At 44.2% G+C, this 57,060-nt stretch carries 52 protein-coding genes and 1 pseudogene (1 of these 53 cut by a window edge); 16 read left to right on the plus strand and 37 right to left on the minus strand.

Features of this window, described 5'->3' with window-relative positions:
- The 4 genes in view from AC1DLI_RS20855 to AC1DLI_RS20870 are tightly spaced (at most 27 nt apart) and all read right to left on the minus strand, a layout consistent with a single transcriptional unit that may run on beyond the window.
- Positions 1–948: the 5' portion of an MTP-1 family protein gene (locus AC1DLI_RS20855; protein WP_477606003.1), read on the minus strand. 6 nt of this gene lie to the left of the window's left edge; 948 of the gene's 954 nt are visible here — the first part of the coding sequence; its start codon is at positions 946–948; the stop codon falls past the left edge of the window.
- Positions 949–975: 27 nt separating this feature from the next.
- Positions 976–1,815 (minus strand): carbohydrate ABC transporter permease, encoded by an 840-nt coding sequence (locus tag AC1DLI_RS20860; RefSeq protein WP_477606005.1) that lies wholly within the window; start codon positions 1,813–1,815, stop codon positions 976–978.
- Complete coding sequence (locus tag AC1DLI_RS20865; protein ID WP_477606007.1) at positions 1,802–2,677, minus strand: carbohydrate ABC transporter permease; 876 nt, start codon at positions 2,675–2,677, stop codon at positions 1,802–1,804. Before AC1DLI_RS20865 ends, AC1DLI_RS20860 begins: the two co-directional genes overlap by 14 nt.
- Positions 2,678–2,689: 12 nt before the next feature.
- Positions 2,690–4,009 carry an ABC transporter substrate-binding protein gene (locus AC1DLI_RS20870; protein ID WP_477606009.1) on the minus strand — a complete coding sequence of 440 codons (1,320 nt, stop codon included), beginning with the start codon at positions 4,007–4,009 and terminating at the stop codon, positions 2,690–2,692.
- Positions 4,010–4,285: 276 nt separating this feature from the next.
- Here AC1DLI_RS20870 and AC1DLI_RS20875 point away from each other — a divergent pair, with 276 nt between their 5' ends.
- On the plus strand, positions 4,286–5,314 hold the full coding sequence (locus AC1DLI_RS20875) for a LacI family DNA-binding transcriptional regulator (RefSeq protein ID WP_477606011.1): 1,029 nt from the start codon (positions 4,286–4,288) through the stop codon (positions 5,312–5,314).
- Positions 5,315–5,454: 140 nt separating this feature from the next.
- On the opposite strand, the gene AC1DLI_RS20880 is transcribed toward AC1DLI_RS20875, so the two are convergent.
- From AC1DLI_RS20880 to AC1DLI_RS20935, 12 genes and pseudogenes are all read right to left on the minus strand, one after another.
- Positions 5,455–8,265, minus strand: coding sequence for a glycoside hydrolase family 2 protein (locus AC1DLI_RS20880; RefSeq protein ID WP_477606013.1), 2,811 nt, complete (start codon positions 8,263–8,265; stop codon positions 5,455–5,457).
- 36 nt (positions 8,266–8,301) lie between these two features.
- The gene (locus AC1DLI_RS20885; RefSeq protein WP_477606015.1) at positions 8,302–9,903 is read right to left on the minus strand and encodes a response regulator; all 1,602 of its coding nucleotides are present in this window, start codon (positions 9,901–9,903) and stop codon (positions 8,302–8,304) included.
- A complete protein-coding gene (locus AC1DLI_RS20890; protein ID WP_477606017.1) occupies positions 9,900–11,687 on the minus strand; it encodes a cache domain-containing sensor histidine kinase in 1,788 nt (595 codons plus the stop codon). Before AC1DLI_RS20890 ends, AC1DLI_RS20885 begins: the two co-directional genes overlap by 4 nt.
- A 99-nt stretch (positions 11,688–11,786) precedes the next feature.
- The gene (locus AC1DLI_RS20895) at positions 11,787–13,484 is read right to left on the minus strand and encodes a type 2 periplasmic-binding domain-containing protein (RefSeq protein WP_477606019.1); all 1,698 of its coding nucleotides are present in this window, start codon (positions 13,482–13,484) and stop codon (positions 11,787–11,789) included.
- A gap of 73 nt (positions 13,485–13,557) precedes the next feature.
- The gene (locus AC1DLI_RS20900) at positions 13,558–14,457 is read right to left on the minus strand and encodes a carbohydrate ABC transporter permease (RefSeq protein ID WP_477606021.1); all 900 of its coding nucleotides are present in this window, start codon (positions 14,455–14,457) and stop codon (positions 13,558–13,560) included.
- Entirely contained in the window at positions 14,458–15,351 is an 894-nt protein-coding gene (locus AC1DLI_RS20905) for an ABC transporter permease (protein WP_308999900.1), read from the minus strand. It abuts the gene before it with no gap.
- A 204-nt stretch (positions 15,352–15,555) separates the two neighbouring features.
- Positions 15,556–16,221: a PspA/IM30 family protein gene (locus AC1DLI_RS20910; RefSeq protein ID WP_477606024.1), complete on the minus strand. Its 666-nt coding sequence runs from the start codon at positions 16,219–16,221 to the stop codon at positions 15,556–15,558.
- Between the two features lie 27 nt (positions 16,222–16,248).
- Positions 16,249–16,773: a hypothetical protein gene (locus tag AC1DLI_RS20915; RefSeq protein WP_477606026.1), complete on the minus strand. Its 525-nt coding sequence runs from the start codon at positions 16,771–16,773 to the stop codon at positions 16,249–16,251.
- Between the two features lie 344 nt (positions 16,774–17,117).
- Complete coding sequence (locus AC1DLI_RS20920) at positions 17,118–17,969, minus strand: aldo/keto reductase (RefSeq protein ID WP_477606028.1); 852 nt, start codon at positions 17,967–17,969, stop codon at positions 17,118–17,120.
- A gap of 216 nt (positions 17,970–18,185) precedes the next feature.
- Positions 18,186–18,548, minus strand: coding sequence for a cyclophilin-like fold protein (locus AC1DLI_RS20925; protein ID WP_477606030.1), 363 nt, complete (start codon positions 18,546–18,548; stop codon positions 18,186–18,188).
- 65 nt (positions 18,549–18,613) lie between these two features.
- Positions 18,614–19,201, minus strand: a complete 588-nt coding sequence (locus AC1DLI_RS20930; RefSeq protein WP_477606032.1) for an SDR family oxidoreductase — start codon at positions 19,199–19,201, stop codon at positions 18,614–18,616.
- Between the two features lie 112 nt (positions 19,202–19,313).
- A pseudogene (locus tag AC1DLI_RS20935) lies at positions 19,314–20,297 on the minus strand (aldo/keto reductase).
- 251 nt (positions 20,298–20,548) lie between these two features.
- Here AC1DLI_RS20935 and AC1DLI_RS20940 point away from each other — a divergent pair.
- The 3 genes from AC1DLI_RS20940 (at position 20,549) to AC1DLI_RS20950 (ending at position 22,951) form a co-directional block, all read left to right on the plus strand.
- Positions 20,549–21,094: a TetR/AcrR family transcriptional regulator gene (locus tag AC1DLI_RS20940; RefSeq protein ID WP_477606034.1), complete on the plus strand. Its 546-nt coding sequence runs from the start codon at positions 20,549–20,551 to the stop codon at positions 21,092–21,094.
- A 281-nt stretch (positions 21,095–21,375) separates the two neighbouring features.
- A complete protein-coding gene (locus AC1DLI_RS20945) occupies positions 21,376–22,188 on the plus strand; it encodes an SDR family NAD(P)-dependent oxidoreductase (RefSeq protein WP_477606036.1) in 813 nt (270 codons plus the stop codon).
- A 166-nt stretch (positions 22,189–22,354) separates the two neighbouring features.
- Positions 22,355–22,951 (plus strand): TetR/AcrR family transcriptional regulator, encoded by a 597-nt coding sequence (locus AC1DLI_RS20950; protein WP_477606038.1) that lies wholly within the window; start codon positions 22,355–22,357, stop codon positions 22,949–22,951.
- Positions 22,952–23,134: 183 nt separating this feature from the next.
- On the opposite strand, the gene AC1DLI_RS20955 is transcribed toward AC1DLI_RS20950, so the two are convergent.
- Positions 23,135–24,013, minus strand: coding sequence for a LysR family transcriptional regulator (locus AC1DLI_RS20955; protein ID WP_477606040.1), 879 nt, complete (start codon positions 24,011–24,013; stop codon positions 23,135–23,137).
- A 112-nt stretch (positions 24,014–24,125) separates the two neighbouring features.
- Between AC1DLI_RS20955 and AC1DLI_RS20960 the strand changes: the two genes are divergently transcribed.
- The gene (locus AC1DLI_RS20960) at positions 24,126–25,511 is read left to right on the plus strand and encodes an MFS transporter (RefSeq protein ID WP_477606042.1); all 1,386 of its coding nucleotides are present in this window, start codon (positions 24,126–24,128) and stop codon (positions 25,509–25,511) included.
- Positions 25,512–25,601: 90 nt separating this feature from the next.
- Here the strand turns inward: AC1DLI_RS20960 and csaA are convergent, their stop codons facing one another.
- Together csaA and AC1DLI_RS20970 are read right to left on the minus strand one after the other, a co-directional pair.
- Complete coding sequence (csaA, locus tag AC1DLI_RS20965; protein WP_477606044.1) at positions 25,602–25,931, minus strand: chaperone CsaA; 330 nt, start codon at positions 25,929–25,931, stop codon at positions 25,602–25,604.
- Between the two features lie 19 nt (positions 25,932–25,950).
- Complete coding sequence (locus tag AC1DLI_RS20970) at positions 25,951–26,934, minus strand: phosphotransferase enzyme family protein (protein WP_477606046.1); 984 nt, start codon at positions 26,932–26,934, stop codon at positions 25,951–25,953.
- A 277-nt stretch (positions 26,935–27,211) separates the two neighbouring features.
- On the opposite strand from AC1DLI_RS20970, the gene AC1DLI_RS20975 reads away from it, so the two are divergent.
- From AC1DLI_RS20975 to AC1DLI_RS20985, 3 genes are read left to right on the plus strand one after another with little or no spacing between them, the layout of a single operon-like run.
- Entirely contained in the window at positions 27,212–28,771 is a 1,560-nt protein-coding gene (locus tag AC1DLI_RS20975; RefSeq protein WP_477606048.1) for a spore germination protein, read from the plus strand.
- Positions 28,771–29,949: a Ger(x)C family spore germination protein gene (locus AC1DLI_RS20980; RefSeq protein WP_477606050.1), complete on the plus strand. Its 1,179-nt coding sequence runs from the start codon at positions 28,771–28,773 to the stop codon at positions 29,947–29,949. Before AC1DLI_RS20975 ends, AC1DLI_RS20980 begins: the two co-directional genes overlap by 1 nt.
- Entirely contained in the window at positions 29,946–31,031 is a 1,086-nt protein-coding gene (locus AC1DLI_RS20985) for a GerAB/ArcD/ProY family transporter (RefSeq protein ID WP_477606052.1), read from the plus strand. Before AC1DLI_RS20980 ends, AC1DLI_RS20985 begins: the two co-directional genes overlap by 4 nt.
- Before the next feature lie 89 nt (positions 31,032–31,120).
- Here the strand turns inward: AC1DLI_RS20985 and AC1DLI_RS20990 are convergent, their stop codons facing one another.
- Together AC1DLI_RS20990 and AC1DLI_RS20995 are read right to left on the minus strand one after the other, a co-directional pair.
- On the minus strand, positions 31,121–31,723 hold the full coding sequence (locus tag AC1DLI_RS20990; protein WP_477606054.1) for a hypothetical protein: 603 nt from the start codon (positions 31,721–31,723) through the stop codon (positions 31,121–31,123).
- On the minus strand, positions 31,720–32,559 hold the full coding sequence (locus tag AC1DLI_RS20995) for a hypothetical protein (RefSeq protein ID WP_477606056.1): 840 nt from the start codon (positions 32,557–32,559) through the stop codon (positions 31,720–31,722). Before AC1DLI_RS20995 ends, AC1DLI_RS20990 begins: the two co-directional genes overlap by 4 nt.
- Before the next feature lie 195 nt (positions 32,560–32,754).
- Here AC1DLI_RS20995 and AC1DLI_RS21000 point away from each other — a divergent pair, with 195 nt between their 5' ends.
- Positions 32,755–33,759 (plus strand): aminoglycoside phosphotransferase family protein, encoded by a 1,005-nt coding sequence (locus AC1DLI_RS21000; protein WP_477606058.1) that lies wholly within the window; start codon positions 32,755–32,757, stop codon positions 33,757–33,759.
- 154 nt (positions 33,760–33,913) lie between these two features.
- Here the strand turns inward: AC1DLI_RS21000 and AC1DLI_RS21005 are convergent, their stop codons facing one another.
- On the minus strand, positions 33,914–34,339 hold the full coding sequence (locus AC1DLI_RS21005; protein WP_477606060.1) for an NUDIX hydrolase: 426 nt from the start codon (positions 34,337–34,339) through the stop codon (positions 33,914–33,916).
- A gap of 152 nt (positions 34,340–34,491) precedes the next feature.
- The gene (locus AC1DLI_RS21010) at positions 34,492–35,352 is read right to left on the minus strand and encodes a helix-turn-helix transcriptional regulator (RefSeq protein ID WP_477606062.1); all 861 of its coding nucleotides are present in this window, start codon (positions 35,350–35,352) and stop codon (positions 34,492–34,494) included.
- A 139-nt stretch (positions 35,353–35,491) separates the two neighbouring features.
- Between AC1DLI_RS21010 and AC1DLI_RS21015 the strand changes: the two genes are divergently transcribed.
- Positions 35,492–36,331: a phytanoyl-CoA dioxygenase family protein gene (locus AC1DLI_RS21015; RefSeq protein WP_477606064.1), complete on the plus strand. Its 840-nt coding sequence runs from the start codon at positions 35,492–35,494 to the stop codon at positions 36,329–36,331.
- A gap of 27 nt (positions 36,332–36,358) precedes the next feature.
- On the opposite strand, the gene AC1DLI_RS21020 is transcribed toward AC1DLI_RS21015, so the two are convergent.
- Together AC1DLI_RS21020 and AC1DLI_RS21025 are read right to left on the minus strand one after the other, a co-directional pair.
- The gene (locus AC1DLI_RS21020) at positions 36,359–36,880 is read right to left on the minus strand and encodes a YfiT family bacillithiol transferase (protein WP_477606066.1); all 522 of its coding nucleotides are present in this window, start codon (positions 36,878–36,880) and stop codon (positions 36,359–36,361) included.
- 235 nt (positions 36,881–37,115) lie between these two features.
- On the minus strand, positions 37,116–38,009 hold the full coding sequence (locus AC1DLI_RS21025; RefSeq protein ID WP_477606068.1) for an AraC family transcriptional regulator: 894 nt from the start codon (positions 38,007–38,009) through the stop codon (positions 37,116–37,118).
- Between the two features lie 234 nt (positions 38,010–38,243).
- Here AC1DLI_RS21025 and AC1DLI_RS21030 point away from each other — a divergent pair, with 234 nt between their 5' ends.
- Entirely contained in the window at positions 38,244–39,095 is an 852-nt protein-coding gene (locus AC1DLI_RS21030; RefSeq protein WP_477606070.1) for an aldo/keto reductase, read from the plus strand.
- A 163-nt stretch (positions 39,096–39,258) separates the two neighbouring features.
- Positions 39,259–40,467, plus strand: coding sequence for a sugar efflux transporter (locus AC1DLI_RS21035; RefSeq protein WP_477606072.1), 1,209 nt, complete (start codon positions 39,259–39,261; stop codon positions 40,465–40,467).
- Positions 40,468–40,742: 275 nt separating this feature from the next.
- On the opposite strand, the gene AC1DLI_RS21040 is transcribed toward AC1DLI_RS21035, so the two are convergent.
- On the minus strand, positions 40,743–41,651 hold the full coding sequence (locus AC1DLI_RS21040) for a DMT family transporter (RefSeq protein ID WP_477606074.1): 909 nt from the start codon (positions 41,649–41,651) through the stop codon (positions 40,743–40,745).
- A 149-nt stretch (positions 41,652–41,800) separates the two neighbouring features.
- Here AC1DLI_RS21040 and AC1DLI_RS21045 point away from each other — a divergent pair, with 149 nt between their 5' ends.
- Entirely contained in the window at positions 41,801–42,697 is an 897-nt protein-coding gene (locus AC1DLI_RS21045; RefSeq protein WP_477606076.1) for an AraC family transcriptional regulator, read from the plus strand.
- A gap of 179 nt (positions 42,698–42,876) precedes the next feature.
- Here the strand turns inward: AC1DLI_RS21045 and AC1DLI_RS21050 are convergent, their stop codons facing one another.
- From AC1DLI_RS21050 to AC1DLI_RS21075, 6 genes are all read right to left on the minus strand, one after another.
- A complete protein-coding gene (locus AC1DLI_RS21050; protein WP_477606078.1) occupies positions 42,877–44,232 on the minus strand; it encodes a dipeptidase in 1,356 nt (451 codons plus the stop codon).
- Positions 44,233–44,341: 109 nt separating this feature from the next.
- Complete coding sequence (locus AC1DLI_RS21055; RefSeq protein ID WP_477606080.1) at positions 44,342–44,935, minus strand: YdeI/OmpD-associated family protein; 594 nt, start codon at positions 44,933–44,935, stop codon at positions 44,342–44,344.
- A 162-nt stretch (positions 44,936–45,097) separates the two neighbouring features.
- Positions 45,098–45,514 carry an SRPBCC family protein gene (locus tag AC1DLI_RS21060; RefSeq protein WP_477606082.1) on the minus strand — a complete coding sequence of 139 codons (417 nt, stop codon included), beginning with the start codon at positions 45,512–45,514 and terminating at the stop codon, positions 45,098–45,100.
- Positions 45,511–45,840: an ArsR/SmtB family transcription factor gene (locus tag AC1DLI_RS21065; protein WP_477606084.1), complete on the minus strand. Its 330-nt coding sequence runs from the start codon at positions 45,838–45,840 to the stop codon at positions 45,511–45,513. Before AC1DLI_RS21065 ends, AC1DLI_RS21060 begins: the two co-directional genes overlap by 4 nt.
- 73 nt (positions 45,841–45,913) lie before the next feature.
- Positions 45,914–46,336 (minus strand): DoxX family protein, encoded by a 423-nt coding sequence (locus AC1DLI_RS21070; protein ID WP_477606086.1) that lies wholly within the window; start codon positions 46,334–46,336, stop codon positions 45,914–45,916.
- Positions 46,337–46,630: 294 nt separating this feature from the next.
- On the minus strand, positions 46,631–47,662 hold the full coding sequence (locus AC1DLI_RS21075) for an alpha/beta fold hydrolase (protein WP_477606088.1): 1,032 nt from the start codon (positions 47,660–47,662) through the stop codon (positions 46,631–46,633).
- Positions 47,663–48,424: 762 nt separating this feature from the next.
- Between AC1DLI_RS21075 and AC1DLI_RS21080 the strand changes: the two genes are divergently transcribed.
- Positions 48,425–49,660, plus strand: a complete 1,236-nt coding sequence (locus AC1DLI_RS21080) for an MFS transporter (protein ID WP_477606090.1) — start codon at positions 48,425–48,427, stop codon at positions 49,658–49,660.
- 235 nt (positions 49,661–49,895) lie between these two features.
- Here AC1DLI_RS21080 and AC1DLI_RS21085 read toward each other — a convergent pair whose 3' ends face one another.
- Both AC1DLI_RS21085 and AC1DLI_RS21090 read right to left on the minus strand, forming a co-directional pair.
- Entirely contained in the window at positions 49,896–50,708 is an 813-nt protein-coding gene (locus tag AC1DLI_RS21085) for a sugar phosphate isomerase/epimerase family protein (protein ID WP_477606092.1), read from the minus strand.
- Between the two features lie 13 nt (positions 50,709–50,721).
- Positions 50,722–51,795 (minus strand): Gfo/Idh/MocA family protein, encoded by a 1,074-nt coding sequence (locus tag AC1DLI_RS21090; protein ID WP_477606094.1) that lies wholly within the window; start codon positions 51,793–51,795, stop codon positions 50,722–50,724.
- Between the two features lie 164 nt (positions 51,796–51,959).
- Between AC1DLI_RS21090 and AC1DLI_RS21095 the strand changes: the two genes are divergently transcribed.
- Positions 51,960–52,823, plus strand: a complete 864-nt coding sequence (locus AC1DLI_RS21095; RefSeq protein WP_477606096.1) for a helix-turn-helix transcriptional regulator — start codon at positions 51,960–51,962, stop codon at positions 52,821–52,823.
- Between the two features lie 294 nt (positions 52,824–53,117).
- Here the strand turns inward: AC1DLI_RS21095 and AC1DLI_RS21100 are convergent, their stop codons facing one another.
- The 3 genes from AC1DLI_RS21100 to AC1DLI_RS21110 all read right to left on the minus strand — a co-directional run bounded on the left by AC1DLI_RS21100 (position 53,118) and on the right by AC1DLI_RS21110 (position 56,290).
- The gene (locus tag AC1DLI_RS21100) at positions 53,118–54,860 is read right to left on the minus strand and encodes an ABC transporter ATP-binding protein (RefSeq protein WP_477606098.1); all 1,743 of its coding nucleotides are present in this window, start codon (positions 54,858–54,860) and stop codon (positions 53,118–53,120) included.
- 301 nt (positions 54,861–55,161) lie between these two features.
- Positions 55,162–55,968, minus strand: a complete 807-nt coding sequence (locus AC1DLI_RS21105) for a class I SAM-dependent methyltransferase (protein ID WP_477606100.1) — start codon at positions 55,966–55,968, stop codon at positions 55,162–55,164.
- Positions 55,969–56,113: 145 nt separating this feature from the next.
- Positions 56,114–56,290 (minus strand): hypothetical protein, encoded by a 177-nt coding sequence (locus AC1DLI_RS21110; protein WP_477606102.1) that lies wholly within the window; start codon positions 56,288–56,290, stop codon positions 56,114–56,116.
- A 459-nt stretch (positions 56,291–56,749) separates the two neighbouring features.
- On the opposite strand from AC1DLI_RS21110, the gene AC1DLI_RS21115 reads away from it, so the two are divergent.
- The coding region (locus AC1DLI_RS21115; protein WP_477606104.1) for a hypothetical protein at positions 56,750–57,060 on the plus strand (311 nt) is incomplete at its 3' end.

Here is a 57,060-nt window from a genome sequence, read left to right on the forward strand (position 1 = left end):
TTCGAATTTGACGAAAGGATCATCAATGGTCAGCTTCTGCGCCTCAGCATCGCTTATTCCGGCGTAAAGCACTGCAGTACCGCCTTCAATATTCCGCACTAAACCGCCGCTGAATACTACATCTATCAAATCTGGGCGTTTCGAAGGTCCTGGCAGGAATGCGTCCCGTACGGCTATCAGCTCAATATCAGAGAACGTGCCGTCCGCCGGATCGAATGCAAATACCATCGGATAGTAGTGACGGTCAAAGCTGCCATCGTAGCATGCAATATGCCCAAGGACGCCGACCAAACCGTTCTTAAGCAGGTGCGCTTCGTTCGCGCCGCCCCACTCGTCGTCAGTGAATTGTCCTTCGAGCAAAGGAGCCTCATCGATAAGTTCCGTGCTCAATTCATTTAATGACCCTATCCGTACGAAGCCGATCTTGCCGCGGCCGCCCTTGTCCCCTTGAGGGCGGGTAAAGACGCCGATCGACGAGTCTGCAAGCTCAACGAGACGAATATCTTTCATTCCGTCCGGCCCTTTGAAGTAGTTCTTTAATGTATTGATACGCTCGCCTTTGTAGAACACTGTCCGCCATTTCATTACATGAGCATTGTCAGGATTCGGGAATATTTCCACGCCTCCCAGCACGAGTTCTCCAGCGATGCGGGTAAAGAAAGGATCCTGCAGTTGGAATACCGGCGCATCTTCGCGCTGTACCCAGACGCCGTCCTGTTCAACAAAGAACATAATGTCAGAATGCTCGCTGTCGCGAGATTCCACCCTTCCTGCAATGACCAGTACACCTTCATCCAAGAATGGGGCGGAAATATTGTAAACGTCCTTTCCGTCTACCCCAATTCCATTAAATATCAATTTTTGCGCATCACGGGGCGTTGCACCCGACTTATTATAGGACCGAAGCAGCTCATCGCATGTTATAACATCGGTTTTGATAAGATCCATACCGTTTTCTCCTTTTACTTGTTTTGCTTATTTTAAGTTGAATTGCATACCTTCCTGGAACTTCTTACCGAAAATAATGAACAAAATGATTATCGGCAACGTCAGCAGCACCGATGCTGCGTATAGCGGACCTGGATAAGTAGCGTAAGGTCCAAACATCTGCGACAACAAAACATTTAAAGTAAGCTTATCGTCACTGTTCACGATAATCATGTCCCACAGCAGCTCCGTCCACCGTTCCATGAGCAGGAAGAGGAAGATGATTGTTGTTATCGAACGGGACATAGGCAGCATCACTTTGTACATAATTTTGAAATCACTGGCTCCATCCAGCCTAGCAGCTTCGATGAACGTAGAAGGAACCGCTTTGAAGAAATTCGTGTACATAAAGATGGCCCACAAGCTGACCGCCTTCGGTATGATCATCCCCATGTAAGTGTCGTATAAACCGACGCGCTGCACGACGAGAAACGTCGGAATGAGCAAAATAATCGCAGGGAAAAACATATGGAACAGCACGAAATTATTGATCGTATCCCGGCCGCGGAAATTGAGTTTTGCTAAGGCGTAGGCAACCATCACGCCACTTAACATCATTAAAGCCGTAGAGCTGACCGAGACGATGACACTATTGAAAAATGCGTTCAGCCATGGTCGTGGCGTTCCGGTTTCACCGCCAGAAATCAGCCAACTGTATGATTTTAATGAGAAGGAACTAGGTATCGCTTTACGGTCGACCTCGCTCCAATCCGCAAAGGAGTGTAATATCATATACAAATACGGATACACCATGACGAGCAATAGAATTACTGCAATGCCGTAACGAAACGCCCGGCGGCTTGTTGTGTTGCGTTTAGACCCAACCATTGCGTTTCCCCCACATTTCCAGTAATTTTCTTATGATGAAGATCGAGATAAATGTAGTTATTGAGGCTAGCAATGCTACAGCTGACGCATAGCCGGCTTCAAGATTTTTAAATGCTTGATTAAAAATCTCCATTTGCCAAGTGTTCGTTCCGAAGTTCGGCCCGCCCCCAGTCAACTGATACACTTCCGTGAAAATACCGAACGTTACGCCAAACGATAAAATCAGTGTTGTATAAAAAGCCGGGTACAGTAGTGGAAGCGTGATACGCCAGAAGCGCTGATTATCTGTTACGCCATCTATCGCTGCCGCCTCATAAACTTCCTTATCGATACTCGATAAGCCCGACGTTAGAATCAATGCATAATATCCTGTAAATTTCCACGCCAAGATTAGTCCGACGACGAACAATGCTGACATGGGCGTGCCGAGCCAATCGATGTTGATGCCCAGCTTGCGAAGCGTGGTATTAAGAGGGCTCGTATATGAAAGCAACCCTTTCACGATAAGGGATGAAACAACACCCGATGATAAGTAAGGCAAGAAAAATCCAATCAGAAACAGGCTTTTCAATCGCGGTAAGCCGTGAACGACAACTGCAACACTCAAAGCAAGCACCGTAACAAGCGGAACAAAGACCATCATAAACTTGTATGTCACCCAGAATGAGGCATGTACGGCCGGTGATTTAAACGCTTCAATGAAGTTATCGAAGCCAATGAAATTATATTCCGGCGCGATGAGATCCCAATCTGTAAAGGATAGGTAGAAGGACCACAAAAGTGGTCCGAAGAAAAAAATTAGCGAATAAATAAGGTATGGGCTAGTAAATAACCAACCCAACCGATTGTTTTGTTTGTCCATATTTTTATCTCCCTACTTTTGAAGGGCGCCTTCAATGGCATTTTTCATGTTCGCCCATGCTTCTGAAGGTTCGATCTCGCCCCGTACGACTTTATTGAAAGCTTCTTGGCCAATCATCGTCTGCAGGTCGACATACTTTGCATTATCCATCGGAGGAATCGCATTCGGTACATTCTCCGCGTAAGGCTTCAATTCAGGATTAGCTTCCAAAATAGATTTAAACGAATCATTGCTCGTCAAATCGTCACGTGCTGGCGGCAGCTTTGTTTGCTCAAACCATTTCACATCGTTTTTCGTATCGGAATAAACCCATTTAATGAATTCAACCGCTGCTTTCTGCTCAGCTTCTGTTGCCTGGGCGAAGATCACAAGACCTTTCGTATCGGCAAATGTTTTGCTTGCAGCTGGATCCGCGCCATCCGGTACAGGCGGCATGGTCAATGCAAACGTCTCGTCTATTTTCATGTTAGGATATTTCTCGGCCCACATGCTGAATGTCCATGGACCTAAGTCAGTGAAGACACCTACGCCATTCTCAAAAGGATCCGTTACGGTTTGCGTCAATATCCCTTTTTCTTTGCGAAGGTTATCCACGAAAGTGAGCACTTCAATTCCGGCCTTGTCATCCCCGATAAATTTACTTCCATCTACCAGTTTGTTGCCGTTAGAAGCCGCATCATACAGCATATAGAAATCGAACCAACGCTTCCAGAAAGTTGGATCTGCAAGGTCTGGCTTCGCCCAGACGAATTTATCCGGATACTTTGCTTTCAACTTCTTAGCCACATCGATCATCTCGCTGTAGGTTTTCGGCAATGTATCGATACCCGCTTCTTTCAAAATATCAATGCGCCAGCCGAACAGCATAGGGTTCGAATAAATCGGCAGTACGTATTGGTGACCGTCAGCAAATTTCCAAGGTTCAAGCGTTGCAGACATATTTCGGTTCTTTACGATATCTTCGAAACCAGGCAGCGACTCGAGTGGAACGAGCGCCTTACTGTTCGCCAACTGAGCGGCAAAACCGCGGTTAATATTTTCCGAGATCGTCGGTGCGCTCTTCCCTGCGATTGCCGCCTGAATGCTCGCTTCTGAGCTTGGCGACTCTTTAATTGGGCTTACATTGATTTTGACCGATGGGTTCTCTTTTGTGTACTCAGCGGCAATTTCTTTCCAATATGCCTGCTGCGTTGGATTCGGAGCAGCCCAAAATTCGATGGTCGTTACGTTGGCAGCGTTGCCATTATCGGCATTATCACTGCTTTTCGCGCAAGCTGCCAGCATGGAGCTTGCAATAACGGTAACGAGTAGTGTGGATACCAGCTTTTTCATTTGTAAATACCCTCCTTGGATGTTGGGGAAATCTGTTGTGCCAAGCGGTACTGACTATACAAACAACATTACAAAGAATTACAAAAATAATTACTAAACAGTATTTGTAACTGTCTTGTCACTTATTATTAACTTTTTGTAACGCAAAGTCAAGTGAATAAATCATGCAAATACTTGCTTACAAGATGGGCTTATGTTTACTTATTTAATTTGTAACGTTACAATAAATCATATAAAGTCCGTCTGCATCCTTGAGGCGGGAAAGGATGTTACGGTATGAAACCAAAAGTAACGATGCAGCAAATAGCCGATGAGCTCAAGCTATCGAAAAACTCCGTTTCTCAAGCACTATCAGGCAAGGATGGCGTCAGTGAAGAAACGCGTAATCTAGTCATGAATAAAGCGCAAGAATTGGGATATATCTATCCGAAAAATAAGAAAACATCTTTTGGATCCCAAGAAACATCTAAACAAACCGGGACATTAGCGCTCATTGCATCCGACTTCGCATTTAGTATGCGCGGATTTTTCGGAGAAATTTACTTAAGCATTGAGAAAGAAGCCAAACAGCGGGGATATGAGCTGCTTATTCAATCCGTCGACCGTACTGCAATTGCTGAACGCAAACTATTCCCATTCCTAGAGAACCGATCGGTGGATGGTTTGATTATCTTGTCGCACATAACGACGGAATATACGGAAATGCTATTGAAAACAGGTATTCCAGCCGTAATGATCGATCATCATCATCCAGATCTGCAAGTGGACTGTATTCTAACAAATAACCGTTTTGGTTCTTATGAAGCGATTAGGCATTTGGTTGAACTTGGACACCGGGATATCGGTTTTGTAGGAGATACCCAGTTCTCGCCCAGTTATCAGGAACGGTTGGACGGATATCGGGTGGCGATGCAGGCGTTTGGGTTGGCCGTCAAGGAGATGTGGGTTTGCTCACGGGCGGTTGAAGACAGTACATTTATTCACGAATACACAAAAAGCTTAGAGAGCCAGCCTACTGCCTGGTTTTGTGTGAATGACGGATTAGGGTTTTTCATAACCTCCGCCGTGCAGCAACTTGGTATGAAAGTACCGGAAGAAGTATCCATTGTCAGTTTCGATAATGGCTATTTATCTCAAATTTCAACACCACCATCCACAACGATCGATGTTGACTTAAAACTGTTCGCCGCCAAAGCAGTTGAACGGCTCATGGAGCGTATATACGATCCGACACAGCCTTACACTGAGCTGCATCTGCCTACCAAGCTGGTTGTGAGGGAATCCACAGGCCGGCCGAAGGAATAAGGACGGATCGATAATGCTCATTTTAGATATTCTGTTATTTGTAATCGATTAGGTGGATTTGCAGGCTGAAATACACAAAACCGTCAGGGAAGTTCATCCTGACGGTTTTTCGTTTGCAAATGCAGCGTTTTCCAAAGCTGCTAGTTAGGGTATGAAGGATTAATTACAGCTTGTCCACGAGCCGCTGCCCGTTTTGTTTGAGCATTAGGGTCTAAGATGCTGCAGACTTGTTCTATGCTCAACTCGTCGTGTGGCTTGAAATCCTCTGAAGCGGCATAGTTAAGTAAGCTATGAAGCAGCTGCCGTACTTCCGGTTTATCCTGCTGCCCTAAGAGATCGCTTGAGCATACAAACAGACTGCCCTCACCGACTTTAGCTTCAAAAATAAGAGCGAGCTTATGGTTTCGTTCAAAGTTGTCAATGACTTGCACGATAGGACGGAAGTTCTCCGGCAAATCATCAAGAATAAGGGAATGCGAATTCATGACAATTGGCCACCACTGCCAATTGCTGTGAAATTCAGTCGGGAATGAATGAAAAGCAGGATGCTGTTCATCACATAGAATTCCAAGTGTTCCGGGTGCCGGCTCAGCGTGTTTTCCTTCACAAATGGAGCGGAACATCGGATAACACCAGAAATCGGAAGCGAATGCTCCTTTAATATGAGAAGATAGCTCCTCCTGCTTAGGAAGCAATAGTACGCGGCCGCCAGCATCTAATAGGCTGTAAACCTCTTGATCGAACGATTGACGCAAATAAACGTGATTCGATGGCTGCGTCACGACATTTTCCGGGTACACCCAAATTGGATAATGATTTACGATTTCGGTGCCTTTCCATTTGAGCTCTAGCGACAACTTGCCAGGAACCTTGGCCTCAGACAGATCAATTTCAATCGTACCCATAATCTTGAGAACGCCTTGCTGTACATCCATTGACTCGGTTTCCCCAGCTCCGATTACAAGGTCACCCTGTTTGATTGACCATGCAAGCTTTACTGCAGAAAGATCTCTTGGGCCAAAATTAGCCATCTCCAGCTGCGCTTTAAATCGTTCATTTGAAGCGTACGTATATCGTGGGAAACGGGCCAGCAATACAATCTCTGAGCAAAACTCACGCCATTGCTCCGGCTCAATAAAACCTTTTGATTCCATAAATGCGTCCAGGATTCCAACTAAGGCTGTGCCTTGACCAGGGAAGTCCTGCAAATCAAGCAGCTGGAAGCCGCCAAAGCCCGGCGTCCGCAAGGCAGCCTCGATTTCTTCGCGGTAACAAATAACGGCGAGCTGTCCGGATGCCCGGAAGAAATCATCCGCTTGATCAAGCATTCCCATGCTGTGAAGCCTTTCACTAAACACTTCGAAATTCCGTGCTTGCAGGACACCAGTATACTTGTCTATCTCTTGGAAATTAGGAAAGGATTGATATTGTCCGATTTCATGACTTATCGTAGGTACGTTAATTTCCGGCAGATTATCCCTGTAATCCGTTAGCGTAGACGGATAGTACGCCTGTACATGCCCTAGCGGCAAGTCAGCGTGGGAGAATGAAGCGCGTATAATCGAGTCTCCATGGCCTGTTCGCATCGTTACCCAAAAATCAGAATCATCCGAGAAAGACGGTGCCCAGAAATAGTTGTTTGCCCCTTCGGCATATAAGCGCCTATTATCTTGTTCCCTATACTCGTTCAGGAGACTAGACATCGCTTTGCGGCTGCCATGCAGCTCATTGCCAAGGGTAAACAAGGCAAACGAAGGGTGATTTCCGTAAGCATTTAAAATACGCAATCCTTCATTACGCAAATATTCGGCCATCGCCTCATCATAACCTTCATCTTCCGGATCCTGAAACGCTCCCCAATAGGGCAGCTCCGGTTCAAAATAAATGCCTAACAGGTCGGCTGCCATAAATCCGGCTTCGGGAGGGCAGCAGGTATGAAAGCGGTAATGGTTAATACCATAGGACTTGGCAACCGATAATACCTTCACCCACTCTTCCAACGTCATTGGTGAATAGCCCGTCAAAGGAAATGTTAACGCATCATGTTTTCCCCTCAAAAAAACTTTACGCCCATTGTTCGTAAACTGCGTTCCTGCGGTTCCAAATTCACGCATACCGAAGCTAACCGTCTGATCGTCCCGGTCTCCCGTTCCGGCTGTGCTCGTTTCAAGTGTCAGTTGTAAATGATGCAGGATAGGCGTGAACTCATCCCATAATGCCGCATCTTCACCCAGGGCATAATCCAGCTCCACCTTTTGACTGCCCGGTATCGAACGGATCTGAAACGTTTTTTCGGCAAACGATGCTCCTGCCTCGTTTAGCTTTGTATGATCCGGCTGCGAAATGGTAACTTTGGCATCCGCATAATCCGCAGTATCATTAATTAACTGAAACTTTAGTCGAACGGACTTTTTTGCGACGTCTGGATAGGCCTGAATGTTCTCCATGCGGACTGCCTCTGCGACCTGAATTTCAATTTTCCCAAGCAAACCGTTCCAGTTCGTTTGCGTATCCGGAGATGTCATATGTCCGCCTTTAACAGGCAACCCGCTGTTGTCGACCAAAACCGTCAGAGTATAAGTTCCAGCATCCATGGGACCTAGCTCATAAACATGAGGGGTACTTACACTATTCTGAATTCCCTTCCAATCCTCGCCGATCCAAACCTGCGACACTCTTGTCCGCTCCATATACAGCCGGATTTGTTTACCGGTCCATGCTCCTTTTATCTCTATCTCCCTTTGATACCAGGCATAGCCGAATAGAGGGTAGGTTTCCGTTAGATGTGCAATCTCCCGTGCCGAGTTATAATTGCCTTTTTTGTTCTCAGCCGTCGTACCCGGCAGTTGAATCACATCCGATAGTTTGCTATTAAAAAATTCTTGGATAATTCCTTGCTTCGCATCATCCAAACTAAATCTCCACGTCCCTGCAATGGACTCCCTAATCATGTCTGATAACCTCCGTTATTGGATTACAAATTGTCGTTAATAATAGTCTCTAAATTCTTGCGGCGTATATCCCGTTGTCTTCTTGAACAAATATGCAAAATAAGCAGGAGTTTGGAACCCGACTTGTTCGGATACCTCATATACCTTGATACTCGGATCGCGCAGAAGCTCCTTCGCTTTATTCATCCGCGTTTCCTGTAAAAAGTCTGAGATGGTTTTGCCCATTTCTTTTTTGAAAAGCACACTTAGGTAACTGGCATTCAGATGATAGATTCCTGCTATTTGCTTGACGGTGACATGCTCCTGGAAGTGATTTTCCATATACTCGATAACCTTACCGATTAAATTATGCCGCTGGCTCGCCTCACCCTTTGTTTCAATGGCCATGTAGCGGTGAATATAATCGAGTACCGTGTCTCGGATTTGCGTTTCGTTTCTGCAGTGGATAAGCTTTTGCCACATTTGCAGATTCATTTCTCCGCCCAAATCGCTGTTCCATTTCTGCTTGCGGGCCAGCTCACTCAGTATCGCCATGCCAAACGCTTGGATATAGGTAAAATGCATCGATGGCTGCGACAACAGCAAATCAAATACATTGTTTACGTAAGCGACAACCTTATGGGAATCCGATGAGGTTTCTGTTAGCTGTATAATTTCGGGTATCACCTCTTCACGCAGTCGAAATTGTTGATACTCCGACTCATCCAGGTGATCGTAATGCGAGATTTGGCCGTCTTCTACCAGCCGGGATCTGGCTATCATGAATTTAGCTTCCTTGTATAGCGACGGAACCTCTTCCCAGGATGCACATACCCTGCTAATGCCGATGGTGACCGTTGTCCCGTACTGCTCCTGCATGACGCTTTGCACGAATGTCAGCTGCTTATCAATAGCAGCACGTTCACTTGGAATTAAATCAATGTGCAGCGCTGCAACCTCATCCGCACCGATTTTGGCAACAAATACTTGTTTATATTCACTAAGGCCAATATTAACCGCTTTCAAGAGCCCTGCTCCAATAACAACACGCTCTCTTGCTTCCTGTCCTGAAGAATGGTAGTCATCGAAACCGAACACAATTAAACCGATTTCTTGATGGTTCATAGGAAGTCCGAGCAGGCGTCCCCATGAATGCAGCATCTCAGGATTAACTCCACCTTCTTCAATTACATCCGTCACAAAACGCTCTCTAACGACGTCAAGGCTGCCCGTTACTTTCTTCTGCAGCTCAAGCGTTTGATTTTTCATTTGCTCCATCTTTTCTAATGTCGTCCGAAATCCGGTTAATTTACTTTCTACTTCTTCTACTTTTATAGGCTTTAGTACGTAAGCTTGAGCCCCGACATTCATCGCTTCCTGAACAAATTCAAATTCGTTATAACCGCTAATCATAAGAACCTGAAGCTGAGGACGAGTTGCTTTGCACTCAGCAACAAGATCAATCCCGGTCATTACGGGCATTGAAACATCAGAAATAAGCACGTCGAACTCGAATTTATCCATTAGATCCAGTGCCTCTTGTCCCGACTCTGCCGTGGAAGGAACATCGTATCCGAGCTCTTCCCATTTAATATAACGAACCAGCCCTTGAATATGAGAGGGTTCATCATCAACGATTAATGCTTTTAACAACGTCACACATCCTTCCTGATCTGTGGCCTTTGTACACATGCCGGGATACTGATACTAACCGCCGTCCATTCATTTTCTTTGCTCTCAATTGTAAATTCATGTCGATCCTCAAAGTACAGCTGGAGCCGCTCTCGAATATTCGCAGTTCCAAACCCGTTTCCGTTCCCTACCCGATTTCCTGATCGTATTTGTTCCAGCACTTCGCCAGGAATGCCTCTGCCGTTGTCGTATACTTCGAGCCTGACGTTTTCGTATTTCATTTCAACAGATATTCGAATGACAGCTTCTTTCCTTCCTGTAATGTTGCCATGCAAATAACAATTTTCCACAATGGGCTGCAAAAGTAGCTTAATCGTATATAGATTCAGTAAACCCTGATCGATATTCCACTCTATTCTTACTCTGCCTGGATAGCGCATCTCCTGAATATCCAGATAAGCCTTTACATGCTCAAGTTCACCCTGAATTTGCGTCACATTAATTTTGTTATCTAATGCCAATCGGTAAAAAGCAGTTAAAGCATCAATCGTCTTAAGCTGCGTCTCATCCTGTAAATCGAGCGCCCGCCATCTAAGCAAGCTTAACGAATTGTAAATAAAATGCGGATTGATTTGCGCCTGCAAAGCTTTGAATGATTGCTCACGTTCCTTGAGATTCGCTTGCGTAATATCCTCAACAAGCTTGCCTAAGCGACCGGACATCGAATTAAATAAGATTTCGAGCTCGCCTAGTTCATCCTTTTCCGTATTCCTTATGCTGACATCGAACTGGCCTTGACTTACATCATACATTCGAGTGCCGAGCTTACGAATTCGCCAGACGACGTTTTTGAGAACGGTCATCATCAAAAAGGTTGAAAATAATAGAAAAAAGAAAACGACTAAAATGATGCCATATAAGATCGTCTTGGACTGCTTTTCCAACTGATCCATATGAATAACCGCGGCTACCTGCCATTTCGAATCAATGGGCTTCACCATGAACAGATTTCCATCTACCATAAGGCCGCCGGTTACGCTTGCCTCTTCTAAATTCTCCGATAAAGAGGTGGTTTGAACCGTTAAACCGATTTTCTTAGGATCAGAAGAAACGATAATATTGCCGCTCTCGTCAATAATCGATAATTCGCCGGAACCGCTGAATGGACGGTCAAATAACTTCCCAAAAACCGTCTTATAATCGAGCGGCATATATATGATTCCTAGTAAGTTGCCTGAAGGAGCACTGATTTTATGAGAAATGACGAGTTTGTCCTTATTAACGTTGCTCCAGCTTAACGAACGGGCGGCCTGCTTTGCTTTCGCAAACCATTCCGTTTCGCTCAAACCCGGCAGTAACATACGCTCTTCAGATTTCCAAAGCAGCCGTCCGTCCTGTACAAGCATTGGATTGGTATGATAGATTCGAAAATCGTCAATGCCCGGCAAATATTTACTCGTGAATACGAAAGACCGATCAACATACTCCACCGTATTTAATTGCTCAAACATATTCGAATAATCCCGACTTAACCTTGATATAAGTTCTCCGTCTGTAGCCGTCCTTATAGCAAGCACATCGTAGCTCTGTTTGCGAAATTCTATATTCTGCACCGTTTGGCGCATGGCTTCATTAATCGTAACCAAATAATTCGCGCGGAAGCTTTCCAATGCAAGATAACCAGCAGCAACTCCAAGCAGTATCGTAGGAATAAAAATAATGGCGACGTAAAGAATCAATACCTTTCGTCGGAGGTTCATGCTGCTTGTAAAACGGATAACGATACGTTCAAGTCTGCGGCGTAAGCGCAATATAATCCCCTCCTTCCCATCATTCTACTCATTATACGCGCAATGGAAAAGGGAGCAACCGCATTGCAGCGGTTGCTCCTTCGGCAGTTATCATTCGCCTTATTCTTTGATTAATGCATCATATTGCTCAAACCATTCTTGCTTGACTTCGCTCCAGTGGCTTCGTTTTTCCAGTGCATCGCGGAATGCCTGCCAAGTGGATTCGAATTGCTCGTCGCTCGTGGACATGATGAGCTTCGCGCGGTATTCCTTACGGATATTTTCCAGCTCGGGCAAGTATTTCTCCAGCAGACCGCCTGCTTTAGCCTTCACGAGATCATGGGGTTCCGTACTGCGCACACCGCCCATTTGGCCAACTGCTTCGGTAAATTCTGCCGTTTTCTTGCTTCCAGCCTTGTCGCTTTGGCCGTAGTTCCACCATGGATACCAGTCATTATTATAGGAAGAAATCATATATAATTCAGGCGTTACTTTTGCTTTTTGTGCAGGCTCTCCCGAATTGCGTGCTTTTTCGTACTCTGCGTCAATGTATTTCCATTGACCCAGCGGCTGGTCAATCCAGCCCCAGAACTTGCCTTCCGGACCTTCATTAATGACATTTTGTTGTTCCGCATTTGGCTTCAAGGTGTAGTCTAGAAACTTCATAATCGATTCAATATTTTTGGAGTCCTTACTGATGTATACATCATAACCGGGATAAGGATTAATTACGGTATTCGCTCCAAGCTTATCCACGCCTTGCACTTTAGGGAAAGGTACGACTTGATAGAACCAGCCCGGCTCCGTCGGTCCGTCCAGTTGTTCCCATAGTGTTGGGTCCACATTAAAGAAACTCCCCACATTCATCGCTACTCGTCCAGCTTTGTTTTTCTCTTTGTAACGTTCTTTCTTGTCGGTTACAACCTCGGGATCAACCAAATTAGAACGATACATCTTGTTCATCCATTGATAGGCTGCTTTATACTGCGGATCGTCGTACAAGAGAACAAGCTCGTCACCTTTCTGCTCGGCCGGAATGATTCCGCCGCCTGTTGTTACGCCAAACGTGCTTAGAACCGCGTTTTCATCATTCCAGCTTGCTGTGTCGTTAGGATCCATCAGGAAACTAAGCGGCAGCAATGGCTTGCCGGAATCGTCTTTCTGCTCTGCCGCTTTCTTCAGATACGCTTCTACGCCTTCTAAGGTAGCCAAATCTGCAACGGTCATGCCTGCTTTCTCCAACACGTCCGTACGAACGAGCCAGGTTTGCGAAGCCCAGCCCGGCCACGGGTTATCCGGATTTTGATCAAACCAGGTGGGTATCGACCAAATATGGCCATCAGCATCCTTCATCTCTTCCAAATATTCTTTTGGAATGGCTGCTAGGCTGGGATACTTATCCGGCATTTCGAAATATTGCTCTACCGAAATGACCTTCTTGGATCGGATCATGGCTGCTTTAACGATTTCGCTGCGGCCAAATACGGCTGCATCTTTAAATCCGCCAGTATTCAGCTTCAGGTTAAGCGCAGTTACCGCGTCACCCTGCGTAGCTTCAAGTTCTACTTCGATGCCCGGTTCTTCTTCTTTCCAATATTTTTGAACAAGGCTATCATTGTTGATTGTTGCGGACCATCCTAACCACAAATTAAACTTTTCCGAACCCTTTGCTGCATCTCCATTGTCTGTCTCTTCTGCAGCGCCCTTCGTATTGTTCTTCGATGAATTCGAATCCGAACATCCAACGGCAGTCGTAAGTAATATGATGATCGCCAATGCTGCAAGGCCGCTATTTCTGAGCCAATTACCCTTCTTCATTCCTTTTTTCTCCCCTTTTAGTTTCATTTACCTTGGTATGTGGTTAATCTTAATACCCTCAAATGGTTGGCTATTATCCTTTAACCGAGCCGATGAGTACACCCTTTACAAAATACTTCTGGAGGAATGGGTACACACATAGGATCGGAATCGCGCTTACCATTACGGTTGCCATTTTGATTGACATCAAAGTTACATTTTGCATTTGCGATCCCCTTGCCAGTGCTTCCTGATTCGAATTCGAACCTAATATGGCAGACATATCCTGTGCTGAAAGCAGCTGCTGGAGGAAAGTTTGGACAGGGATTAAATCTTGCTCGGTGACGTAGAATGCTCCGGCGAACCAATCATTCCAATGCCCGACAGCTGTGAATAAACCAATAGCAGCCAGCATTGGCTTCGACAACGGAACGATGATCTGAATGAGAATTCGGAATGGCCCTGCGCCATCCAGCTCGGCCGACTCAATCAGCGCTTCTGGAATGCCTTGAATAAACTTCAGCATAACGAACATATTCCACGCAGAGAATAAGCCCGGGATAATATAGACCAAAAAATTATTAATCAGACCCATGTTATATAACTGAATATATAGTGGCACAAGTCCGCCGTTAAAGAGCATGGTGATTAGAATATAGCTGAGAATCGACTTCCGAAACGGAACCCGTTGATAAGATAGGCCGAAAGCAACCATTAACGTGACTAGAAGTCCAGCTATCGTGCCGAGAACGGTCCGCGCAATCGTAATAAGATAAGCATGCTGAATCACTTCATTTCCCAGCACGATTTCATAATTTATGAACGTAAACGCTCTTGGCCATAAATATACCCCGCCCTTCGCTGCATCTGTCCCCTCGTTCAACGAAATCGACAGCATGTAGGCGAACGGATAGAGCACGGATAAACAAAGCAGCAGCATTAAAAAGACAAGGATGCTTTGGGAGAGTATTTCCCCAGTTGAACGTTTCTTCAATTACCATAACCCCTCGCCATTCAGTTTTCTGGATACCTGGTTTGTGAGTACGACTAGAACAAGGCTAATAAGTGAAGAGAGCAGTCCAATTGCGGTAGCCATTCCAAAATACCCCTGTTGAAGCCCGCTTCGAAGGACATATGTATCCAGAACATCCGCCACTTGCATATTCGCCGGATTCATAAGCGGATAAATCTGATCCATGCCTACAGCGATTAAACTCGGGATGCTGAGGATAAGAACAATGGATACTGTCGGCATAATGCCAGGCAGCGTGACATGCCGAATTTGAGCCCACTTCCCCGCGCCTTCCACTTTAGCAGCTTCATACAACTGCGGATCAATAGCCGAAATGGCTGCAAGATACAAAATCGTATTCCAGCCTACTTCTTTCCACAGACCGCTAGAAATAACCATAGGCCGGAACCACGCCTCTGATCCAAGGAAAAATATTGGCTCTCCGCCCATTTTGGTAATCATGTCGTTAGCCAAACCGCCATCCAGCGTTAGAAATGATTGCAAAATGTAAGCTACGACAATCCAAGAGAAGAAATGCGGCAGATAGCTCACGGACTGTACGAACCTTTTAAAGCCAGAATGAACCAATTCATTAATCATTATGGCCAGTATTATAGGCGCTGGAAAACCGAATATAAATTTCAATACTGAAATAAACAGCGTGTTCTTAACGACGATCCAAAATTGCGATTCCTGCAAAAATGAAAAGTTCTCCAACCCCACCCATGTGCTGTCCCAAATCGATGACCCGATCTGAAAATCTCGAAATGCGATTTGGATGCCTGCCATAGGAATATAATTGAATAAAAACAAAAGTAAAACGGCCGGAAAAATCATTACATATTGCCAACGATATTTGTATAGGCTTGCTAACATGATGTCGCGTCCCTCCTTATACTATTCATTGTAAGGGGATTCAAAAGTGTAAACTATATAACGATGATTGGATTTTCATCGTAATGATTTGCATTTATCTTCATTCGGTTATTCAAGTTAGCCCAATCCGCATTAATCCATTAGGAAATGGAACACAAAAAAAGCCCTAGTAAACTAGGGCTTTCTTGGTACAAATCTGATCGATTATCCGGTATGCTTCTCAACCCGCGCGGCTTTAATCCGCATCAGCTCCGCCTGAATCTCCTCATTCCGGTCAATCCGATCCAGCTCGTTATATTGCGGTGACGCTGCCCATTGCTTCGCCGAGGCTCCGGCCTCCAACCGGCGTACGTTCTCTTCCAGACGTTCGAATCCGCGAATGACTTTATCGGTCCGATAGGCTGGAAAGGAGGCTGCGCCTTCGATTGCCCGTGCGGCTTTGGCTCTTGAAGCAAGGAAGTACAGACGGCCCTGCAGATCACGATGCAATTCCTTCAGACGTACAATCTCCTGCTTCAACGTACTGATATGATTGCGGATAGCATCCAGATTCTGTCCGTAGGCTTGCATCAGCTTCTCATGCTGCAGCTTGTCCGTAAGTGCTATTTCTGCAATGCGCTCCTCTTCCCGGTCCACCGCCAATTCCGCTTGGCGCATTCGTTTCGCGACAATTTGCGAGGTGTGTTCAATAAGCAAAATCGTTTCTTGCTCCGCAACGAGCTGACCGGTAAGCGCATCGTTCGACTTCTCGATCTGCTCCTCAATCTGGCGCAGATAAAGCTGGGCCATGCTAACCGGATCCTCGCACTTATCCAGCAGCCTATGCACGTCCGCGGCCACTATTTCCTTTACTCTTCTGAAAACTCCCATATTCTTCTCCTCCTAGATAGCACAAATTTAATTTCTTGTTTTGCGTTCCCAATCATCCAGAAAACTTCCGGTTTTGGAAGACATATTCACATATTGCATTGATTCTCCGCCAGTAAACAGTCGGCCGCTGTCATGCCATGCCTCACCTCGTGCTGCAAGCTCATCATTGCTTTTGTTTTTGGACTTCAAAATAAGCAAGGCGATAACGAGCAGCGCTCCCCATATCGGAGATAACAGACTCATAAGCGCGAGTCCCGCAACAACCGTGCTTATACCTCTAAGTATGCCGGACGACTTCGACCACATCCAAATTGCCGCAGCAAGCACCGCAAACTTTAAGGCAATCCATGCGGCTGCCAAAAACGCCAGAGACTGTTGATGCTCAATCTTTCGTAATACAAAAGAAGCGCCATGTCCCCCCCTGCCCGGGCCTTGTTGAATATAAACATAGTTGGTATGGCCAAATAGCGTAATTGCCTTCAACAGCAGCAGCACCGCCAAGAACCCGGCAATCCCGAACAGCGACCACCATACGATACGATTCGTTTTCAAGCTGCCACCTCCTCCCGTCTTGTTTTATCGTACAAGCTAACTATAAAACTCTTCTCTGAAACATAGATTAGCCCCGACTTATAGGAAAATAAATATGGGCTGAAAGTTGGCTGAAAGAAGGGTGCGCTCACGAAAAAATACATAGCTTCGGCGACGACGGGGTTGACCTCAATAAATTCCACTTTCTCTCGGCCACCGCCATCATATGACGCCTAAGAAAAAAGGCCAACCAGTAAACTCCGGTTGACCTAATAATACGAAATAAAGTCCTAGACTGCCGCTGTTTATTGAACTAACGTCTCCTGCCAACTCCGTACTTCAACTCGCTATGTTGAATAAGCGAATTAAATATCAAATTTAGCGGTACCGATCCATTTCACAATTTCAGGATCGTTATGTGAGAAGAACAAGCTCTCTTTCGTATCTAACCCAGCAATCGTTCGCATATCCTCTTGGCTTAATTCAAAGTCAAAGATATTGATGTTCTCGATGATTCTTTCCTTATTAACGGACTTAGGAATGACAACGACATCACTTTGTGTTAACCAACGTAAAATCACTTGAGCAGCGGATTTATTATACTTTTCAGCTAATGATACTAAAACTTCATTCTGGAACATGTTATTTCTTCCTTCAGCAAAAGGCGCCCAAGACTCGATCTGAACCTTATTTTCTTTCATCATCCTGGCACTTTCGATTTGCTGGCAGAAAGGATGAGTTTCAACTTGGTTTACGGCTGGAATGATTTCATTATGAGTCAACAAATCAACCAGGCGATCCATCTGGAAGTTACTTACCCCGATGGCCCTTATCTTTCCTTCTCGGTACAATTCCTCCATAGCACGCCAGGAAGCATAGACATCCCCGAATGGCTGGTGAATTAAATACAAATCCAAATAATCCACTTGCAGTCGTTCCAGTGATTTGGTGAATGCTTTCTTGGTGCTCTCATAACCGGTATCCTGAACCCAGAGTTTTGTAGTGATAAACACTTCCTCTCTTGGCACGCCGCTCCGTTTGATCGCTCGTCCAACCGCTTTTTCATTTTGATAAGCAGCAGCGGTATCGATCAGACGATAGCCCGCCATGAGGGCTTCATAAACACTTTGTTCACATTCAGCGGGATCTGGAATCTGATAAACACCAAACCCGAGTATAGGCATTTCAACACCATTGTTCAAGATTACTTTTTGCATATGAAATCCTCCTGTTATTAATATGATGTCGCAAATCACTCATTTTTCATCCACTGTTTTTGGGATTTACAGCTTCAACACGCTTTTATGCAGTTGTAAGCTTACTACCTTCGAGTAACACGAAGTCAAGTGATTGCGAGATACGAATCCTGGAAAATGGTGAAAGCAAGGAGCAAAGCTTTGAACGCCCCTTGTATTATCAAAACTCGAAAGTTACTAATTAATCTCAATTTCAGCAACTATAGTAACACCCGCTGAGGTTAATGGAGAGATGACATCCTCATTCACGTCTCCGATATGCACGACTTCAAAAGGAGCAATGTGTGCGTCACCAAAAAGTACTGTAAATGCACTCCAGCCGTCATAGTAGTAAATGCCGCCCGCATGTGCATCTGATGTCATAGGAACTCCCTTAATTGACGGCTTCTTGGGAAGTGAACTGTAGTATTCGTGATCAGCATATCTTTGTAATGTTAATTCCATCGGTAACATATTTAATATTTCTTCTGCTGTACGGTTATCGTTTAGTGTCACTGTATATTCTTTTCCGTCTAAAGTTAGTTTTATTGATTTCCCCATCGTTATCTCCTCCATTCCGTTGTTTTTCACATATTATTTATAGCTATTCTAACGGCTATCCCCGCTTATTCAGGTTTATTCACTCCTAAGCTGTTACGAACATCCAGTTCAGGATTTGTCGCCAACTTAACAATCAATTGTGCAACGCTTTTTCGCGATACGGACGAACCTTTAAATGGCTCGCCTTTCTGTGTTGTCTCGTAGTCAATTTCATTTGAATTCGTAAACCATGCGGGTCTAATGATCGTATAGTCGAGGTCAGAGGATTCAATAACTTCAGCCGACTTGCGATATGGATTTAGAATACTGCCATACTTCTCGCCAGGAACTTCATCATAAATGCCCATGGAGCTGATAAAAATGAGGCGTTTCACACCAGACGCATACATAGCTTCCACGATGTTCTTAGCCATTTCCTCCAAATGGCCTGCTAAATTAGCATAGACAACATCCTGTCCTGTCATGGCTTCCTTCAGGTTTTCAATATCCATCACATCGCCTTCCATGACTCGAACACGATTGGACTCCATATTTTTTAGTCTGCTTGAGTTACGCAGATACAGTGTCAGCCCGGCATCAGTGTCGTTAAGGAATAAATCGATTGCATGACGAGCAATTCCACCGTTTGCGCCAATGATTAACACATTACTCATATTCAGAACTCCCTTAATTTTTATTTTAAAGTATAGCTATAGTTCGTTGAAAAAGGTTTCAAACTGATCCAATAGTAGAAACAGCGGCGGACTAAGACATGAAAATATATTATTAGAACGTCATACCAAGCACAGGATGCGGAACATATGCCTCTTCCAGTAATGCAATTTCTTCAGCCGTCAATTTAGTCGATAGTGCAGCCACCGCATCTTCGATGTGGGATATTTCTGTCGTACCTACAACAGGAGCAGTTACCGGTTCCTTATTAAGCAGCCATGCAAGTGCAATTTGAGGCATCGGTACACCACGTTTTTCAGCTATTTCCGCTACACGTTCAACGACCTTTTGATCAGAATCGGCTGTTGAACCATAAATACTTTTTCCGATTTCATCTACTTTGGCGCGGTCGTCCATTTCCCCCCAAGGTCGTGCCAATCTTCCTGCCGCCAGCGGGCTCCACGGAATCACCCCGATTTTGTCTTCCTTACAAAGCGGCAGCATTTCCCTCTCCTCCTCACGGTACATGAGGTTGTAATGATTCTGCATCGCTACAAACCGAGTCCAACCGTTACGTTCAGCGACATGCTGTGCTTTTAAAAATTGCCATGCGTACATTTAGGATGCACCTATATATCTTGTCTTTCCAGCTTTCACAACATCATGCAATGCTTCCATCGTCTCTTCAATGGGAGTGTTAGGATCCCAGCGGTGGGTATAATAAAGATCTACATGATCTGTTCCTAATCTCTTAAGGCTTTTATCAATTTCACTCATAATTGCCTTACGGGAAAGTCCGGCACTATTGGGACCTTCACTCGTTGGGTAAAAAACTTTCGTCGCGAGGACAATTTCATCCCGATTGGCATAATCCTTTAGAATCCGTCCAGTAATTTCCTCACTAGATCCGTTTGAGTACACATTCGCCGTATCAAAAAAATTGATACCCAATTCAATGGCTTTTTTGATCATAGGGCGACTGCGTTCCTCATTCAGTGCCCATGGGAAAAATCCACGTTCTGGTATACCAAAGCTCATACAGCCAAGACAAATCCGAGAGACATCCAAGCCAGTATTTCCTAGTTTCACATATTCCATTTGATTATTCCTCACCCTCGTATAGTTGTTATTTCCTTCCCTATTTAAAACATGAAGCGTGCGTAATTTGATGTCCTTAAGAAAATTTACATTAATACATTAGGTATCATTGGTGTATTATGTGACATCTGTTTATTATTATAAATAGACACAGAATGCCTGCAATTACTAAAAGAACACGATTCGTGAATTAGTGCACAAATCGATCAATATTGCTAATTATTTATTAAGAAAGTTTGGTGAACCTCACAGTGTCCAAAGTGGATAGAAGAATAATTAAATCTCAAGAAGCGATAAAAAAAGCTGTAATTGAACTGATGTCTGAAAAAACGTTTAATCAAATAACGATACAAGATATTTCCGACAGGGCAAATGTTAGCCGAAGAACCATCTATCTTCATTACATGGATAAATTTGATTTGCTGGATAAGCTCATTGAAGCACATATTAACGAACTACGGGAATTGCGCGATTCATCATCAGAAATGGATTTTATAGACGGGGGTCAGGTCTGGTTCGAATACCTTGAACGTAATTATTTATTCTTTTCGACGATGTTAGTCAGTCAAGGAGCCTCTTCATTTCGCAGCCTGTTTCTAGAGTTCGTCATAGAAGGATTAAAAGGTGAAGTGAATACATCAGAAGGAAAAAATCATGGATTAAATAATGATATTCTTCTTCGGTTTATTGCGGGGGCTTACATAGAGGTAGTGGAATGGTGGTTCAAAAATGAAATGCCTTATCCGCCACGTGCCATGGCAGAACAAGTGGGGATAATGATTGAGAGGATTGTATAATTGCAGGCGGGCTCCCCAACTATCGTTTCCCCCTACCTTGCAGCCAATAGTTCACCAGTCTTATTGTATCGACAAGTCAAAAGGCCACCCCAATAGGGTGGCCTTTATTATTTTCTGGCAGTTTTAACTTTCAGATTTTTTTAGTTGACTAATACGCATAGAAAGATATAATAAAAATGAACGGTCTGTCTTTTTTTAATAAATATAGTCGCATCCCTTTATAGGAATTCATATTCGCACTTCGCAAGCCATTCGCTTCATAATCTAAGGAGGAATTATCAATGAGTAAAGTATGGTTTATTACAGGTACTTCAACAGGGTTCGGCCGACAGTTTGTCGAGCAACTGCTCCAAACAGATGATAAAGTTATTGCTACAGCGCGCACTATAGAAGCAATTGCCGATTTCAAATCGATATCTCCTGACAATGTTCACATTGTGGCGCTTGATGTCACCAACAAAGATCAAATCAATTCAGCCGTTCAAGAATCCATTAACCGATTCGGAAGGATCGATATTGTAGTCAACAATGCCGGTTACGGACTCTACGGGATGATTGAAGAATACTCAGATGAGCAGATTAGAAAACAATTTGATGTCAATGTGTTTGGCGTATTGGATATCATCCGTGCAACCCTTCCTACGTTTAAGAAGCAGAACGCAGGACATTACATCAATATTTCATCCTTTTTTGGAACATGGGCCATGCCTCCATTCAGCCTCTATGCGGCATCGAAATTCGCCGTAGAAGGTTTCTCAGAAGCAATGGCTATTGAACTTGCAGGATTCGGCATCAAAACAACGATCGTTGAGCCAGCTGTATTTGCAACCGACTTTTTGGGACATTCTCTGCAGCATACCGACCGAAAACCTGAATATGATTCTGTATATGAAGCCTATAACAATGGTATTTCATCCATGAAAATAGGCGATCCGGCCAAAGCTGTGAAGACGATTATCGAAATGATTAACAGCGAGAATCCTCCCCTTCATTTCCCTGTGGGTTCCTTCGCATCCCAAAGTATCCGGAACGCTTTTACCAAAAGAATTGAAGAAATTACCGCTTGGGAAAAATTATCAATGGATGCAGATTAAATTCGTCAGCCTGATGTGCCGCTAGTCAATATTGGTGAAAGACTGAAAGTAAAAAAACGCTGCGGCTGAGGTCGAAGCGTTTTTTTGTTTTACTTTATGCGAACGATTTCTTGTTTTTTGAGTTCCAACCGTCTATTCTTAAAATAAAATGAACGATTAGTCTTGAATGGAGGGAATTAAGATCCGAAAAGGTGAAAAAACAAAGCAGTATGTTATCGAAAAAACTGCTCTATTACTGAACCGTCAAGGCTATTTGACAACTTCTTTAGCTGAAATTACGGATGTAACGGGATTACAAAAAGGTGGTTTATATAACCATTTCAAAGATAAAGAAGAGCTTTTGATCGAATCATTCAAATATTGCTGTGATCTCGTCGATGAGCGTATTCAGTCAGCTCTCGAATCGGAAACGACTTCCATTAATCAACTGCTCGCTTTCGTTGAATTTTATTTTGATTTGGATTTCCCCGGTGGTTGTCCCATTGCAAATGCAGCTGTCGAAGCGGATTCGGTATCAGCTCCCTTGTTTGAACATGCGCAAGAAGCTATGAATCGATTATTGGGTTTACTAGATAGTATTGTAATCAAAGGCATGACAATGAACGAAATTCGACCTCATACCGATTCTAAAGAGGCTGCATTATATATCCTTTCCACTGTTGAAGGGGCGCTCCTAATGCGAAAGCTTTTTCCTGCCAGCTCGTCCATAATAGTGATTAGAGAACAGCTTTTCCGGTATATAAATGAAGATTTAAAGCAATGAGACAGGCAACTAATCGCTGCCATAGTCCTGCGAAGGTTTTTCACCCTGTTCTGTTGACTACCGAGCGGAATAAAGACCGCAATCGTCAAGCCGGTCGTGGTTTCTCAGGTTCACTGTTCGAATAACGGAAACGATAGCTTAATAAGCACGAAGAAACGGCAGCCGGATACTGAGCTGCCGTTTTCATTTGGATTTCGCTCCAAAATATTCTACAACTACCTCACGGAATTCCAGAGCAGCCCGCGAAATGTACCGACTCCTATGCCATAATAAAGCTATCTCTCGTACTAACTCGTGATTCTCTACTTGAAGATATTTAATACGCTCCCATGAATTCCTTGCCGTGCTTGGTATGAATGCAATGCCAATTTCTGCTTCCACAAGAGAGCTTAGCCTTGCAGGTTCATCCCCTTCATACACATATTTAGGTACAAAGCCAACCGATTTGCATATTGAATCCACTAAATCGCGAGTACCGTAGCCTCTCTTTACACCGACAAACCATTCATCCCTTAGTTCTGCCAAGGATACGCTGCTTCGATCCGCCAGCCGATGTCCCTCTGGAACAGCTACGAGAATTGGGTCGATGAACACGATTTGACACTCAATGTCATCCCCTTGTACAGGAGGCGAGGACAAGCATAAATCTACCTCTCCTCTATGAAGAAGCGTAACCATTTCCTGCGTGGTCAGCATTTTCACATGAAATTGGATATTGGGCCGCTTTTTCCGAAACTCCCTAAGGATATTTGGTAAAGTGCTTGCGGTGGTCACCGCCAATTCCAGTGTGCCATGTTCCGGGCTGGATAAATCGCGAATCTCCTGCTTCCCCTGTTCCAATTCAAACAAAGCCCTTTCTGCACGGCGAAGGAATCTGCTTCCGAACTCATTTAATCGCAGCTTCCTCCCTATTCGATCGAATAGAGGAGCCCCTAGATCCTCTTCTAAGCGTTGAATCGTTTTGCTTAGTGACGATTGAGTAACGTGTAGACTTCGTGCAGCTTCAGTCACATGTTCCAATCGAGCTACCGCTTGAAAATATTGCAATTGAAGAAGTTCCATTTCGCACCCCCACTCATTCCCTCAAATCAATGAAATCATAACATGAAATGCGTTGGAATGAATAATCGATTTCAAGTACGATGACATTAATACACTTTGGGAGGGACCGAAAATGAATATTCGCAGCAAGTGGCTGATGATTTCCGTTGGACTGGGGGTACTTTTGAACCCATTAAATTCTTCCATGATTTCTGTTGCTATTCCAAGACTGCAAAATGTGTACCGCCTAGACTTTACATCTGTTTCCTGGATTATTTTCTCTTTTTACATTGCCAGCGCTATCGCTCAACCTGTCATGGGAAAAGCCAGTGATTTATTCGGTCGCAAGAAGATATTTCTTACCGGGCTTGTTGTAGCCTTCATTGCTTCATTATTAGCTCCACTATCACCAAACTTTGGGTGGCTCATCGTGTTCCGCATTGTGCAATCCATCGGAACAAGCATGATGGTTTCAGTTGGAATGGCCATTGTGCGAATTCATATTACAGAGAAACGAGCGACTGCGCTGTCAGTTTTGTCCATATTCCTATCAGGAGCAGCAGCAATTGGCCCCTTTATTGGCGGGGTCTTGATTCACTGGTGGGATTGGCCTGCCATCTTTTTCGTCAATATTCCGTTCGTGGTAACGAGCTTTCTATTCGCTTGGAGGAATATACCTAAGGACGAACCGCCAACATCCGTTGCACACAGCTTGTCCTTTCGTAAATGGTTTGATTTGATTGATGCGTCAGGAGTCCTTCTCTTCACAGTGGGTCTGGTTGCCCTGCTCGTTGGAGTACTCTCAGTAAAATCATCTAGGCATGTCTCATTCGGGAATGTCAGTGTCGGATTGATAGGCCTCGTCTCACTTTGGGTTTTCGTTAGACATGAGTTAAAAGCGACGTCACCCTTTATTCCTTTACGCACATTCGCCAAATATCCTGCGATGACCTGGATCAATGTCGAATTCATACTCGTTAACGTACTTTATTACTCGCTCTTTTTTGGGCTTCCGTCCTACTTGCAAATGGTTCGTCATTTCAGCGAATTTCAGACAGGTTTTCTCATGCTAAGCTTGGGTTTGTGCTCGCTCGTTATTTCCCCAATAGCAGGACGATGGATCGATAAATCAGGACCTCGACCAGCATTGCTAGTATCCGGAATACTGATGACACTTGGGTCAGTATGGTTAGCGACATTAAATCAAACTTCACCGGTTGTCAGTGTGTGTATGGCGTTAGCTGCATTCGGTATTAGCAACGGCTTGAACAATGTCGCTATGCAAGCGGCCTTATTCAATAGTTCTCCAAAAGAAATTATCGGTGTAGCATCCGGAGTATTTATGACATCGCGATACCTGGGCACCATTCTATCTTCATTGTTGCTAGGTGTCGTAATGGGGGATAAGTTCAGCGTTGGAGGCTTTCGACTGCTTGGGGCTATCCTCACAGTAATAGCTTTGTCCTTTGTATTCATGAGTTGGCGGCGTCGGGAGTCAGGGCAATTGGAAGAATCGTAGGTACACCAAGTTCAAATTCAACTTATATCATTAAAATTTCTTCTAAACTAAAGGTAGCTGGTTTAATCGGTTGCCTGATAGTTTGTACTTTTAGGCAATTGGTGTACCATTTTTAATTGGTGCATCTGGTTTTAGTAATACAACATCCCCTTCCTCTGGAACGCCTCCAATTACCAACACTTCAGATTCAAAACCAGCAATTCGCCTGACTGGAAAGTTTACTATTGCGACTACTTGTTGGCCAATAAGTTGTTCTGGTTCATATCTTTTCGTTAATTGCGCAGAAGAGCGTTTAATACCGATTTCACCAAAATCAATCTCTAATTTTATTGCAGATTTTCGTGCTTCTGGAAAAGGTTCTGCTTTAGTCACAGTACCGATACGCATATCTAACTTTAAAAAATCCTCAATTGTTGCCACGATCATTACTCCCCCAATTTTAAATTCGCGAAAAGTCCAGATCAATATATGGTGTGTTATTCAGCATGTTAAAATAATAAAACCGCCGAGCTTGCTCATCCCATTCACTCCAATCAGGAGCATTAAAATCTCTGCTTCTATAAAGCGCGGATAAAACGATTGCTTGCCTTAAATCAATGAATAGTGGTATTTTCTTTAACCATTCTTCACTTAAAGTACTTTCTCTACCATAACCGTTTAAGAGATTGGAGAAAAAACGCTTTGTAATCTCCTTCCTTACCTCTCCATTCACAACCCATGGGATAGGAATTTCGTAAAATAATGGTGCAGCTATATCAGATACAAACCAGCTGTATTCCGCCTGATCAAAATCGATAAGATGAGCCTTATCCCCGTTATTTAGATAATTACCGCTGCTGACATCTCCATGAATGAGGCCATATGTATCTTTATCTCTGGAAAGCGTGCTCACTTCACCTATTATTCTGTCGAAACTGTCATTTAATTCTGGAGGGCAATAGTTTTTAAAAGAAGTTAAGTATGCATTTTCAACCCATTCGTAGCGAAAGTGAAAGTGCTGAGGGATATAGAGACGTGAAAGCTTGTGTATTTTTCCAACCAATCGACCTATATTCTCATAAAAAGCATTGCTCTCTTCGGCAATGTTTGCATGCCGGCCAGGGGCCTTCTCAAAGGCTGTGACAACAAAAGCATCATCAATTGTATCAAGGATATCACCTTTTAAAGACTTAATCGGCCTAGCAACTTCTACTCCGGACTCCCATAGAAACATGACAAAATCTAATTCAGCTTTCGTTAATGCTTCATTCCGATGTGTGATATGGGCAATTCTTAGAATAATTTCACGATCTCCAGCCATCCCAGAGTATACGAAGTTTTGAAAACCATTTAAATCGAGTATTGTGTCTTTGCAAATGCCATAACGTTCCGCTGCTTGTTTCAATATATCTTGATTGTATAGTCGCATAATCTTTTTATTCATTTTTTCCTCATCCACCCTTTAAAGGCAATTAGGTTTATTTTAATCGAAATCAATTATTTTCGGTTAGTAAATAACAACTTTAATTAAACTATCTTGACCCTTAACCAAAAGAGGTTGCCGTCTCATGCCGGCAGCCTCTTTCATTTGGCAGTTGGCGGGATATCAGACTCACACTTTCAAAATATGAATAATTCAACGTTGTTTGTGAAATGTTAAAGTATTGCTAATAATCACCAGTTAATTTGTGTCGTGAACGTTCTAAAGGAGGTGAAATGCCATGCCTACTGCACAAAATTCAAGTTCTAACAGTACATCTCCTGAAAAATCACTCAGTGACCCGATAAGCAAATCTTTAGAGGATAATGAACTCGTAATCAGAAATATTTTTAAAAATTGTTATGATATTGCCTTCCGGCGTATACAAATTTTCGGACAAATCAATGTTCTATTGGTTTATTTGGATGGTATGGTGGATACCAAGGCATTAGATAACATATTGTTAAAACCTTGGATGTTAGAAACTCCCCGTCCCGGATTGGCGGATTTAACCTCTGTAGATTTGATGTTAGAGCAGCAGCTGGTTTCCATCGCAAAAACAAAAACAACGGAGAAAATGGGTGATATTCTACAAGGTATTTTATCCGCTAATGTAGTAATCCTATCGGATGGAGTAACCAATGCAGTTATCGCTGAATTGAAAGGCTTCGAGCAGCGAGCCATTGAAGAGCCCACAGGTGAGACTACTCTTCGGGGTCCAAGAGAGGGCTTTACAGAAAACATTACTGTGAATACAAGCCTAGTTCGCAGGAAAATTCAAAGCGCTGATCTTAAAATGGAGTCCATGACCGTCGGCAATCTTTCGAAAACCACTATTGTCATCGCCTACGTTGAAGGCATCGCAAAAGATTCGATCATTGAAGAAGTTCGAAAACGAATCAGTCAAATTCAAATCGATACCGTGCTTGGCGGGAATTTTATTGAGGAGTTCATAGAAGATCACCCATTCACGTTATTCCCGCAAGTGCAGAACACCGAACGCCCGGATATTGTTGCCTCAAGCCTTGCAGAAAGAAAAGTAGCGATTTTCATCGATGGCACACCTTTTGTACTGATCGTACCCTGTTCCCTATGGAGCGCATTTCAGTCGGCTGATGATTATTATGAGCGATTTATATACGCAACCCTTATCCGTTGGTTGCGAATGCTATTGGTTATAAGTTCACTATTCTTACCTTCTATGTATGTTGCAATCACGACGTTTCATCCACAATTGTTACCTACTAATTTTTTACTCAGCATCACATCTGCTCGTGAAGGGGTTCCCTTTCCGGCGGTCATTGAAGCACTTTTGATGGAATTTTTATTCGAGGGCTTACGCGAGGCTGGAATACGAATGCCGAGGCCGGCTGGTTCAGCAGTCAGTATCGTTGGGGCTCTAGTTATTGGCCAAGCAGCAGTTCAGGCAGGGATCGTATCGGCACCAATGGTCATTGTTGTTTCTCTGACAGGAATTGCTTCTCTTATCACCCCAAGATACAGTATGGGAATGGCATTTCGAATGCTCCGTTTTCCGATGCTCATTTTTTCAGGGATGTTCGGATTATACGGAGTTACTATGGCATCTGTATTCCTTCTCATTCACCTTACGAATCTGGAGTCATTTGGAGTCCCCTATTTAAGCCCGATAGCTCCACTGACAAGATCGGAATTAAAGGATGTATTAATCCGCGCGCCAAGGTGGAGTATGAATACAATACCGTTATCCGGTTCTGCCCGAAATAAATTACGAATTCCCAAAGGTCAAAAACCAGGTGGGAACCAAGGAGACGAAGCATAATGAACCATCGCCCGACAGCCTTCATTTTTTTGATACTCTGTATCGCTTTAACTACAGGTTGTTGGGATCGTGAAGAACTTTCGGACAGAGCATTTGATCTTGCCGCATCGGCTGATATTAAGAAGGACGGGACCTTTTTAACTGCCGCTCAATTTATTGTACCCTCCAGAGCAGGACAAAGCTCACAAGGAGGAGCTGGTGGGGATAAACCGTACTTTATTGAGACGGGCAGCGGTAAAAGTATTCTTGAATCCATTCAAAAAGCGCGACAAAAGCTTTCTCGAATTATAACTCGCGGTCATCGACGCAATTATTACGTTGGAGAAGATCTGGCTAAAAATGGAATCAAAGATATACTTGATGCGTTTTCTCGAGATCCTGGCAATCGAATTCGACTGGACATTTGGGTGGTCAAGGGAAATACAGGCTTGGAAGCTTTGCAAGTGCCCTACCCTTTTGAGAAAATCCCTTCCGTCGCGGCACTCAAAATACATAAAGCGGTTGGAGGAACTACGGGCACATCCTATCTCGACTTTATAATGGCCTCAAGTGCCGAAGGAAGCTCACCGACTTTGCCTGCAGTAGACATTGTGCAGGGGGACTCTCCGCAAAAAACGATCCGATTTTATGGCCGCGCTATTTTTAATCACAAGTATAAATTAGTTGGTTATTTAAATTTTGTTGAAGGCGCTTATCGGCAGTGGATTCTCAGAAGAATATCTTACTTGGACATTGTGGAAAATATTCCAGAAGCAGATGGGGATGTTGGCATCATCGTTACAAAGTTTGGAAGCAAAATAAAGAGCAGCATATCGCCACAACATAAGGTAAAGATGGAGATAGAGCTAACTGGATTGGGACATGTTGGAGAAAATAATACGAATTTGGACCTTAGCGAGCAGAAAAATTTAAAACTTGTTCAGAATAAGATCAACATGAAAACCAGCGAGCATGTTCTTGAAATGGTCACTAAAGTTCAGAAACAATTTGGCACTGATGTATTTGGTTTCAATCAGACCTTTAATCGTCAGCATCCAAGGGAATGGAACAAATTAAAAGGACAGTGGGATACTATTTTTCCAGACATAGAAGTCACAGTCATTGTAAAAATAAATTTAAAACATATTGGCTTAGTCGGGTCACCGCTCCAATTACAGGAAAGTGAGATTAAAAAATGAAAATCTCCGGCTATCAGCTATTTTGGCTGATTTTCACGATGGAATTTGGGATGACAGCCATTTTCACTGTCTCCCAGCCCGTTTTTCTTGCCAAACAAGACGCTTGGATTTCACTGATCCTCGCAGCCCTGATATGCCTATTCACAACATTTGTTGCAGTTAAATTAAGCCTCCTTTACCCGGATCAAACCTTCATTCAATACACTCAGACGATTCTCGGAAAGTGGTTAGGAAAAATCATACTCGTTCCTTACTTTTTGATATGGATTTCCGTAACCGGAATCATTTTAAGGGAATATGCGGATTTTGTCTATATTGCCTTATTTAGTTCGACGCCACTATGGGTTATTATTCTTATTATGTTAGGGGCTATCGTATATGTCACCTCTACCGGTGGTCTTAGAAGTATCGGTCGTAGCAGCGAAATCATCGGTCCTATTAGCGCGGCAGGCTGTATTCTCGTCACTATTTTAAGTGTGAATGATTGGGACTGGCTTAGAATACTACCTGTTTATTCCAATACGGGATTTTTAGCCATTGTTAAAGGAAGCTTAATACCTGCCTCCTTCCTATCAGAATCCTTTATGGTGGTCATGTTAATAGCCTTTATGTCTAAACCCCAGCGAGCTATGATCTCTTCCTTATTCGGGGTTGCAGCCGCTTCAATCGCCGTTTTGGCAATGACATTGACACTGCTTATGGTCTTTGGTCCGAATTTACCGGCTAAATTTCTTTATCCCCTTTATTCCGCTGTAACCTATATTTCTGTAATGGAGTTTATCCAGAACGTCGATGTTTTGGTTGTCTTACTGTGGATCACCGGTATTTTTATTAAACTATCCCTTTATTTCTTCATAACCAGTTATGGTACCGCACAATTATTTCATATAAAAAAATGGAAACATACCATTTGGTTGATAGCGCCTATTGTTTTTGTAATTTCACTTCTTCCGCGAAACACGATCGACACCATGCATTACGCGAGGTTTTGGCTTGCGGTGATATTTCCTGTAAATCTCGTAGGCATTCCATTATTATTGTGGATTATTGGTACCATTCGTAAAAAAAACAGGTTACAATAGCAATTTCGCTCCGACTTCTCGTTCGTTCGATAAATATGGTTGATCCAACTATCCTGCCTGCTGGCTTAATAAATAGAGCATTTGCAGTATTATAGCGGTGACGTACCCGGATTATCGCCATAATCTATAGGCGTGTTTCTTATTTGCGATAAACGAAACGGCAGCCGGATTAGCAGCAGCTCCGCGACAAAAATGAATATCCCGATGAGAAGGAGCAAGTTCGCCCAGCTTTCTTCCAAATTCAACAGAAACGGATAGAAGATAAGCTGTGAAGCAAACACTGACATGTAGAGTTTCTGCCTGTTAACAATGGCATCCAGCAGCTCCGGCGGGGCTATCGGTCTTGCGACCGTATACAGCCCTCGAAAAATCAGATAGGCGAGCAGAGCATGCAGAATGGCCGTTCCTTGCACGTAAATATGCATTCCAAGCGGCGCGGCGGTTAACTGGTTGATGTCAATGCTCGTTTTGACAATGAGCTGCGGCAAAGATAAGAAGATGAGGACAGCTGCGAGCCAGCGTGCCTGTTTGAATCCGCCATCCCCGGCTCCGAGCTGGCCTAAAGCTATAAGGATCATAATATATCCGATTATATCCGGGAGAACATCGAAGGATCCCAAATGAAGATCAACGAGCGGAAATACAAGACCCCAGCCGAGCCTCCTTAATGCGCTTCGCATGGAAGGGTTCATGATAGCTCACCTCCGGAGCGGACCAGCCGCTTGATTTGCTTCTCGTACAGGTAAAGATTGAAATTGATAGGAAGCCGGTCGTATATCGTTTTTCCGTCTTCAGTCTTGAAGGTAAGAAATATGTACGCTTTATACACCTCGAAGGCTGCCGGTGTATTCTCCGGTATGGTCCATTTGTAGTTAAACGTCAGCGGGTCCCCGGCGGCCAGCCGGATTGGCAACTGTGGAATCGGTCTATCCCTGCCGGCCATTGTCAGCTCGAACATAGAGCTAAGCCTGTCGCTGAAGCTATAATCGACTTGTTCCAAGGTAAGAGGCTGCTTGACGGTTACGCTGTATTGGCCAGTACCGTCTGAGGAACCTCTGCTTGACGACGTTTCCAGCAAGCTCTCCTTCTGCTCCCACAATACGTTGATTTCCCCGATCGGCACCTTTTCGGGCTGCCCTTCGCTATAATATACCGTGGCTTCTTTGATCGTGATCGGTAACTTCTCCATTTGCCCAGCTTCCTCGGTTCTCCATTCTCCATAAGCCTTCCCGAGCACTTGATGCCTGTAAGAATTCGGATGCGGATCGATTCGAAATCGGAGCATCGGCAGCTCCTCCAGCTGGATCCCCGTCACCTTCCTGCCTTTCATTTTGTTCTCCAAATAGGTCAATTCGATCCAATCGCTCTGATTGCCGTTTACTATCATATAATGCTTCAAAAAGATCGGTTTCTCCAGCTGCATGGATTGGAAATACCATACATTACCGACCCAGCTTGCCGTAATCAACAGCACAACAATCGGCCATAGGAGCTTACTGCCCAGTCTCAGCTTTGGGTTCGTATGCAAAGTCCTCCCCCTTCCTCATTCATCCAGTTTACCACTTTTTTGGATATAGATTAAGTAAATGCAATTCCCTTTGAATAACCATTAAATGCAGATTTCAATTCAATTTTAAAACTGCCCTTTACCTGCATCAATGATCGCTTCCATGCTAAAATATCCGGTATAGACCGAAATATGGCGAGGAGGCAGGGTGTAGATATGCAGGTACGACTAGCAGAACGAATGATTACGGAGTGGGCATCGGCGAACGCCGATGCGATTGGCTTAGTCCCGAATAAGATCCGGGCGTCATATATATATAACCCTGGGGGCTTCGGCAACTTGTCTGTCCGTCTGACGGACGACCGCACGCAGCTTCACGTCAAGCTGGCTCCACCTAGCAAAGCCGCGCGGCTGCGGCAGTGGGCGGGCGTCAGCGATTATCTTACCGAGCACTACACCGCGCCCAGGCTGGTCCATGCGATTGACCGCGAGATCGTGCCGGGATATCCCTACGGCCTAGTGTTCGAATATATCGAGGATGCGACCCCGCTTTCGGAAGCGCGGAATCCAGAGGTCGCATTGACGGGTGTCATGGCGACCGTCGCTAAGCTCCATAGCGACGATTGTCTTCGCGGAATGCTGTCTAAGGCTGAGACGCGCACTTATGCGGAAGCATTCGAGGACGAGTATATTTCCCGGTTTACGGATGATCTCGACGGAATCCGAGGGTCGCGCGATCTGCTCAGGGATTTCGTGTCGGACGAGACGATTTCTTGGTTCGGGGAAGAGGTCGGGAGGCTGAGGGAAACAGTCCAGCAGACACCTGCATTTCAACTCCCGGCGGGCGATGTTGTTCATAACGACCTGAACAACAACAACGTACTAACATGCGGTAGGGACGGCTTCCGGATCATCGACTGGGACGACCTATCCGGCCAGGGCGATGCGGCTATGGACTACTCGGTACTGCTTTGGCCACTAACGCATGATCCGTCATGGCCGATATGGAGAGAGAAGGTGCTGGCAGGAGCAGGGGCTGAGGCCGTCGAACGGTTGGAACTGTATTTACGGGCGAAGCTGCTTGACGATGTCATCGACTTACTGGCTGATTATGTCGAGGCTGAACAGGTGCCGGAGCATCGGGAGGAGGCTCAGCGCAAGGCCAGGGCCGTTCATCTTCATTCGTATCCGCTGTATCTCGCCAAATATGGCGTCGGTTAAAGTGACCGCACCTCGGTCACCTGCCAGTTACTTCAATAAAGGCTGCCGGTAAGCCGGCAGACTAGTACATGGTGCTATCTTTTTCCGTTAGCTTAATTGTTCCCCGAAACGTAAATACGTTGTTAGATGGTGCCTGCGGCTTCTTGAGATACCATCATATATTCTTCTCATCATTAAACTCAATACAAAAAGGTTGGATTTCAGCTCTTAAACAGTACTCAATTCTTTTTCTGAAATCTTTCCATTCAACCTTTTTTAGTGCTTCATCTATCGGGAAGTATCCCGTCTCCAAACTTTCTGATGATTGTGTTAATTCTCCACCTATTGGCTTCGCTAAAAATAAGGTGTTACAAATTGAATTTCCTACGTTTTGAAATATTCCGCAGAATTTAATAATTTCAATGTCTATTCCGGATTCTTCTTTTGTTTCTCTTATTGCAGCTTGACTTAAGGATTCCCCTTCTTCTACTTGACCACCAGGCATCTCCCAGCCTCTTCTTGGTCCCTTAATAAGTAATAATTCATTCTTTTCATTCACAACAATAGCCGCTGCAGAAACGATATGTTTCGGTGTACTCATTTTATTACTCCTTATAATCGAAATATGTATTTTAAGCTCTTTAGTTTTTAAATTCGCGAAGTGTTTGAACTATCCTGCCCGTTAGTTGAGCGAAGGCTGCCACGCGGCAGCCCTTCGGCATTAAACTATCGTTTAATCCTAGAGTATCTTAGTCAATTTGGCCGCTGTCTGAATTCGCTCGGCGAGAGGCCCGTCTCTTTCTTAAAGTTGTTGCTAAAGTAGTGTATGCTCGCATAACCGAGTCCGGCTGCGATCGCATCGATGGGCTTACCCCTCAGTAGCGACTGCTTCGCCTGTTTGATCCGCTCGGAGATCAGGTACTGCTTCGGATTCTGTCCCACCTCCTGGTGGAATATAACGGTGAAATAGCTCGGATGATAGCAGCATAGATCGGCCAGCTCAGCTACTGTCCACTGTCTGCCTGGCTGTTCACGCATCGCGTCTAGCGCAGGCCCGATCTTACTGGCTGGTTTGTCTGCCTGCGCACTCAAATTCGAGCGAACGACCAGCGTTAGCAACTCCATCATCAGAGCGCGCAGCGCGAACGGATATGCCGCATTCTCACTGACATACTCCTTGACGATACGGGCGAACAATGCCTCCACGTGAACGATCGAAAAGTGGTTCGGTAATTCGATATCAGCTGCGCCTGGGATTGCGATACAGAACCGCTCCGGCTCCGCATCGAGCTGCACCGCAGATGCTCCCCGGATTAAGTAGGCCGGGTGAACGGGTACAGGTGAATCACTGTGGAACGTGAAATGAACACTATAATATTCGGTCGCCTTCGTCGTCGTGAGCAAATGGACGCCGTTCGGTCCTAAAAACACGCATTCGCCAGGCGAGATACGGTGTCGGCTCGGTCCCAAATGCAGAATGCCTTCACCGGATATAACATAAAAGAACTGCCAGTCAGGAATAAAGCGCGGACCCCACTGCATGTTCGGATTGGCGACGTCGCGGCTTGCGAAATTCACCGCGGGGTTGCAGTCGAACAGCGACCCCAAATGCATACGGATCAGTCCTCCTGTGATCGAAATCTTGAAAAAACGTAAATCTCTCCGTTATTTGTCTAAATACGACTCATTGCTCCTAATGTATATTTAAAGCGCATACAAAATCAACTTTATTTTAATAGAGAGGTGTTGGGACATGTTAACGGAAGCGCAAGTAAATCAGTTCGAGCAGGACGGTTTTCTTAAAGGGGATGTGATATTAAGCGATGAGGAGGTTGAGGTGCTCCGACGCGAGCTGCAGGATGTGATGGCAGGGAAGACAGTCAACAAGCCGGTTATGAATCATAACATGGTGGACGCAGGGTCGCTCTACGACAATATGAAAATGACGGTCAGCGAGCGTGTCGTGCAAATCGTAAACATCTGGATGGCGAGCGATGCCTACTTCAAGCATGCGTCGAACCGACGGATTTGCGAGGAGATCGCCCAGCTTTCCGGCACCGACACCGTGCGCATCTGGCACGACCAGGTCCAATACAAGCCTCCGGTATCAGGCGGACCGACCGGCTGGCACCAAGATCATCCTCTGTGGCCAATCATACAACCAGCCGATCTTGTGAGTGCATGGGTGGCGCTGGACGATGCAGTAATTGAGAACGGCTGTATGTGGATGGTCCCCGGCAGCCACAAGTGGGGTAACCATCAGAAATATTTGGCCAGTGACAAAAACTTCATGCCGTACCATAAGCAGCCTGAGTTGCTGCCGGAGGGTGCCGAAGTAAAGGCCGTACCATTCGAGATCAAGAAGGGTCAAGTCGGCTACCACCACTGTATGACTTGGCATGGTAGCCCGCATAACCGTTCCGAATTGCATCGTCGGGCAATTGCGGTCCACTACATGCCGGGTCATACCAGATACGAACCGTCTGCGGACCATCCGATGCACGATTATGTGAACGTGAAGGCCTATGAAATTCTTCAGGGCGACCATTTCCCAGTCGTGTACACGACGAAGCCGGCGATCGAGATTGCTTGATTGCAAGCACCAAGCATTGATATTTACTTACCATCCCATACGTTCTTTTAGCGATTCGATTTGAGATATATGATGCCGATCGTGCCAAACATATCTTTGAGTCGCAACATTAAGACTCATTACTCCGTGGGTGGGACTCGTAAATGTCCTTTTAAAATCTGACGGATGTAATGAACGGAGTATGGCTACAAATCGAATGTTAATTGATTCGAGGAGAATCAGCGAAGATTCTATGGGTGTTCGATAATCGCTCAGTTCCGCCCACAAATCTTCTCGATATGAAACTGCTGCGGGGCTATCCTCAGTTAGAGCTTTCTTGAAACGTATAAAGGCGTTCATATTATTATCAGCTAAATGGTGAATTACCTGTTGGACAGTCCAACCGCCGGGACGATATTGGGTAAGTATTTGTTCTATAGTTAAGTTTTCTACTGCCAAACGAAGGATCTTTCCTGTTTCCGAAATGTCCTCAATCCATTTATTACGTTGTTTTGAGGTTGGATTCTCTATTTGTTCGAATTTCCCAATAGGATAACGAAAATCATCCAAATTCTCACCTTCTATCCGTTAGTTTTAGCTCTTAGTACAAATTCGGGAAATAGCCAAATACCCCTTTTTTGACCTGCTGTTTCCTCCGCTATACTGCCAGTTAGCTTACAAAAATGAGCAGGCCTTCGTAGCGCCTGCTCACCCATATGTTTTATTCAACTATCGTTCCCCGTTAGTTTAACCCCAAACTCAATTGGGCCTTGCTACAGTCCGTAAATTATCTCCCTAAACCTTTTTATGCTCTCAGCCGCTTTATATCTTGTCTTGGTGGAAAGCCAAACATTCGGGAATATTCGCGGCTGAACTGCGAGGGGCTTTCATAGCCAACTCGAAATGCCACATCAGTGGCATCTGCTGACTCGGTTAAAAGCAGGCGACGGGCTTCCTGAAGCCTCAGTTGTTTTTGGAACTGAATAGGGCTCATAGCCGTTACTTCTTTAAAATACCTATGAAACGAGGAGACACTCATATTCGCTATTTCGGCAAGTTCCTCAATCCGCGTAGAACGATTATAATGATTCATGATGTGCTCTATAACCCCTCTGATTTGATAGATTGAGCTCCCCTCCATTACAATTTGTTCCAAAACACTTCCATTCTCACCTTCCAACACCCTATAAAGAATCTCCTTCGTAAATAATGGAGCAAGCATCGGAATATCTTTGGGATTATCTAACAAACGAGCTAACCTAAGGACCGCATCCAACAAAGACGAATCCATCTGGCTGACAAACATTGCCCGCTTAGGATCTACTTTCGGATTCACTTGTTTTTCAGATTCATGTAGGACCTCTAAGATTTGGCTGGGTGTAAATTCAAGTTTGAAACCCAAATATGGAGCGTCCGGTGCCGCTTCTGTGACTTGGGCCGTAACGGGCAAGTGAATGGATGCAACAAGGTAATCAGACGGACTGTATTTAAAGCGCTCCTGAGCAAGCCATACCTCCTTCGCACCTTGGACCACCATACATAAGGAAGGCTTGTAAACGCCAGGCCTTGGCACGTTAGCATTTGAGACTCGGATGAAAAATAAGGATGAAATAGCGGTGGGATGAACACCGTCTTTTTCTGAATAACGCTCAATGATTTTGGCGAGTTCATTCTGCTGTTTCATGATTATTTCAGACATTGGCCCCTCCCACTACGTCATTTTTATAGTTCGATTATAGCCTATATTCATTTGATACATAAGAGGTAGTGAGAGGATTAGGCAAACATTTGACACGAATGAGATAACGTTCTCTTTTTCGTCCGGTGCATAATAAGGATGTAATTGGCGAGTATACAATGCATCATTAGATAGGCGACTTGCTGAATTTCGGCTCCCTGTACCTACACTTTAAAAATACTGGAGGATTTTATCGTGCAAAAAGTAATTCTGAACAATGGTGTTGAGATGCCTATACTCGGTTTTGGTGTTTTTCAAATTGCAGATGCAAATGAATGTGAACAAAGTGTTCATGACGCTATTATGGCAGGATATCGTCTGATTGATACTGCTGCCTCTTATCTAAACGAAGAAGCGGTTGGCAGAGCGATTAAACGGAGTGGGGTTGCAAGAGATGAGTTATTTATCACTACGAAACTGTGGGTTCAGGATACTGGTTATGAGCGTACAAAGATTGCATTTGAAAGATCACTAAAAAAATTGCAACTTGACTATTTAGATTTATATTTAATTCATCAGCCTTTTGGCGATGTGTATGGCTCCTGGCGCGCTATGGAGGAGTTGTATCGTGAAGGTAAGGTCCGTGCAATTGGCGTAAGTAACTTTCACGAGGATCGTCTAATCGATCTAATTATTCATAATGAAGTAGTTCCTGCTGTAAACCAAGTGGAAACACACCCTTTCAACCAGCAAATCGAAAGTGCAACATTCATGAAGGAGAACAATGTTCAGATCGAATCTTGGGCGCCTTTTGCTGAAGGGAAAAATAACTTGTTTCAGAATGAGGTATTGGTAACTATAGCTGAAAAGTATAAAAAATCCGTTGCCCAGGTTGTTTTGCGTTGGCTAACACATAGAGAAGTCGTTGTAATACCAAAGTCGGTTCGTAAAGAAAGAATTATCGAAAACTTCAATATCTTCGATTTCGAATTAGACAATGAGGATATGGAGTCGATTGCTGCGTTGGATATGAAACAGAGCCTATTCTTTTCACATCGGGATCCAGAAATGGTGAAATGGCTCGGTACCCGGAAACTCGATATTTAAATATCTTGGGGAAGGTCGATCAAATCGTATTTCGGTTTTCAGTAAAGCGATTGACTTGGAGTCAGTTCCAGAAAGTTACATCGGGTTGGGGATACCATTCCTCAACCCGATTTTATTTCCCGGTGAGGTAATGCAATGAAACGGACAGAAGGAGGAATAGAGGTTGCACACGCGATTAAAAAAAATGTTCGAGATCAAAGGGTACCGTATATTCGTCTTCTGCATGCTGATGATCGGGATCGGTATATCGATTACAATGCCGTATCTCCCCCTGTATTTCACGGAAGAATTAGGGATGAGCACGGGAGCGTTCGGCGCGTTCATGGCGGTAAGTTCGTTAAGCGGTGTGATAGTGAACTCTCTCATTGCCAAACGCTCGGATAGCGGACTCAACCGGAAATGGCTGTTGATTGCAGCAATGCTTTCATCTGCTTTGGGGTATGCTGCGTATTTGGCATTCGATAATTTCTTTATTTTGCTGATTGTGGTCAGTATTTTGAGTGGACTTGGTGCTGCCGCCATACCGCAAATTTATGCTTACGCACAAGAATCTGCCAATGCAAGCCAATCCGACGACAAAACGTTTGCGATGTCTGCATTGCGTTCTCTGATCTCTCTAGGATTCCTAATCGGACCATTGGCAGGGACACTCCTTTTGGCGGCTGCCGGTTATAAAGGTCTCTTCCTGGTGACATCCGCCATTTATCTAACAACTGCATCGCTAGTATTCCTGTTTCTCGCAAGTCGGAAAGCAAATCCAAGAAATCCTAGGAAGAGCAACGCAGCGGGTACTTCGTCGCTCAGTAGCATGCAGATCAGGCAGCCGTTTATCGCCTTTATCCTTCTGTTCATGGTTAACGCGATGAACTTAGTCAACACGCCGCTCTTTATTGTGAACGAGCTTCAAGGCACACATACGGATGTCGGGTTAGTGGTCGGTATTTGTGCCGGCCTTGAAATCCCCATTATGCTGGTGCTGGGTGCGTTTGGTAGAAGGATATCAAATCATACTCTCTTGATGATAGGCAGTATTATCGCGGTCTTCTATTTCGTCATCTTGAGTGTATCGAATGATCCGATGCAGCTGATCATAGCCCAGCTTCTGCAGGCAACGTTTGTGGCGATCGTGATGGGGAATGGACTCAGCTATTTCACGAATATGCTGCCGGATTCACCAGGAGTAGCCACAACGCTCTATTCCAACGCATCCACTATCGGTAGGCTGGCAGGAACGCTCGGCAGTGGTATCATTGCCCAGTTTACAGGATTTCGATCGGTTTATTGGTTGTGTCTGGTGATTGTGATTCTTTCATTAGTCTTGTTATGGAGTACAAGATCGCAAGTGAGAGAGGAAGTGCAGTTACCAATTTAAGACCTGCAGCTTGCGTCGTTTTGACTTCGTATGGTCCTTCGCTCTTGATTTTCCTAGCTCATGAGGCTGGAAATAGCCTCATGAGCTCTTCGAACTATAAATGGTTTCATAAATTCACCAAACTCCGGCAGAAATACCTAGCCCCCTCATTTTTTTGCTAGTTTCCCCTGAATGAGGGAAACCATTAAGTGAAGATGTAAAAAGGAGCTGTCGCGGCAGCTCCTTCATCGTTTGTATAGAGTCCTTCATTGAATTAACGTTTCATTCACAACTATTCAGATATTATTTTGAACGTTGTACTTTAAAGATTTTGACAAAAAATACATTCCCATACCGAATAAAGTCATCATACCGCCTAAGAACTGAAAGAAAGAAATTGATTCTCCTAATAACAGATACGCAAGAATAATGGCAAGAACAGGTTCTCCAATAATGCCTACTGAGACAGTAGTTGCCCCAATAGATTTTAACAATAGATTAAAAATATATTGTCCAAAAATAGTTGGGATTATCGCAAGCAGCAAAAAATAAGTCCAATCAGATGAGTCATATTTCACTAAAGAGAAATTATTTAATAAATTGTAGACGAGCATGACGGTGCCGCCAATAAAAAAAACGATAATGCTGTACACATTTGCATCGATTTTACGACTCACTTTCTGCCCCGCCAACAGATATGCTGAAACGAAGAGTGTGCCTATTAACGATAATCCGTCTCCAATTAACGCTTCTCTCGAAATTCCAATGTCTCCCCAAGCTATAATGATTGAACCAAAAAGAGCAACGATCAAGCAAAACACAGTTAGCAGATTAGCTTGTTCCTTGAACAAAAAGTAAGAACCGATCATTACAAATAATGGCTGTAACGACAAGATGACCATGGAGCTTGCAACTGAGGTATAGACCAAAGATTCCATCCAGAATAAAAAGTGTAACCCTAGAAAAAGACCGGCTAGAATAACAATACTCCAGTCTTTTTTATTCATCTCTGAGGAGCGAAGCATTTTCCAAGGCACAAAAGCAAACATGATGATTACGGAAATAAACAATCTGTACATCCCAGCAACAGAAGTGGGTGTATCTGAAAATTTTATCATGATGGAAGAGATAGAAACGGACAATATACTGATTAATAACAAAATAAACGGATGAGAAGGTAACGAAGATTTATTTAATTTAACCATAGTTCCTCCAAGCTAATAAACAATTACCTGTGCACAGAATTGTAATGATAAGCTTAAGCTAGATATAATAATATCATCACTAACGTCTATTTTGTGTAACTATATCCTTAATTAATATTGAAATATCGTCTAAGAAAGGAGCCTGTCCCTTGAAAAAACAATTACACGAAACCATTCTGTATCCTGACGAGGCATTTCCATACATCATGTACACTCATACTAATAACGGATCTATTCCTGAAGGCAGAGGAGTTAACGATCTACATTGGCACGAAGAATTACAAATCACTTTAGTGACCAAAGGGAAACTAACGATACAAATCAATGGTATCGATTATGATTTAGGAGCGGGTCAGGCCATTTTTATCAATAAGAGTGTTCTTCACATTGTTACATACCTATCTCATGGCGGTGAATATGTAAGCTTTAATTTTCCAGAGAAGCTGCTCGCCTTTTATTCAGATAGTGCCATGGAAAAAAGCTATGTACTTCCTTTTACTAATTCTTACTTATTATCTTTAGAGATCAAAGGAGATGCGGAGTGGCAAAATCAAATCCTGCAATTACTTTGGTATATGAAGAAGGAATTTGAAATGAAAGAAACCTGGGGTTGGCAGTATGAGGTTTCCATCAAAACGGTTCAGTTGTGGCTGATTCTTATATCCAATATCCGCCTATCTTCAGAGGAGTCCTCTAAACATAACCGGCTCCAGCAAGAGAGACTGCAATTAATGCTTAGCTTTATCCACCAAAACTATACAGACAATATAACTTTGAAGGAAATTGCTGATGTAGCACATTTGAGTGTTTCGGAGTGCACTCGCAGCTTTAAAAAAAGCATTCATATGACTCCTTACTACTACTTAATTAAGTACCGCATTAAAAGGAGCTGCGAGCTGTTAGAAACTACTGAATATACGATAACCGAAATTGCCAGGAGAATTGGTTTCAATCATGTAAATCATTTTATCCAGTCTTTTAAAAAACATCGTCACATTACACCTAGAGAATTCCGTAAAATTAGAAATGAACAAACTATATCTTAAAAAATGACCTCCGATGTTTGCTCATTTTTACAATAGACTTCAAAATTATCCTACCCATTTGTATTAGCGTAACCTGTCCGTTAAGTCAATGCCCATCTCCAGTCTAATACTATTTTTTCGTTGAACAGCCTAATGGTCAAAAAAAATCGCGAAGCCGGCCGCTTCGCGATTTTTCATACCTATAACCGCTTCAGGAACGATACGATCGTCAGAAGCCCTTTGTCGAAATTGTGCAGATTAAAATGTTCGTTCGGCGCATGCAGATTCTCGTCCGGAAGACCAAAGCCCATCATAACGACAGGAGCCGCCAGTTCGCGGGAGAAGGTTGCGACGATCGGAATCGATCCTCCGTCTTTCGTGAACAGCGCTCGCGTGCCGTAGACGTCTTCGTAAGCATCCGCAGCCAACTGCAGCATCCGGTCGGAAGGATCGATGTTGAAAGCGCGTGCCTTCTCGCCGTCTTTGACTTGCAGCTTCGCGCCGGGCTGAACATGCTTCTGTAAATGCCGTTTGATCTTGTCCAGAATGTCCTGCGGGTCCTGGTCTCCAACTAGGCGGCAGGTGATCTTGGCATGCGCCTCCTTCGGAATGACCGTCTTGGTGCCTTCGCCCTGAAATCCGCCGTAAACGCCGTTCAGTTCAAGCGTCGGCCTCGCTCCGACTCGTTCCACAAAGGAGAAGCCTTCTTCGCCGTACAACGCGTCAAGACCAAGACTTGCTTTCAATTGATCTTCATCCAGCATCTGCTTGGCAAACTCTTCTCTCATGAGCGGTGAAAGCTCCGGCACGCCTTCATAGAATCCGTCGACGCTTACGCGGCCCCGATCATCGTGCAAAGTCGCAAGCATTGAGACGAGGGCATGAAGCGCGTTGGGAACACCCCCGCCGTATGTTCCGGAGTGCAAATCGGTATTCGCGGTGTTCACGGTGACCTCAAGCGAACACAATCCTCGAAGTCCCGTACTGATGGCGGGCTTGCCCGGCTCGAGCAGCGATGTGTCCGAAATCAGGACGACGTCAGTGGCCAGCTTGTTCCGGTTCGTCGTCAAGAAAGGGGGGAGGCTCCGGCTGGAAACCTCTTCTTCGCCCTCGATGCACAGCTTAATATTGACCGGAAGCCGCTCTTCCTGCTTCAATATGGCTTCTATCGCTTTGATATGCAGGAACACCTGGCCTTTATCGTCCGTCGCGCCCCGCGCGTACAGCTTGCCGTCCCGGATGTCCGGCTCGAAGGGAGGCGTCGTCCACAAATGCAGCGGATCGACTGGCTGCACATCGTAATGGCCATAAACAAGCACGGTAGGTTTGCCGGGAGCATGAAGATGATCGGCATACACGATCGGATGGCCGTCGGTTTGATGCACTTCCACGTTCTCGAGACCCGCGCGGGTGAGCGCGTCCGCAAGCCATTCGGCCGCTTTGTTCATATCCGCTTTATGCGCGGACAGGGCAGATATGCTCGGGATGGACAACCATTGCTTCAACTCGTCCAACTGCTGTTCCCTTAAGTTTTGAAAATAGGTTTCATAACTCATCGGTGATTTCATCCTCCCTTTCAATTTATATCCATATCATATACCTCCGCCAAGCAAAGATGCCAGAGACTCGCCGCAAATTCTAGTCTTCTGACATAGATAAAATATATTAATCATCTTTTCCCTTTCCACCCAGGATATGCGCGATATATTTTTCAACCCTTGACTCTCGAGTTTTGGATTGCTTGGGTGCAGAAAAATGTAAAATGTATGCTCTTTGCCTTCCCGGCGTCAATTCTTCAAAAGCCGTTTTTAAGTCGGGGATTTCAACGAATTTATTTTCTAATTCTTCAGGTATGATGTATTCCGTATTCTCTTTATAGTTCACTTGCAATCCGGCTTTCTCAACTTCAATGGCTTCATCAATATATGATTTCAAGATAAGCTGCATTTCATCTATATCTTGAACATTGGTGAACCGAATCTGGCGCGCTGCCTGAACATTCTCCGTTTGTTGGATTAGGATCCCATGGGGATCTTTTAACAACGCGCCTTTGTGAAACAGAAGTGCGCAGTAATCCTTAAAACCATGAATCAAAACGATGTTTTTATTGTCAAACGTGTAACATGGATGCATCCACTTAAAATCCTCAGTCATCCCGCAGTCAAGAACGATTTCTCTCAACAGATCGAATTCTTCCTTCCACTTCTTAAGCTTGTTAAAATAGGGATCAATCTTAGGATTCCTTTCACCTTTTGTCATAAAGGTACCCCCTTCTGCTTTTTGGTTTAACTTGCTCGATTGCGGTCCGATAAATCAAAAGCCCGCGGTTTTCACGGGCTTCATACGACCCCTGTTCTTGATCAACCGACACTTCTATGATCTATAAGGGTTACGGCAGCATAAGGTTCCCACCTTTTACAATTAGGCCAATACCTTTTCAAGCTCACCGCACCATTTGCTCCAGCCATACTTAGCTCCACCCAGTGCAGGAGCATTTGAAATTCCGGTTTGTTCGAGATGAAGGTTAACCTTTCCGTTTCTTAAATCCTGCAGCGTCCAGGTAACCGTGTGCTTCTCACCGCTCGCCCAAGTATAGGACAACCGGTGTGGTTCCTCCACGATTAGTACTTCGCCTTCAATAATTCCATTCCAATATTCGGTCGGTTGAGTGCGAAACTGAAAACGGTGTCCCACGACGGGTTCAAAATCATTTTCCATTGCCTGACCGGTGTGGATGTTAGCCACCCACTTGGCAAGCTTGCTTGAATCGGTTAAGGCGGACCAAAGCTTCTCGATCGATGTCGTGTATTGAAAATCCAAGGATAATGTTAAACTCATTCTTCTTCCTCCTCTAATAGTTGCTCCAAGCGCAACATATTCGTACTCCAGAACTTGCTGTAGAAAGCCACCCAATCTTGAATTTCTCTGAGTGGAGAAGTGTTTAGCTTAAATCGCGTTTCTCTGCCGACTTTTCGGTCAAGGACCAGTCCTGCCTCTTTTAGGATTGTCAAATGCTTGGATACCGCTGTACGGCCCATTTGAAACTGTGCCGTTAATTCATGGAGCGGTATCTCCTCCGCCTCTGCTAACAGACGAATTAGTCGGCGCCTAGTTGGATCTGCAATCGCGTCAAACACATCCCGCTTCTCGTTGTTCTCGCTCACTGCAATCCCTCCAATTTTCTATAGTAGAAATTCATGGTGATACGAAGGGACGACCGTTAGTTCCACCACTTCCCTAAAGTTTGCGGCTCTTCGGACGCAGCGCCCACGAAGCGATATTTAGAGCAGCATATGAAAGCGGAAGGATAATATAAGATCCATAATCCCCATAATCGTTAGCAAACGCATGAGATGAAGCCGCACCAGTCATTAAAAAGAAGATACCAGCGTGAACCCATTCTTTGAGCCGAGGAAAACCTGGCACGACGAGAGCGATGGCTCCAAGCACTTTCCATATTCCGAGAATGGTTAAGACGTATAATGGGTAACCAATATTCGTCACTAACTCGAGGTTTCCCCCATATTGCATCAGTTGCCCGATACCACTTAGCATAACTGCTGCTGCGAGTAATAATGTGACTGACCAATAAGCAATCATTTTTCCCCGGGGCTGGGTTACTACTTTCGCGGTTATTTCCGCACCGATAATCTTACTCATTTGTTTCCTCCTCATAATTGATTGAAGTGAAACTTATTCAGATTCCAAACTTTCCAAATGACTAACTACTAATTGGACACCATTTGGTGACACTTTTATTATAGGACACCATTTGGTGTTATGTCAAGGGCATTTAAACTCAAAATGTAAAAAAATCTCAGTGCGATAAAGCCAAAGCTTAAATTACCAGCGCTAACTCGGTTCAACCGGCAAAAATTAAATTCAAGCTAAGCCAACAGCAGCACAGCAAAAAAGCAGTGCATGGCTTAGACTTGCCTTGCACTGCTTTTGTTGTTACTGGAAAAACTCATTAAACAGTTTAATGGTTTCCTGCGGTTTCTGCTCTGCGATCCAGTGTCCTGCTCCATCCAGTTTCACCGATTTTACATCAGTCGCATATTGACGCAAAAATCCATCAAGATTACTAAAAGTGGAATCAAAACCTCCAATACCGAGAACTGGCACTGATAGTTTTGGATAAGTTTTCAAATCTTCAATATCTTGCCTGAATGCTTTATACCACCCGTTACTTGCGCGAATTGCTTCAGCACTTGAATAGGCCGCATAGTAGACTTCTTTGACCTCTTTGGTCATAGAAGGCTCGCCATAGGCCAAATAGTCAAAGAGCCAATCTTGATAAATACGCATTCCATTTCCTTGCAGCAATTTCTCAGGCAATTCTGGAACAGAATTGAGTCCAAACCACCAAGGGTAAATAGGATGATCTTTAATGCTCGTATCGTACACTCCCGGTGGAGGCAAGAGAGGGAGTCCCAGATAGCGTTCAGATGGATGAGCAACATCCAACATAGCTAGTTTTGTCGTAGCTTGTGGGTAATTGGCTGCATAAGCATAAGCAACCTGTGCCCCAATGTCATGCCCTACCATATTAACTTTCGTATAGCCAAGCTCTTTAACCAAAGCATAGACATCCGACGCCATTGTCTTCTTGTCATAGCCTGATGCAGGCTTGTCAGAGCTGCCCATTCCACGATATTCAACGACATAAACATGATATTTCTTCGCTAGTTCCGGCATAATTTTGTGGTACGCATACCAGTTTTGCGGCCAGCCTGGAAGGAGGAATAGCGGTTCACCTTTACCGCCCTCGACATAGTGAAGCGTAACTCCATTTACCTTTTTGTATTTGTTTTTGAATCCAGGAAGGCTTTTGACGAGCTCTTTATCCGAATAAGCTTTGTTTACAGATGCACCATTATTCTGGTTGTCGTTTGTTGTGAAAGCTGTAAAAAGTGCAGACACAAGCACTGCGAACAGAAATAATGCACTAAATTTGGCATACTTTCTCTTTGTTCCTTTTGACATAATAAATCCTCCATTTATAATATTTTGGTTGTTATAACAACAAACCTAGTTTCCCCCACTCACAACGTCATGAATAGAGAAATGGTAACGAGCACTCTCGGATCCCACTATTTTTCCCCTTCACACACCATTCGCCTTCCCCTGAAAGTTTACAGTAGCCGTGTACAATTTCTTTTCTATTTTAATCATTTTCGAAACTCTCCTTTTATACTGTATTTATTTTTTACCTCTAGCCATACTGATGACCGCACCTTATTCGTGAGTGATACCATTCCTACCCCACCTAATTGTTTCCTAAAATTTTTTTCATATAAGTGCTAAGCAATAATTAAAGCCTTAAAGTCCTCGTTTACTACATATACCCTCTCCAATAACCATTAATTGAGTTGTTGCGTAGTTATCTGCTATACATTGTCGTCTTTGTCGTAGTTTCCCAATCCCCTCCCTTAAGCAAAGCGCAAGCATTCTATAACATTTCCTGTTAATAAAATCAGTAGAAGTCGCCAATCCATTCGCTATAGCATCAAATCACAAAATACACTTACGATTTGAAAAAATAAGAATTGACGTCAGGTTATATGACGTGATATATTCTCATCATGTTAATTAAGTTAACATTTGATAGGTTTTTATTACGAAACGTTCGATTTCAGTTGTCGAAAGCATCGAAACGAAGGAGAATATCGAGTTTTTAGCATTTTTAGATCAAGGACAGAAGTTATTGTTACATAACATAACATTAAAAAGACGGAGGCAAACAAGATGAACAAAAAAACGAACAATCCGATCCTGCTTATTGTTTTATTCGCGCTTGGCTGGACCTTCATGTATGCGGATCGCAATATTCTTTCTCCTGTTATGGGCGTCATTGGCGATGAATGGGGGCTGTCAAAAACGCAGCTGGGCTTAATGTCTACCGTATTTTTTATCACGTATGCAGCTATGCAAATACCCGCCGGTATTTTGGCCGACCGATATGGCAGGGTGAAAATATTAGTTATCGGATACATCCTGTTCGGAGTGGGGACGATTTTGAGCGGATTTGCTCCGGGGTTCGTCATATTTTTGGTTCTGAGAGCTTTCACGGGGCTAGGCGAAGGAACGTATTACGGTCCCGTGTACGGCATCACCTCAGGCTCCATTCCTAAAAAATATAGAGGGTTATCTTCGGCGTTCATTAATAGCGGCATGGCGATCGGTATTTCCCTCGGCTTCATCGCCTCTAGCTACTTTACCTATACTTTAGAAAAAAGCTGGCAGTTTACTTTTTACTTATTCGGCTTTTTGACAATCGCGGTAGCTATTCTAATCGGTGTTTTCGTGAAAGACGACCGCAGCAAGGAACAGCGCCAAGCCGCTATGGCCAAAAGCGAGCGGGGCAGCATGAAAGTATTGTTTACAAGAAATCATATCTTTACATACATCCTCATTTTTTGCTCACTTTACGGATTTTTCGGAATGCTAACATGGCTTCCTTATTATTTGCAAAGCGTGCGCGGGCTTGAAGGCTCGCAGACCGGCATTATTTCATCGCTCGTCCCATGGGCGTCCATACCGGGAGCGATATTGTTTGGCTACTTGTCGGATAAAATGAAAAACAAAAAACCGCTTATATTGCTGCTTGTATTGTTTGGCTCCATCTGTCAGTTCGTTATTCCTTACGCGGAGAATTACTCGTTCATGATTGTAGGCTTGGTCATTTATGGCCTAGTAGGCAAGCTGGCGCTTGACCCGATTCTCATTTCGTTTATCGCGGAAATTACGCCTACCCATATGTATTCGAGAGCATTCAGCTTCTTCAATTTTGCGGGTATGCTATCGTCGATATTTGCGCCATATTTAACGGGTTACTTGGCAGACGCAATGGGCAACATCGAGTTTGGCTTCTATTTATCGGGCGTACTGCTTCTGATCGGCGGGGTATTGTTTATGTTCACGAAACACGGGCCGGTCAAGACGGACATTCCTTTTGACGCAAATCCGGCGTTAAGCAAATAAAGCGGATTTCTTTAATGAAGAAATACAGAGCATGGTGAGGAGAGCTCGCCGTTGCTCTGTATTTTTTATTCTTGCGAGGCAGGGAATCAACTATCGTTTCCCGTTAGTTCAATGACAATCAATTAACGATTGATATCTAACGTGGAGAAATATTAGCACAGTATAGAGAAAAACATATGCTTTTCTTTATATTGAAAAAGGTAACCCGCTTGGATCAATTAATCTAAATTTGCGGCTAGCCAAAATTCCGGCTTCTGCTTATGCACTGACGCAGCAGCTCGATCGAACGCTGCGAATCCTCCTTCATGCTTCTGACCGCATGAGTGTCCTCGCGATGCCATAATTCAAGAGTCAGCCATCCCTCGTAACTTATTTCATCCAACGCAGCGACAATCTCAGGAATGGAGAGATCGCCTTCGAGCAAATCTTCGGCAGGAACCGAACCAAAGGCATTTCTTAAATGCAAGGAACCTATTCTGTCATGATACTTGCGAATCCATTCAACGGGATTAATGCCCGAAGCATGCGCCCAAGCCGTGTCCACGCATAAGAGAACATCATCAGATGCATATTCGATAACCGATCGAAGGTCGCCCATGCATAACGGATAGGTTTCCGCATGATTGTGGAAGGAAGTCCTCAGTCCATAGTTTCTCGCAAGCTCAGCAATAAAGCTCAGATTTTCGCCTTGACGTTTCAGCTCATCCTCCGTCTTTAGTTCCGGATTTGTCCAGCTTCCTTTCGGATCGGCATTGACGATTAGATCACGAGCTCCAGCAGCCGACAGCAGCTTTGCGGCTGACCGAACCGATTCGAGCCTCAGTTCCTCCATGGGCTTATGCAGCTCAATACCAACGTACCCGGAGGATATTCGGAGCGAAGTTCCTTTTAAAGCTTTCAAAGTCTCTCTTGTAGGCACCCCCTCAACAGCATTGAAACCGGACTCCTCGCATTCGCGAAAGACTTGCTCCAAATTCCACGCTTTACCTTCTGTTTTATACTTTTCGCTCCAGCCAAAAAGATTAGTAGAAATCCCAAAGATATTCATCCCAACACTCTCCTTATCGTTTAATGATGTCGCTTCCTCCGTTTAAAGCTGTTTCGTACAAACTGTTCATCACCTTGTATACAAACAACGCTTCAGACTGCAAAAGAGCTGGCGATTCCTGTCCCATGACTGCCTTCGTGAAGAAAATAATCGGTTTATGCATCGGATCAATCGGATTGCTCTCTTCTGCAGTGATGATTGTCTCCACAGGCTGTCCGTCCCGATCGACCGTCAAGCGAATTTCATTGCCTCCCCAATAAGGAGAGAAGCTGATCGCCCCTTTTGTGCCCTCAAGCTGCAAGAGCTTCATCTCTTCCCCATGCGTGCAGGATGAGCGCTCATAATTGATCCAATAAGACTCCCCGTATTGGGAGGCGGCTTTTATGCTGGCTCCCACATGGAACTCCACGTTCATCAAGACATCCGGGTCGGCCTGCGTCCGAGGTGCAACTGCCCATGCTCCCTTAACCTCAACGGTCTTCCACTGCAAAAGTTCATTTAACAAAGCGAAATCATATGGCCCCCAGTCAAACAGCGTACCTCCTCCAGCTCTGCTGCGGTCCAAAAACCACCGGCTTTGCGGCTGGTATTCGATTCCGGAACGCCCTCTTCTTACTTTCTGTACAAAACTGACCTGATACAGCTCCCCAATCTTTCCGTCCTGCAAAAGCTCTCTTACTTTCTTAATTAATTCGCTGCCCGAAAAACGCATGCTGCAGCATCCCAGAAGTACGCCTGCCTGTTGCGCAGCTGCTGTCATTTTCTTCGCTTCTGCTAAATTCATCGCAAGCGGCTTCTCGCAGAGTACATTTCTTCCCGATGCCAACGCCTGTATGGCAAGATTCTTATGCGTAAAAGGAGGAGTTGCAATAATAACGATGTCGTCCGGCAGTGAAGGCTCGGCAAGCATGACTTCCGGATCCGTATACGGCTCCGCCTCCGGATGCTCTTGAACAAAAGCTTTCAACGCATTCGGATTGACGTCCGCTATTCTCAAAGCTATAGAATCAATACTGCCCTTCATGCTATAAATGGCCTGAACATGTGTCCTTGCAATTACACCAGATCCGATAATATAAAAACGCAAAGCAATGACCTCCTATACCTGTTCTCAAAATCCAGTATAATTGCGAGGAAGCCGACGGTCTTGCCAAACCCTGCTCGAAACTCCTCATTTTGTCCAGCCTAGCAAAAATGAAATATGCTATAGTGAAGTAAATTACTGATTCAGCTTAAAAAGGGGAATCTATTATGTTTTTCGAATCCATCCGGCTCCAACAGCCCTTTTCCTTCAGTTCTTTTACCGGAACTTGGACACACCATGAGCTTCATATTCATGATTGTCTGGAGATAGGCGTCATTACCAGAAATCGCGTGAAGTATCGGATTGGTTCCAGAGAATATGAAGGAAAGGAAGGGGACGTATTTTTACTACGACCGTTCGAGCCGCATTGGTGCTTCAGTTATGAAGGAGAAAGCTATGACTGTGAGATGCTTCTATTCAATAGTTCTGCAGTAAGGAATGTGCCCGATGGAGATCAGCTGATTGTCCCTTTTTATTCCTGGGTGGATACGATGTCTCCTTGCATCGATGCCAGTACGGAAGCTGCATTAGCAATCCGCGGTTGCATCGCCGAGGCTCTGACTGCCTCCCATGAGCGGCTGCCGGGATGGAGGGCCAAGCAATATTCCTCTTTTATTCAAATTCTGATCACGGTTTGCGATATATACAACCTGCATGTTCCCGAATATTCGGACCATCGCCGTGCCTCGGATATGGCATCCGCGCTAAAGGGCGTTCAAGTCTTTCTAGCACACTATCAAGAGCCTATTACGACTGAGCATGCGCGGGAAGCATCGGGCTTAAAGAGATCCTCTTTCCATACCTTGTTCCGACAGCTTACCGGCCTTACTCCCCATGTATTCCTCAGCCGGATACGAGTCCATGCGGCAATGGATCTTCTCGTTAACAGTAATCTGAGTATCCTTGAAATTAGTGAGGAAAGCGGTTTTCCTTCCCTCAGCACATTTAATAAGCAATTTAAAAGATTTCTAAACTGCTCGCCTAGTACATACCGCCAACAAACACCTCATCGTCACATATCAAGTTATTAATATTAATTAATTGATAAAACTTCAACCGAGTCTGTAAAATAGTTTGTGTAAACTCCAAACCTATTAAAATGGAAGTAAGTCCTATTAAAATGGAAGTAAGTGAAAGGTTGTATTTATTAAACAATCATGCCCGTTAACTTAACAAACCTAATTCCCATTTAGTGCTGATACGTGTACAGTAGTAGCTGCACTTGTATCTTTTACAGTTACGGTATGAAAAAGTGTTGTTTGTCAGAAAACAAAAAATCAGCTACTCCCTTCGTTAAGGGGAGCAGCTGATTTTCTTCAAAGACCTTATACTTGTAATTCAAACTGCTTGGAATACAGGTGTGCATATGCTCCTTCGCGTGCTAGCAATGAATTGTGCGTACCTTGCTCCACAATACCGTCCTCCGTTAATACGATAATGCGCCCGGCATTGCGGATCGTGGAAAGGCGATGGGCAATGACAATCGTTGTACGCCCTTTGGCCAACGATTCCAGCGACTCCTTGACGATGCTTTCGCTCTCATTATCCAGTGCACTCGTCGCCTCATCTAAAATGAGAACCGGCGGATTCTTTAAGAATACGCGAGCGATACTCAGTCGCTGCTTTTGACCACCGGATAGTTTCACGCCTCGCTGCCCGATCTCGGAGTGATAGCCGTTCGGCAAGCTCATGATAAACTCATGGGCATTGGCGCGTTTGGCTGCCGCAATAACTTCTTCATCGGTCGCTGCCGGATTTCCGTAACGGATATTTTCCATGGCCGTTCCAGAGAAAAGATAAACGTCCTGCTGCACAACACCGATGTTGTTTCGCAATGACTCCAGGTCGATATCACGGACATTGATCCCGTCCAATAACACCTCCCCTTCTGTCACATCGTAAAAGCGGGGGATGAGCGAGCAAAATGTCGTCTTCCCGGCACCTGAAGGACCAACTAACGCAACGTACTCTCCCGGTTGTACACAAATCGACAGCTTTGATAAGACATTGTCCAAATGGTCTTCGTACCGGAAGGAAACCTGCTTAAACACAATTTCACCATGGACCGTTGGCAGGGTTACGGCATTCTGTTTGTTCTCGATGTCTGGCTTCATGTTCATGATTTCCATAAAGCGCTGAAAGCCGGTAATTCCTTCTTGAAACTGTGTGCTCATGTGAGTCAATTTTTGAATCGGTTCAATCATAAATCCAATATATAGTAAAAAAGTGATCAAATCCGCTAAATCTAACGTATCGCCTACGATACTGGCACTTCCAAAAATAATCACCGTGATCGTAATCAGTTGAAGAAACGTTTCAACACCATTGTAAAAGTAAGCTTCGGCCTTGTACGTTTTCTTTCGGCTATCGAGAAAACGATTGTTTTCCCGGTTAAATTTTTCAATTTCTTCGTGCTCGTTGGCAAACGATTTTACTACGCGGATTCCGGATAAGCTATCCTCTACCTGTGCGTTTACGTCCCCGATTCGCTCTTTGTTTCTTCTTAATGCCTTATTCAATATTTTATTAAAATACAATGCAAAGACACCTAAGAATGGTAAAAAACAGAATACGGCAATCGTTAACGGCGCGTTAATAAAGAACAAAATGATAAATGCTCCTATAAAGCGAACAAGATATTTGACGTAGTCTTCTGGACCGTGATGATACAACTCGGAGAGCAGTAGCAGGTCGTTCGTTATTCGAGACATGAGCTGACCTGTCTTTTCCTTATCGAAAAAGCTAAAGGAAAGCTTTTGTATATGTGCGAATAGCTCGCTGCGCATGTTACTTTCCATACGTGCACCGACTTGATGACCATAATAGTCCACAAAGTAGTTCCCAATATTTTGGATCGCAACAAGAACAAGCATTAGTCCGCCAATCCAATACACTTCACTTAGCGCAGTTGACAAGTTTCCTTCAAGAACATCTTTTGTAATATAACGTACAAGCAACGGAAACGCCAAAGTGACAGAAGATACGATAAAGGCGCACGCCAATATCGTAAGAAATAACTTTTTATACGGCTTGTAATATGAGAGAAATTTTTTTACTGGAAAATGCATCATTTTTTCCCCTTATCTGCGTTGTTTTATGAACACATATAAGGGAGTACACTGTTACAATTAAAAATGTGTTCCACCCTTATATGTTTGTATAGGTTGATTCTTCATGTTTTTCATGTTAATAGCCTCCTTGTTCATTATGCTATCATTATAGAAGATATTTAGAGGAGTAGAAAGTAAATTGAACTCCAAAATTTTGCAGCCTTATCGGAATAAACAAAAAAAACAGCCACCTCAGCTGCCAATTTTATCGCACTATCCTGCCTTTAGCTTAACAAATGAAGTGCCATATTCTCCTTTGTCAATCCTTTCGACAGGCAACATGGAGAACAGCGCCCCAGTGACGGAGAACCGACTTTTCTGGACGGCTATTAAGGCGAACACGGATTTCGTTGAAGAGCTTGTCGCGCTTCCATTCCTCCATAAGTATGTGTCCTGAGAAAGTTTCCAGTAGTTTAATGTACTCATCAACATGATAAATGAGCTCCCAATCGAAGTGTCGAACGTGAACAACCTCAAACAGCCCGCTTTTCTCAATCTCATCTCTTTGCTCGTGTAGTTCCCCTGGGCGTGGCCATTTGTTGTTGTCAATCGATTTACCCTCGCCGATCTCATAGTAAACGGCTTGAATTTCACGGAAGAATGGGTCCCCACCGTCAGGAAAAACGTGATCTGCGTTCCAAAATGCCAGATGTCCGCCTGGACGAAGGGCTTGCCATGCCTTGATGTATCGAACTTCGGGATCAACCCATTTCCAAGCGGTTGCAGCGAGTACCAAATCAAACCCTTTCTCCGTCTCTGGTTGCCATTCTTCGAAACTTCCCGTGATTATGTCGACGTCCATTCCGACAAGGTTTTGACGGGCAACTGCAGCGAGCTCAGCGCCAAGTTCTACGCACGTGATTTCAAATCCGCGCTTGGCTAACGGAAGAGTAGCCTTTCCTGTAGCACAACCCACTTCCAACAAACGATCACCTGGATGCAAATTTGTCATATGAATTAATTCATCGAACAAATCTTCCGGGTAATCCGGACGCGCCTGCTGATAAAGGCTCGCGGATTGTTCAAATGACTTACGCAATATCTTATAGTCATTCTTCAAGTTCATAATATTCATCCTTATACGTTACTCATCACAACAAAATAATTCTTCACATCAATCAGGGTATCCAGCCTGTTAGCTTAATAAGATGAGCAGGCCACCGTAGCGCCTGCTCATCATGTGTGTTATTCAACTATCGTTGCCCGTTAGCTTAACGATGTTCGTCGATATCTGCCTTCTCTAAAATAACTAATGAATAAACAGCGGAACCACATTCTCCACCCATTGAACTTTGATTTATTACTTTCCAGCCATTTTCAAGTAGTGTATTTAATTCATCGAGATTATGTTTCTTTCCAGCATAATATACAACGATGGCTTTTTGCATTTTTCAAGTCACCTTCCTTAATAATTGATGGTTATACGTGATATCTTTCTACAATTGAAACCTGTCTGTTACTTCGAATAAGCGAAAGGCCCGCAAGCGCGCAGCCTCAACACATTGGTAATTCGCTGTTCCTAATAATTATCCTGCACTTACTTTTGATTCATGCAATTAACTCCAAAGTAAAGATCAACTTTCCATATCAATGCAAAGAACCCAATCCGCCAACAGGAAAACGTCTGCGCTAAACTGCCCGTTAGCTTAATAAAATGAGCAGGCTACCGTAGCGCCTGCTCATCATGTGGTTGATATGTTCGTTTTTCATCCATAAATTAAGTTCACTCCCCCTTTTGTTACTAGCAGCTGTCTTCACTTGCTTAGAGACTAAAAAAGACCCCTTCTAACGAAAAGTATTATATAAAACCAGAATGATAACAGCACGCTGCTAGGAGGGAGAAATTTATGACTATCCAACTCGCTGAATATATTAATCACTCAGCTCAAAATAATCCCAATATAATTTCTATTATGGCCGAAATGATCGCAACTATGGAGAATGACGCCAAACTCAAAAAAGAAATTCTTTTTACAGTTGATGAAATCAGTATGGAGATTTCCAGAAAAGATAAACTCTGTTATGACTTAGTGAATGCTACTCGTAATAACGGTGACTATTACAAAGCTAAGATGCTATGGAAACAATTTAGAAATGAAGTAGAGCATGCCCTAGGAGAATTGTATAAGCGAATTCAATGGACAAGATACCCTGACGA

The sequence above is a fragment of the Paenibacillus sp. 01T443 genome, from assembly GCF_056398325.1.

Coding starts and splice junctions, on each gene's coding strand:
- AC1DLI_RS20860 (WP_477606005.1), bottom strand. CDS start 1,815: ATGGTTGGGTCTAAACGCAACACAACAAGCCGCCGGGCGTTTCGTTAC.
- AC1DLI_RS20865 (WP_477606007.1), bottom strand. CDS start 2,677: ATGGACAAACAAAACAATCGGTTGGGTTGGTTATTTACTAGCCCATAC.
- AC1DLI_RS20870 (WP_477606009.1), bottom strand. CDS start 4,009: ATGAAAAAGCTGGTATCCACACTACTCGTTACCGTTATTGCAAGCTCC.
- AC1DLI_RS20875 (WP_477606011.1), top strand. CDS start 4,286: ATGAAACCAAAAGTAACGATGCAGCAAATAGCCGATGAGCTCAAGCTA.
- AC1DLI_RS20880 (WP_477606013.1), bottom strand. CDS start 8,265: ATGATTAGGGAGTCCATTGCAGGGACGTGGAGATTTAGTTTGGATGAT.
- AC1DLI_RS20895 (WP_477606019.1), bottom strand. CDS start 13,484: ATGAAGAAGGGTAATTGGCTCAGAAATAGCGGCCTTGCAGCATTGGCG.
- AC1DLI_RS20905 (WP_308999900.1), bottom strand. CDS start 15,351: ATGTTAGCAAGCCTATACAAATATCGTTGGCAATATGTAATGATTTTT.
- AC1DLI_RS20910 (WP_477606024.1), bottom strand. CDS start 16,221: ATGGGAGTTTTCAGAAGAGTAAAGGAAATAGTGGCCGCGGACGTGCAT.
- AC1DLI_RS20920 (WP_477606028.1), bottom strand. CDS start 17,969: ATGCAAAAAGTAATCTTGAACAATGGTGTTGAAATGCCTATACTCGGG.
- AC1DLI_RS20925 (WP_477606030.1), bottom strand. CDS start 18,548: ATGGGGAAATCAATAAAACTAACTTTAGACGGAAAAGAATATACAGTG.
- AC1DLI_RS20930 (WP_477606032.1), bottom strand. CDS start 19,201: ATGAGTAATGTGTTAATCATTGGCGCAAACGGTGGAATTGCTCGTCAT.
- AC1DLI_RS20945 (WP_477606036.1), top strand. CDS start 21,376: ATGAGTAAAGTATGGTTTATTACAGGTACTTCAACAGGGTTCGGCCGA.
- AC1DLI_RS20950 (WP_477606038.1), top strand. CDS start 22,355: ATGGAGGGAATTAAGATCCGAAAAGGTGAAAAAACAAAGCAGTATGTT.
- AC1DLI_RS20955 (WP_477606040.1), bottom strand. CDS start 24,013: ATGGAACTTCTTCAATTGCAATATTTTCAAGCGGTAGCTCGATTGGAA.
- AC1DLI_RS20960 (WP_477606042.1), top strand. CDS start 24,126: ATGAATATTCGCAGCAAGTGGCTGATGATTTCCGTTGGACTGGGGGTA.
- AC1DLI_RS20970 (WP_477606046.1), bottom strand. CDS start 26,934: ATGAATAAAAAGATTATGCGACTATACAATCAAGATATATTGAAACAA.
- AC1DLI_RS20975 (WP_477606048.1), top strand. CDS start 27,212: ATGCCTACTGCACAAAATTCAAGTTCTAACAGTACATCTCCTGAAAAA.
- AC1DLI_RS20980 (WP_477606050.1), top strand. CDS start 28,771: ATGAACCATCGCCCGACAGCCTTCATTTTTTTGATACTCTGTATCGCT.
- AC1DLI_RS20985 (WP_477606052.1), top strand. CDS start 29,946: ATGAAAATCTCCGGCTATCAGCTATTTTGGCTGATTTTCACGATGGAA.
- AC1DLI_RS20990 (WP_477606054.1), bottom strand. CDS start 31,723: ATGAACCCTTCCATGCGAAGCGCATTAAGGAGGCTCGGCTGGGGTCTT.
- AC1DLI_RS21000 (WP_477606058.1), top strand. CDS start 32,755: ATGCAGGTACGACTAGCAGAACGAATGATTACGGAGTGGGCATCGGCG.
- AC1DLI_RS21005 (WP_477606060.1), bottom strand. CDS start 34,339: ATGAGTACACCGAAACATATCGTTTCTGCAGCGGCTATTGTTGTGAAT.
- AC1DLI_RS21010 (WP_477606062.1), bottom strand. CDS start 35,352: ATGCATTTGGGGTCGCTGTTCGACTGCAACCCCGCGGTGAATTTCGCA.
- AC1DLI_RS21015 (WP_477606064.1), top strand. CDS start 35,492: ATGTTAACGGAAGCGCAAGTAAATCAGTTCGAGCAGGACGGTTTTCTT.
- AC1DLI_RS21025 (WP_477606068.1), bottom strand. CDS start 38,009: ATGTCTGAAATAATCATGAAACAGCAGAATGAACTCGCCAAAATCATT.
- AC1DLI_RS21040 (WP_477606074.1), bottom strand. CDS start 41,651: ATGGTTAAATTAAATAAATCTTCGTTACCTTCTCATCCGTTTATTTTG.
- AC1DLI_RS21050 (WP_477606078.1), bottom strand. CDS start 44,232: ATGAGTTATGAAACCTATTTTCAAAACTTAAGGGAACAGCAGTTGGAC.
- AC1DLI_RS21055 (WP_477606080.1), bottom strand. CDS start 44,935: ATGACAAAAGGTGAAAGGAATCCTAAGATTGATCCCTATTTTAACAAG.
- AC1DLI_RS21060 (WP_477606082.1), bottom strand. CDS start 45,514: ATGAGTTTAACATTATCCTTGGATTTTCAATACACGACATCGATCGAG.
- AC1DLI_RS21070 (WP_477606086.1), bottom strand. CDS start 46,336: ATGAGTAAGATTATCGGTGCGGAAATAACCGCGAAAGTAGTAACCCAG.
- AC1DLI_RS21075 (WP_477606088.1), bottom strand. CDS start 47,662: ATGTCAAAAGGAACAAAGAGAAAGTATGCCAAATTTAGTGCATTATTT.
- AC1DLI_RS21080 (WP_477606090.1), top strand. CDS start 48,425: ATGAACAAAAAAACGAACAATCCGATCCTGCTTATTGTTTTATTCGCG.
- AC1DLI_RS21085 (WP_477606092.1), bottom strand. CDS start 50,708: ATGAATATCTTTGGGATTTCTACTAATCTTTTTGGCTGGAGCGAAAAG.
- AC1DLI_RS21095 (WP_477606096.1), top strand. CDS start 51,960: ATGTTTTTCGAATCCATCCGGCTCCAACAGCCCTTTTCCTTCAGTTCT.
- AC1DLI_RS21100 (WP_477606098.1), bottom strand. CDS start 54,860: ATGCATTTTCCAGTAAAAAAATTTCTCTCATATTACAAGCCGTATAAA.
- AC1DLI_RS21105 (WP_477606100.1), bottom strand. CDS start 55,968: ATGAACTTGAAGAATGACTATAAGATATTGCGTAAGTCATTTGAACAA.
- AC1DLI_RS21110 (WP_477606102.1), bottom strand. CDS start 56,290: ATGCAAAAAGCCATCGTTGTATATTATGCTGGAAAGAAACATAATCTC.